35 protein-coding genes (1 of these 35 running past the window's edge) are annotated in these 40,879 nt (G+C 46.4%); 22 read left to right on the top strand and 13 right to left on the bottom strand.

The window, feature by feature from the left end; genetic code table 11:
• Positions 1-153: 153 nt before the first annotated feature.
• The 4 genes from EHQ17_RS10310 to EHQ17_RS10295 all read left to right on the top strand — a co-directional run bounded on the left by EHQ17_RS10310 (position 154) and on the right by EHQ17_RS10295 (position 4,816).
• Positions 154-456, top strand: a complete 303-nt coding sequence (locus tag EHQ17_RS10310; RefSeq protein WP_135593170.1) for a hypothetical protein — start codon at positions 154-156, stop codon at positions 454-456.
• A 10-nt stretch (positions 457-466) separates the two neighbouring features.
• Entirely contained in the window at positions 467-1,108 is a 642-nt protein-coding gene (locus tag EHQ17_RS10305) for a hypothetical protein (protein ID WP_135593172.1), read from the top strand.
• A 37-nt stretch (positions 1,109-1,145) separates the two neighbouring features.
• On the top strand, positions 1,146-1,619 hold the full coding sequence (locus EHQ17_RS10300; protein WP_135593174.1) for a DUF6367 family protein: 474 nt from the start codon (positions 1,146-1,148) through the stop codon (positions 1,617-1,619).
• 1,067 nt (positions 1,620-2,686) lie between these two features.
• On the top strand, positions 2,687-4,816 hold the full coding sequence (locus EHQ17_RS10295; protein WP_135593176.1) for a hypothetical protein: 2,130 nt from the start codon (positions 2,687-2,689) through the stop codon (positions 4,814-4,816).
• Between the two features lie 5 nt (positions 4,817-4,821).
• Here the strand turns inward: EHQ17_RS10295 and EHQ17_RS10290 are convergent, their stop codons facing one another.
• The gene (locus EHQ17_RS10290; protein ID WP_135593178.1) at positions 4,822-5,292 is read right to left on the bottom strand and encodes an STAS domain-containing protein; all 471 of its coding nucleotides are present in this window, start codon (positions 5,290-5,292) and stop codon (positions 4,822-4,824) included.
• A 149-nt stretch (positions 5,293-5,441) separates the two neighbouring features.
• Here EHQ17_RS10290 and EHQ17_RS10285 point away from each other — a divergent pair, with 149 nt between their 5' ends.
• The 7 genes from EHQ17_RS10285 to EHQ17_RS10255 all read left to right on the top strand — a co-directional run bounded on the left by EHQ17_RS10285 (position 5,442) and on the right by EHQ17_RS10255 (position 14,284).
• On the top strand, positions 5,442-7,340 hold the full coding sequence (locus EHQ17_RS10285) for a polysaccharide biosynthesis protein (RefSeq protein WP_135593332.1): 1,899 nt from the start codon (positions 5,442-5,444) through the stop codon (positions 7,338-7,340).
• A complete protein-coding gene (locus EHQ17_RS10280) occupies positions 7,333-7,815 on the top strand; it encodes a ClpXP protease specificity-enhancing factor SspB (RefSeq protein ID WP_135593180.1) in 483 nt (160 codons plus the stop codon). Before EHQ17_RS10285 ends, EHQ17_RS10280 begins: the two co-directional genes overlap by 8 nt.
• On the top strand, positions 7,812-9,422 hold the full coding sequence (locus tag EHQ17_RS10275; protein WP_135593182.1) for an NCS2 family permease: 1,611 nt from the start codon (positions 7,812-7,814) through the stop codon (positions 9,420-9,422). The genes EHQ17_RS10280 and EHQ17_RS10275 overlap by 4 nt, the downstream gene beginning before the upstream one ends.
• 142 nt (positions 9,423-9,564) lie before the next feature.
• Positions 9,565-10,455, top strand: a complete 891-nt coding sequence (gene htpX, locus EHQ17_RS10270; protein ID WP_135593184.1) for a protease HtpX — start codon at positions 9,565-9,567, stop codon at positions 10,453-10,455.
• A 139-nt stretch (positions 10,456-10,594) separates the two neighbouring features.
• Positions 10,595-11,128 carry an adenine phosphoribosyltransferase gene (locus EHQ17_RS10265; protein WP_135593186.1) on the top strand — a complete coding sequence of 178 codons (534 nt, stop codon included), beginning with the start codon at positions 10,595-10,597 and terminating at the stop codon, positions 11,126-11,128.
• Between the two features lie 37 nt (positions 11,129-11,165).
• Positions 11,166-12,677, top strand: coding sequence for a S1C family serine protease (locus EHQ17_RS10260; RefSeq protein ID WP_135593188.1), 1,512 nt, complete (start codon positions 11,166-11,168; stop codon positions 12,675-12,677).
• A 14-nt stretch (positions 12,678-12,691) separates the two neighbouring features.
• Positions 12,692-14,284: a PDZ domain-containing protein gene (locus EHQ17_RS10255; protein WP_135593190.1), complete on the top strand. Its 1,593-nt coding sequence runs from the start codon at positions 12,692-12,694 to the stop codon at positions 14,282-14,284.
• 141 nt (positions 14,285-14,425) lie between these two features.
• Here EHQ17_RS10255 and EHQ17_RS10250 read toward each other — a convergent pair whose 3' ends face one another.
• Genes EHQ17_RS10250 through zigA form a run of 4 tightly spaced genes read right to left on the bottom strand, consistent with a single transcriptional unit; the run spans position 14,426 to position 18,903 of the window.
• A complete protein-coding gene (locus EHQ17_RS10250) occupies positions 14,426-15,667 on the bottom strand; it encodes an AZOBR_p60025 family cell surface glycopolymer formation protein (RefSeq protein ID WP_425460700.1) in 1,242 nt (413 codons plus the stop codon).
• Between the two features lie 20 nt (positions 15,668-15,687).
• Complete coding sequence (locus EHQ17_RS10245) at positions 15,688-17,256, bottom strand: hypothetical protein (RefSeq protein ID WP_135593194.1); 1,569 nt, start codon at positions 17,254-17,256, stop codon at positions 15,688-15,690.
• A complete protein-coding gene (locus tag EHQ17_RS10240; RefSeq protein ID WP_135593196.1) occupies positions 17,253-17,654 on the bottom strand; it encodes a Fur family transcriptional regulator in 402 nt (133 codons plus the stop codon). The genes EHQ17_RS10245 and EHQ17_RS10240 overlap by 4 nt, the downstream gene beginning before the upstream one ends.
• Positions 17,620-18,903, bottom strand: coding sequence for a zinc metallochaperone GTPase ZigA (gene zigA / locus EHQ17_RS10235; RefSeq protein ID WP_135593198.1), 1,284 nt, complete (start codon positions 18,901-18,903; stop codon positions 17,620-17,622). Before zigA ends, EHQ17_RS10240 begins: the two co-directional genes overlap by 35 nt.
• 191 nt (positions 18,904-19,094) lie before the next feature.
• On the opposite strand from zigA, the gene EHQ17_RS10230 reads away from it, so the two are divergent.
• Both EHQ17_RS10230 and EHQ17_RS10225 read left to right on the top strand, forming a co-directional pair.
• Positions 19,095-19,772, top strand: a complete 678-nt coding sequence (locus tag EHQ17_RS10230; RefSeq protein ID WP_135593200.1) for a biliverdin-producing heme oxygenase — start codon at positions 19,095-19,097, stop codon at positions 19,770-19,772.
• Complete coding sequence (locus tag EHQ17_RS10225; RefSeq protein ID WP_135593202.1) at positions 19,747-20,976, top strand: MFS transporter; 1,230 nt, start codon at positions 19,747-19,749, stop codon at positions 20,974-20,976. Before EHQ17_RS10230 ends, EHQ17_RS10225 begins: the two co-directional genes overlap by 26 nt.
• A 9-nt stretch (positions 20,977-20,985) precedes the next feature.
• Here the strand turns inward: EHQ17_RS10225 and EHQ17_RS10220 are convergent, their stop codons facing one another.
• Genes EHQ17_RS10220 through EHQ17_RS10210 form a run of 3 tightly spaced genes read right to left on the bottom strand, consistent with a single transcriptional unit; the run spans position 20,986 to position 24,400 of the window.
• On the bottom strand, positions 20,986-23,055 hold the full coding sequence (locus tag EHQ17_RS10220; protein ID WP_425460699.1) for a TonB-dependent receptor plug domain-containing protein: 2,070 nt from the start codon (positions 23,053-23,055) through the stop codon (positions 20,986-20,988).
• A 46-nt stretch (positions 23,056-23,101) separates the two neighbouring features.
• Complete coding sequence (locus EHQ17_RS10215; RefSeq protein WP_135593204.1) at positions 23,102-23,803, bottom strand: HmuY family protein; 702 nt, start codon at positions 23,801-23,803, stop codon at positions 23,102-23,104.
• Between the two features lie 12 nt (positions 23,804-23,815).
• Positions 23,816-24,400 (bottom strand): LIC20153 family lipoprotein, encoded by a 585-nt coding sequence (locus EHQ17_RS10210; protein ID WP_135593206.1) that lies wholly within the window; start codon positions 24,398-24,400, stop codon positions 23,816-23,818.
• 195 nt (positions 24,401-24,595) lie between these two features.
• On the opposite strand from EHQ17_RS10210, the gene EHQ17_RS10205 reads away from it, so the two are divergent.
• On the top strand, positions 24,596-25,321 hold the full coding sequence (locus EHQ17_RS10205) for a leucine-rich repeat domain-containing protein (RefSeq protein WP_135593208.1): 726 nt from the start codon (positions 24,596-24,598) through the stop codon (positions 25,319-25,321).
• A gap of 4 nt (positions 25,322-25,325) precedes the next feature.
• Here EHQ17_RS10205 and EHQ17_RS10200 read toward each other — a convergent pair whose 3' ends face one another.
• From EHQ17_RS10200 to queA, 5 genes are all read right to left on the bottom strand, one after another.
• Positions 25,326-26,060: a hypothetical protein gene (locus tag EHQ17_RS10200; RefSeq protein WP_246057518.1), complete on the bottom strand. Its 735-nt coding sequence runs from the start codon at positions 26,058-26,060 to the stop codon at positions 25,326-25,328.
• Positions 26,061-26,932: 872 nt separating this feature from the next.
• Positions 26,933-27,241, bottom strand: coding sequence for a YbaB/EbfC family nucleoid-associated protein (locus tag EHQ17_RS10195; protein ID WP_135593209.1), 309 nt, complete (start codon positions 27,239-27,241; stop codon positions 26,933-26,935).
• A 116-nt stretch (positions 27,242-27,357) separates the two neighbouring features.
• Positions 27,358-28,737 carry a hypothetical protein gene (locus EHQ17_RS10190; RefSeq protein WP_135593211.1) on the bottom strand — a complete coding sequence of 460 codons (1,380 nt, stop codon included), beginning with the start codon at positions 28,735-28,737 and terminating at the stop codon, positions 27,358-27,360.
• A 279-nt stretch (positions 28,738-29,016) separates the two neighbouring features.
• The gene (locus EHQ17_RS10185) at positions 29,017-30,636 is read right to left on the bottom strand and encodes an AAA family ATPase (protein WP_135593213.1); all 1,620 of its coding nucleotides are present in this window, start codon (positions 30,634-30,636) and stop codon (positions 29,017-29,019) included.
• Positions 30,637-30,669: 33 nt separating this feature from the next.
• Complete coding sequence (gene queA, locus EHQ17_RS10180) at positions 30,670-31,722, bottom strand: tRNA preQ1(34) S-adenosylmethionine ribosyltransferase-isomerase QueA (RefSeq protein WP_135593215.1); 1,053 nt, start codon at positions 31,720-31,722, stop codon at positions 30,670-30,672.
• Positions 31,723-31,810: 88 nt separating this feature from the next.
• Here queA and EHQ17_RS10175 point away from each other — a divergent pair, with 88 nt between their 5' ends.
• The 8 genes from EHQ17_RS10175 to EHQ17_RS10140 all read left to right on the top strand — a co-directional run.
• Complete coding sequence (locus tag EHQ17_RS10175; RefSeq protein ID WP_135593217.1) at positions 31,811-33,202, top strand: glycosyltransferase family 87 protein; 1,392 nt, start codon at positions 31,811-31,813, stop codon at positions 33,200-33,202.
• A gap of 8 nt (positions 33,203-33,210) precedes the next feature.
• Complete coding sequence (locus EHQ17_RS10170; RefSeq protein ID WP_135593219.1) at positions 33,211-34,362, top strand: glycosyltransferase family 4 protein; 1,152 nt, start codon at positions 33,211-33,213, stop codon at positions 34,360-34,362.
• Entirely contained in the window at positions 34,359-34,949 is a 591-nt protein-coding gene (locus EHQ17_RS10165; RefSeq protein ID WP_135593221.1) for an LIC20162 family protein, read from the top strand. Before EHQ17_RS10170 ends, EHQ17_RS10165 begins: the two co-directional genes overlap by 4 nt.
• 9 nt (positions 34,950-34,958) lie before the next feature.
• Positions 34,959-36,344: a hypothetical protein gene (locus tag EHQ17_RS10160; protein WP_135593223.1), complete on the top strand. Its 1,386-nt coding sequence runs from the start codon at positions 34,959-34,961 to the stop codon at positions 36,342-36,344.
• 95 nt (positions 36,345-36,439) lie between these two features.
• Entirely contained in the window at positions 36,440-37,855 is a 1,416-nt protein-coding gene (locus EHQ17_RS10155) for an MBOAT family O-acyltransferase (RefSeq protein ID WP_135593225.1), read from the top strand.
• Positions 37,856-37,870: 15 nt separating this feature from the next.
• The gene (locus EHQ17_RS10150; RefSeq protein ID WP_135593227.1) at positions 37,871-39,031 is read left to right on the top strand and encodes an SGNH/GDSL hydrolase family protein; all 1,161 of its coding nucleotides are present in this window, start codon (positions 37,871-37,873) and stop codon (positions 39,029-39,031) included.
• Positions 39,028-40,425, top strand: coding sequence for an MBOAT family O-acyltransferase (locus tag EHQ17_RS10145; protein WP_135593229.1), 1,398 nt, complete (start codon positions 39,028-39,030; stop codon positions 40,423-40,425). The genes EHQ17_RS10150 and EHQ17_RS10145 overlap by 4 nt, the downstream gene beginning before the upstream one ends.
• A gap of 8 nt (positions 40,426-40,433) precedes the next feature.
• On the top strand, positions 40,434-40,879 hold the 5' portion of the coding sequence (locus tag EHQ17_RS10140) for a DUF1574 domain-containing protein (protein WP_135593231.1). It continues 622 nt past the right edge of the window; only the first 446 of its 1,068 coding nucleotides appear in the window; the start codon lies at positions 40,434-40,436; its stop codon lies beyond the right edge, outside the window.

Raw genomic sequence — 40,879 nt, 5'->3', positions numbered from 1 at the left:
GAAATAATCAATGGCATCCTGAAATACAGATGCAAGCATTCGTATGTCGATTTCATCATGTGATCCCGATATTGGCGACCAGTTATTAAATAGCATGAATTTCATTGTTACCCAAAAGTTGGATAACTTGATTAGTCAAGGGGAGTTCGAATTATGATGGGCTTAGGAGAAATTATGTTTGCTACATATTTAGAATATTCTAATTTTAGAAGACGGCCAACGCAAACAAATTTGGCATATAGCATAGTAAGTCCACCACTGGGGTCTTTAATTGGACTTGATTCAAAGAGCCAGACTCAAACCTATTTTAATCTGACTGACGGCCGAATCGATAAAAAAGTCGATCCATTTGATATTTATAATTTACAAATGAAGGATTTAGATTCCGAGGAAATGGCAAAATACAATGATTATCTTGACTCAATCAGAACGGTAATCAAAGGGCCAGTAATGTAACAGAGAATTGATGTCTGGAGATTCTTCAATTACGAAGGAGTTCATCGAATTGTTTAGGAGAGCTTTTCCTACTATTGATGAAATTCAAATAACAAATTTAGGTGATATGCTTAAACAGTTTCACCGTAGATCGAACTCAACAATATTAACTGAACATGGAAGTTTAAAATCTGATAAAATCGATATTCAAGTAACTACTTCTCCGAATGATATTCTAATGCAAGGGGATATATTGGATAAAGTTGCCATTCCGAGCATCGATCGCAATGGTGAAATATCAATTGTGAACGGACCTTCAGTTATAATTTCCGCTTCCTGTGATTGTGAAAATGATCCGAGTATCTTAATCGCTAGTTGTTATCCATACGAAAGGGTAAGGCAAATCGTAAAAAGTGAAGATGAGTTAAAGAAGAATATTTACTATAGATTTTTTTCATTTGGCAATAGCTCTGACATTAATCATTCGCTCGTGGCTGATTTCTCGGCCATCTCAAGCGTATCTAAATTTTTAATTGAAGATCGGATCAAAAGTGGAAAAATAATGAAAGTCGCATCTCTATCCCAAATTGGCTACTATTGGTTTATAACCAAGTTGTATATTCATTTATTAAGAGTCGAAGGCTTGGACGCTATAAAGTTTCGAAAATTTTAATTTTCAATATATACTAATATATCGTAGGAAACCCTTTATGAAATTTCATTGGATCGACATCATAGTTTCACGATTAAATTTTCAAGACGTTATTGAGAAAATTAGAGAAGGCCAAATCATGCCTTCAATAAAACCATTATACGAATCATATTACATTGACGAGGATATTGAAATCGAAAGATTTTCTGCCTTCTTCGACGCATATAATTTTTCGAATATTGATATTCTAAAGGAATCTCAATGGAAAAACTCCGGAATTGACGATTGGTGGTATCGAGTAGATCCGGAAAATAAAAATACAGGAACCGCAAGGCATATTCATATCGCAAGAGGAAAACATCGAAATTCTATTCCGCAATATAGTTGGGATGTGCTATACAAGAGGCATGATACTCATAAATTTAAAGAACCCGTGCCTTCTAAAGCCAAATTGATAGCGGGGCGGATTTTAGGTCTCGATACACATCTACTAGAAGTTGTAACAATCAATAAACTTATCGTCCATTTGTAAAGGATGAATGGGTACGTTCAAAATGAGACATAATCCAAATGCGACATAATCTACATTATCGGAAGTTGCCTGTTGCATCACGTAAAAATCGCTGTCTCCGTCTGACACGACACGAGGCCGCCCCGACCATTTCTTGCGAAAATCAACCTTGGTTCCCAGGGTCAACATAGAAATCACAACCGTAAGAACGACAACGATGTACGATCGTTTGTTTCCCTTTTTTCCCGGATCAGGATTTTGTCTCTTTTATCGCCGTTGCTCCCCTAAGTTCGGATTTCGAGAAGATTGTGGAAACACACCGAAACTTGGAAAGGGATTCGATTCAAAAACGGATTCTGCAAGATGACGGGCGGAAACGAGGCCAGTAAGTTCCATCCAATTTTGCAAAAAAGGACGGAATTCCGTTTTTGATTTGAGGAACACAAAACGGCTGCGATTCGATCGTTTCGAACGAAACAAACATTCGTTTGTTTTTACCGCAACACCTACGATTTCTTTTCCGAGCAATTCGATTTGAACGTTGCCCGATTTTGGGCGTTTTCTTTTTGCGCGGGAATCGAAACGCCCCAACAACCCATACAAAACTACGCGAGATTCGGAACCGGTTGCGGGTTTTTCTTTGCGACAACGACATCCTGATTCCGGTTCGCGGTGGCAAAACATCGACATCGGTCGATTCGAATGAATTCAACAAAGTCGGGTTTGGAAAAAACGTCCGAGCAAAAACGGAAGAAAAAAACGTCCGAGCAAAAACGAATCGAGCTCGGTTCAAACGGGAAGGATCGCGAGTCACGCAAACCCAATACCCGAGGAGTAGCGTCGGTTGGTGTCGCAACGAACATCCGCCGTCGTATCTCGTTTGCCGTAACAACTCGTTTCAAAATTTTTTACGATTGCCATTCTGAATCACTTCGCATATGCTTTTTTGAGAAAGAAAAGAAGATTCGAAATCGAGGAACGGTTCCCAGTTGTTTGGTCGTTTTCTCTGTGAGTCAGCGGCGATCCGCGAAAGACGTAGGAACCAGAATCCTGCTTGACCCTGGAAAAAAGAAATTTATACATTTCGCATGTTTTTTATAGCGCAAGCCCGTCCCGTTTTAATGTGGCCGGAATTCTCCTGGATCCCGGTGATCAACGGAGTTATCTTCGTCGCTTTGCTTCTTCTCGCCGGATATTGGTTGGAGCGTAGATTTCGACATTCCACTCAACTCAAGGCGGCCTTATACGCAAGGATTCTGAAAAAACTTCCGCTTGCATATTTGCAAGGGCGGGACGTAGTCCACATTCATTCCTTTTTGGAACATGCTTCCGTTTCCACTCTCAAGCGGATCGCGGAATCTCCCGTTTGGTTTCAGGAATTTTTTCTTCCGGAATTCGCCTCGTATCTCGCGCACCAAGGCGAACTTCCCGCTTGGAGAGACGCATTGATTTTCAGACGACTTTCGCATCTCGTTCACGATCTAGGTCCGCATCCGAAAAAAATTCTTCCGGTGGTTTTTTTGACCGACGCGGAGGAAGCCTTTCCCGGTTTTTTATATTCGGGAACCCTCGGACCGGAATTCGTTCAAAAATCCCTTCACGCGAAACTGTTCACGAAAAAACTCTATCATTCTTTCCCGACCGAACCGGGAGAAAAAATCCACGTTTTGTATTCCGGAGAAGAAAAGGATTGGATCCGTTTCGACGCGACCGTTTTGAATTTCGACGGAAACGATATAAGCATTCAAATTCTTTCCGCGCCCGAAAAGGACGTCGAAAAAACGAGGGTTTGGGGAGGAATCCAGATGGGGGACGTAACCTCCCAAGAGGAAACCGTTCTTCCGGAAGAATTTCGGGACAGCCTTTCGCAAATCGTAAAATATTCCGGAGTGGATTCTTTCACAGCTTCCGAAATCCAAAAACGGGTTCGGGCGTTTCAGGAACATCCGGGCTTTGTGCGAAAGGAACACAAACCGGAAGAGATTCAAACTTTCATTCGTCTTTATTCTGCGTGTTATGCGAAATACAGATCGGATATTTCCTCGATCCCAAAGCCGGTTCTTTTGTTTCTGTATTTTTTTTATTTGGACGAACATCTATTGTCGCCGACTCGAATCGTTCAATTGGATTCCACCTTACAGAAATTAAGGAATCACAAAGCCGAAACCTCCCCTTCCCAACATTCCTTGGCCGTCTATTTTTTGCCGGAATGGCTGGGATTGATTCTTGCGGGAAATAAAAATCCTTCCCGCAATCATCTGGCACAATCATACGAACAAGTCAAAGCGTCTCTCGTTCGTAAGACCGGCAAAGACGAATCCGCAAACCAAAGCGGAATCGAAGACCTACTGCATCTCCTCGATTGGGAGTTGAGCAATCTTTTATACAACGGTCTCATCGGAGTTTCTTCCAACCCGAATCTTGCGTATCCGATTCTTTCGGAGGATCAGATGTACGGGGAAACCGATGCGTTTCTCGTAACCCCGGAAAAATTGAACGCCGTCGTAGATCACGTGCGTAAGATCGACAAACATCTTTTTTACAGACAGATCGTATTCGAACCCGAATCGACCCCGGGCAAACAGGAACTCGCGATGAAGGAGGTATTTCCGGATTGTATCATCTTGCCCGTGTTCGGAAGCCGAGGAGTTTTGTGGCAGGAAATATCCTCCGGAGTTTTTTCACGCGGGAGACTTGTGTTTCCGCAAATTCTCAACGAAAACGCTACTTTGGCGATCACGAGAACTCTGGGGGAATTCCGATGGGAAATGGAACGTACGGTGCGCGGCAGAAAGTGGAAGGATTCTTCCCCGCCTTCCCTGACTTCGGAATACTTTCTTTATCTGGAGAATTATCGCAAATCCCCCGCTCTCACACCCGACGCTAAAAAAACGATCGACCAACAGATGATGAAATACAAAAAAAATCTAAAGGACATGTTCGCGTCGGATTATTCGTATTGGGTGTTGTTCGAATCCTCCGGGAAAACGAGACTCAACCGGGTGGTGCGCGACATTCTGAACCGTTATGCGCCCTTTGCCCCTTCGATCCGGGAGGAACTCCGCAAACATCCGATTTTTAAGGAATTCATGGAAACCTTCGAAGCCAGAAAACGCAGACTCGTTTCGGGGATCAAAAAAAGATACAATCCGTATTTTCAGGCAGGCAACGTGCCTGTGGAAGTTTCCGAAACCATCCAGTTGTTCGAAGAAATGTAAGAATATTATAATAATCTTTCAAACGGAGATGTCCTAAAATCCTTCGTGACGAAGAATTTGGAACTACAGGAAGGACAGGCGTAATTTCCCGAACTTTGGATTTTGAGCAGATGAAAACATTCCGGGCACTGGATCAAAACCGGGGCGTTTTCCGGAAATTTTGTTTCCGGGTCGGTTTCATTTTCGGTTAAAAACGACTTCGCCGTTTCCCGATCCGGAAACGTAGGAATTCCGTTATCCCCTTCCCCGGAAAGATCGATCCCTTCCGCCAAAGAACAAACCGCGAATTTCGAATCCGGAAATTTTTGAGGAAGTCGGTTTACGATCGAGGAACCTTCCAAAGTCGCGGAGTCCAATCCGGAACCGTCGAGCAGGATTTTCCGTGGAAATTCGGACAATTCTTCCAGTTTGGAAAGAAGCGATTCTCCCAATTTGAAGTCCAGATCCCCTTGTAAGTTGATGATGATTTCTTTCAAAAGCGCCCCGGCGTAAAACCGATTTATTCTACGAAAGGAGTTGTGCAAGAAAAGAATTTTCGCAACACATTTTTCGATTCGGACAAAAATCGAAATTCTTCGTTTCAAAAAGATTGGACTTTTGGGATGAAAACGATTTTATTTCCTACATGCTCGGTCAATGGAATCGAAGAATGTGGATCTTTCCCTTGGATCTGTTGTTCATGGGAGTTTCCTTCTTTTTGGCGCATTGGATCCGGTTTGAATCTTTTGTATTTTTGTTTCCACCGGAACGTTTTCTCGTTTCCCTTTTGATCGTAGTCGGGGTTCGCGCAGTTGTGTTCCTGCTTTCGGACATCTATCGTTCCATTTGGGCATACGCCTCGATCCACGACCTCGTCGAAATCATCAAAGTAACTCTTCTTTCCTCGCTCGTATCTACGACCGCACTTTTGTTTTACAACCGTTTCGAACAGATCTCCAGAATGGTTCCGATTTTGGATACTCTGTTGCTCTTGAGTTTTCTTTGTATCCGCAGTTTTTCCTGGCGAGTTTTCCGGGATCAATACATTCTCAAAAAGGCCAAAGAGGAAGGACTTCCGACTCTCATCTTGGGCGCCGGAAAAGTCGGGGCCACGCTTCTGACCGAAATCAGAAGACATACCGAACTCAAACTCAATCCGGTCGGTTTTTTGGACGATAACGTCCAGAAAATCGGGGCTCATATCCAGGGAGTTCCCATTTTGGCCAAGATCGACCAGGCGCAGGAAATGATTCATCAATTCGGAGTCAAACAGGTGATCATAGCGATCTCCAACCCGGATGGAAAGTTGATCAGTCGCTTGATCCGTTCCTTCGAGAATACGGACGTGAAGTTCAAAATTCTGCCTTCGCTCGGATCCTTGTTTTTCGATTCTCCCAAACTCAATCAGTTACGGGAAGTGCAAGTGGAGGATTTGCTCGGACGGCCGGTCGTGGATTTGGAGATAGAATCCATCCGTTCGTATTTAAAGGGAAAATCCATTCTGATTACGGGAGCGGGCGGTTCCATCGGAAGCGAACTCTGTAGACAAGTCGCGGTTTTCGAACCTTCTCGGATTTTACTTTTGGATTCCGCCGAAACTCCGTTGTATGAAATCGAATACGAACTCAAGAAAAAACTGCAGGGGCAATCGATCGAACTCATTCCGATCATAGCCGATATCAAAAACTTATCCCGGGTAAGTTCCGTTTTCGAAAGATACTCTCCGCAAGTCGTGTTTCACTCGGCCGCATACAAACACGTTCCCATGATGGAAGTCAATCCGACCGAAGCCGTGATGAATAACGTTCTCGGAACCAAAAACATCGCGGACATTTCCCGTCTTTCCGGCGTGGAACGTTTCGTACTGATATCCACCGATAAGGCGGTCAATCCGGTCAACATCATGGGCGCATCCAAACGCGCCGCGGAATTGTATCTTCAACATATATCCCGCGAAACCAGAACGAAATTCATCACCGTTCGATTCGGAAACGTATTGGGATCCAACGGATCGGTCATTCCGCGGTTTCGCGAACAGATCGCCAACGGAGGACCGATCACCGTCACACATCCCGATGTGATCCGTTATTTTATGACGATTCCCGAAGCCACACAACTCGTGTTACAAGCCGGAAGTATGGGAGAGTGCGGAGAGATTTTCATTCTCGAAATGGGGGAGCCGGTTCGAATTCTCAACCTCGCGGAGGAGATGATCCGTCTTTGCGGATTGCGTCCGTACGTGGACATACCGATCCAATTCACCGGCTTACGTCCGGGGGAAAAACTTTTCGAAGAACTTCTTTTGGATTTGGAAGGAATCAAAAAGACGCATCATCCTAAAATCAAAATCGCGGCCCCTTTGGAAAATCAGGAACCGACTACGTTCGTCGCTCGTTTTAACGAACTGTTGACCGCCGGCAGAACCAACAAGGATAAGGATATCTTCCTCGCGTTTCAATCCTTGGTTCCGGAATACAAAATCCACGGCGATTATCTCACGGAAGCCAAAGTGGAAATTCCGGATCAGAATTTCAAGAATGGATAAAAAAAGTCTGAAAGAAGAGATTTTGAATCTCAGAAAATTCAAACGGGAACTATTCGATCTCTACTGGGAATCGTTCGGCACGTTTTTTTTGCACGCGGCCCCTCACCCGAAACTTGTCATCGGCAAACGCGGATTAGTCGGCGAAGAAAAGGAAACGGGCGTGGTCCTCGTATTCAGCCCCAAGGGTGGAACCCGTAATTTGGATTTGCGGGAAGAATGGATCTACGCGGAACTTCAATTCGGATACGCCTGGGAGGAAGTTTTTATCCCCTGGGATTGTATATTACGTTATTATGATAAATCACAACAAACACTGATCAACATGAAAGTTTTTACCGCGGAATCGGAGGTGTTCAAACAGATTCAAACCTCCGCCAAGGAAAAAACGGTTTCGACTGAGAAAAAAGAGGGTGAAACGAAGGACGACAAGTCCAACGTAATTCAAGTGGATTTTGGGAGTAAATCGAAACAATGAGCCAGAATAAATTCAAATGGTTTGTATTGGGGGATTTGGACGGATTTTTCGGTTTGATGATCGACAATCTGATTCAGATTCTCGTTCTTTCTTTTTTGCTGACGACCCTCTGCGGAGTTCCGGGTGAATTCGTATATAAGGTCATTCTACCGGGAACCGCGATTTCGCTTTTGCTCGGAAACCTTTTCTATTCCTGGCAGGCGCATAAACTCGCACAAAAGGAAAACAGAAACGACGTCACCGCCCTGCCCTACGGGATCAACACGGTTTCCCTCTTTGCGTTCGTATTCTTTATTATACTTCCCGTATATAAGAAAACCGGCGATTACAAGATCGCATGGCAGGTCGGCCTCGTGGCCAGTTTTCTTTCCGGTTTGATCGAAATGTCCGGGTCCTTCATCGCGGAAAAAATCCGCAAAGTCACACCTCGCGCCGCCCTACTTTCCTCTTTGGCGGGAATCGCGATCACGTTCATTTCCATGGACTTTTTGGTGCGAACCTTTCAAAATCCTTTGATCGCGTTTTTGCCGTTCGGAATCATATTATTGCAATACTTCGCACGAGTTGTGTTTCCGTTCCGGCTACCCGGCGGATTGATTTCCGTGCTACTCGGAACAGCGCTCGCTTGGTCCCAGGGAGTATGGGGAAATCCGTTGATGGACGGCGCTCTTCTGAAAGGTTCCACGAGTCAGATCGGATTTTATTTTCCGGTGTTGTCCGTTTCCGATTTATTCGCCGCGTTTCAACTCGCGGATATACGCGAATACTTGTCCGTTTTGATTCCGATGGGAATTTTCAACGTAATCGGTTCTTTGCAAAACATAGAATCCGCGGAAGCCTCGGGAGATTCGTTTCATACACGGGATTCCCTTTTGGCCAACGGGATCGGAACCGTGGTGGGATCTTTTTTCGGATCTCCGTTTCCCACTACGATTTATATAGGACATCCCGGTTGGAAGGCTTTGGGTGCTCGCGCCGGCTATTCGACGTTAAACGGGATTTTTATGACCGTCGTCGCTTTGTTCGGATTGTTGGCGTTTATCCAAGCTCTGATTCCCGTCGAAGCGGGAATGGCGATCGTACTTTGGATCGGAATCGTCATCGGATCACAGGCGTTCGAAGCGACCCCGAGTCGGCACGCTCCGGCCGTAGTCATCGGAACGTTACCCGCTCTTGCCGGCTGGGGAGTCTTACTCGTTCAGTCCACGTTCAATTATGCGGATCGATCCATCTCCGGAATTTTGGAAAACGCCGGTGTCAAAGAAACGGCGCATCTCTGGATGTCGGACGTTCCCTTGGGACTTCCGTTTTTGCCGTATCCGATGGGCGGATTGTTGAGTTTATCACAGGGATTTCTTTTGTCTTCGATGATTTGGGCCTCGATCGCCGTTTTCGTCATCGATCGCGATTTTAAAAAGGCGCTGATCAGTTGTTTGATCGGAGCGGGATTGTCCGCGACAGGATTTATCCACGGATTTTCTCTGCGAGGAAACGATATCCTCAATCAATTCGAACCCGGCTTCAATTCCTTTGTGACCGCTTATGTGTTGCTCGGGCTTTTGTTTTTTCTGGCTTCTTTTTTTCGCAAAGAACCGAGGAAAGTTTAGGATCGAAGGATCCGTTTTTCAGGTCTAAAGGAAAAGAATCGGATCGGACGTAACCGATACGATCGGCCGTGTTCGGGTTGTGACTCGAAACACGACCAAACGTCCGTTCCCCGTATTGATTTAGAATTTAAGGAGAACCGAAATGTGGTTTAAACGAATTGGGCTGTTTTTACTGACCAATATTCTGGTAGTCGTTACGATTTCGATCATAACGACCGCTCTTGGAATCGGTCCGTATCTCCGTTCGAACGGATTGGATTATACGTCCTTGATCGTATTCTCGCTGCTTTGGGGTATGGGGGGTTCTTTCGTTTCCCTTCTGCTTTCCAAATTCATGGCGAAGACGATGATGGGTGTAAAGGTGATCCATCCTTCTTCCGCGACCGGAGTGGAACGGGAATTGTATTCGAGAGTGGAACGTCTTGCACGCGCTGCGAACATTCCCACTCCCGAAGTGGGAATCTATCATTCTCCCGAAGTGAACGCGTTCGCGACCGGACCTTCCAAATCCAACTCCTTAGTCGCCGTTTCCAGCGGATTGTTGCAGGTGATGGACAACGCGGAAGTCGAAGGAGTGCTCGCGCACGAATTGGCGCACGTCGCCAACGGAGACATGGTCACGATGACCCTGGTGCAGGGAGTAGTTAATGCTTTCGTAATATTCTTTTCCAGGATCATCAGCTACGCGCTCAGTACGCTCGTAAAGGACGAGGACGCGCAATATACCGTACGTTGGGTCGCGAACATAGTACTGAGTATTTTGTTCAGCATTCTCGGATCGATCGTGGTTGCCTATTTTTCGAGAACGCGCGAATTCCGGGCCGACGCCGGAGGAGCAAAACTCGCCGGTCGTCAGAATATGATCGCCGCCTTGGAAAAATTAAGAAGAACGTTCGACGCTCCTCAGGACGAACGCGGTGGAGAGGCGCTCGCTACGATGAAAATTTCGGGACACAACAAATGGATGGCCCTATTTTCCACACATCCTCCGTTGGAAGTGAGAATCGCCGCTTTGAAAAATTCGGGATATTGATCGTTCAAAGATCGGATGTACGAAACCGGCCCGGTATTTTACCGGGCTTTTCTTTGTCCGTATCAAAAAAGAATTGTTTGAAATGTCTCGGATTTTTTGAATAGAACCCGTAATCAAAACCCTCGGACGTGAAACTTAGATGTCTATTGTTAAATCCAAAATCAGAACCATTCCCGATTATCCGAAACCGGGAATATTGTTCCGCGATATCACCTCTCTTCTGCTGGATCCGGAAGGACTCGCACTGACCATTGGAACTTTCGTAAATCGTTATCAAGGAAAAGGAATCACGAAAGTTGCCGGAATCGAAGCCCGTGGATTTTTAACCGGAGCTCCTCTCGCGTTTCAACTGGGAGTCGGCTTTATTCCCATCCGCAAAAAAGGAAAACTTCCCGCCGAAACGGTCGCGGAGGAATACGATCTCGAGTATGGAAAAGACGTAATCGAAATCCATAAGGACGCGGTCGAACCGGGTGATAAAATTCTCGTAATGGACGACCTCATAGCTACCGGAGGAACCATGATCGCAGCCGTGAAACTTCTGCGTAAATTGGGAGCGGAAGTTTACGAAGCGGGAGTGATCATCGATCTCCCGGATCTCGGCGGAGCCAAAAAATTAAAGGACGACCTCCAAGTTCCGATTTTTTCGATCTGCGAATTCGAAGGACATTAGAAAATTCTAAAATTATAATATTCTCCCGGAGGATCCGTTGACGGTCAAACAATTGTCTGCGTTTTTTAACAGTCGGATTTCGAAAAGATACGGATTTATTTTCGCGGTTTTATTCTCGTTTTTTCAAACTGCGGTGAATTCCGTGGACGCCCCCTCTTCTCTTCCCTTCGACGAACTTCGTAAAGGTGTGGTCCAGATCCGTGTTTATTCCCAAGCGGTGAATCCTTTTTCTCCCTGGACGACCGACCCGGTCCGAGCCAGTTCCGGGACGGGATTTCTGATCGGAAACAAGCGGATCATAACCAATGCGCACGTCATTTCAAACGCGAAGTTCGTTCAGGTGCAGAGATACAATCAGACCGAATGGTACGGGGTGAAAGTGCTTCATATCGCTCATGATTGCGACCTTGCGGTTTTGGAAGCCGAAAGTTCGGAATTTTACAAGGACTCGCGGGATTTGGAACTCGGCGAAATTCCGGAACTCAATTCTCCCTTGATTGTGGTCGGTTATCCGATCGGAGGCAATAAGGTTTCGGTTACGCGCGGAATCGTTTCCAGAAAGGATCAATCCGTATATTCGCATTCCGCCGTGGACAGTCATTTGGTGCTTCAAGTGGACGCGGCCATCAATCCTGGAAACTCCGGAGGACCCGCGATCCAGGACGATAAGGTCGTAGGAGTCGCGTTTCAGGTCGCTACCAAAGGGGAAAACATCGGTTATTTGATTCCGACCAACGTGATCCGCCACTTTTTAAAAGACATCGAGGATGGAAGATACGACGGTTATGTGGAACTCGGGGTAAGGACTCTCAATTCGTTCAACGTTGCTCTGCGTAAAGCGAAGAAAATTCCCGATCCACTGGAAGGGGTTTTCGTATCCCGCGTTTTAAAAAACGGTTCTGCGGAAAATTTCCTCAAAGAAGGCGACTTTCTAACGGAGATCGACGGAAATCCGATCGGTAAAAACGGAACCGTGATGCAGGATCGGGACGCGCGCGTGGACTTCGTCGAAATCGTGGACAACAAACACGCGGGTGATACGATCTCTTTCAAACTCTTTCGGGACGGCAAGGAAATGAACGTCTCCTTTCCGGCGAGAAGGATGCCCGACTTCGATTTTATGCGGAATCAATACGACAAACCGTACGACTACGCGATGATAGGCGGACTTCTGTTTCAGGAAATGTCCAGGGATTTGATCACGAGTTGGAGCCGAGGCGGAAACACTTCCGGAGGAAGTCAGTTGTTGTATCGTTTTTTTTATTTTATCGAAGACGGCCTCAATCGCGGAAAACGGACGGATGTCGTATTGTACAGAAAACTTTCGCATCCGGTCAATTCATCGTCCGATTATTTCGTAAATCTCGTTTTGGAATCCGTCAACGGAACGCCCGTAGGCGAACTTTCGGATCTCAAAAGAATTTTATCCTCTTCCAAGGAAAAATATCTTCGCCTGAAATTTTTGGATGTGCAAGTTCCGCTGATTTTGGATCGGGAAGCCGCCGAAAGGGCCGACGACAAGATCCGCAAAACATACGGGTTGGAATAGATTAGGAGATTTGAATGTCGAAAATTTTTAGTTTATCTTTATCCTTTCTTTTCCTGACGCATATCTCTCTCGCCGCGGAAGTTCGTTCCCCGAGTTACGCGGAGACCGTTCCTTCCGTGTCCGTAAAAAAAAGAGGATCCAAATTTCAAACCGCATCCGAAACGAAGGGAATTTCCCGTAAAACGGAGACAATGAACGGAGTAAAACGCGGACAATCGGATTCGTACAATCAAAGTATCGTTCAGATCAAGGTGACCTTTCAGGAACCCGAGTATCATCAACCCTGGAAGAAAAAAAGTCCTAGGGTAAGACGCGGGGTCGGCTTTGTAGCGGAAGGCGAACAGATTCTGATTCCGTACACTTTGTTGCCCGACGCGACGTTGATCGAAGTGAAAAAATATTCCTCCTATTCCGAAACCAAAGCCTACGTTTATCGAATCGATCCGGAATCCAATCTCGCCTCGCTTCGTGTGGAAAAGAAAAATTTCTTCGACGATCTGCTTCCGCTGAAGTTGACTTCGATTTCCGTATTTCCGAAACAAGTGAACGTATATCAGCTTGATAATTCGGGTTCGATCCAAACGACGGCAGCTGCGCTTTTAAATATGGATATGGACCAAATGCCCCTGGGTCGCGTCGAATTGCCGGTGATCGATATCAGTTCCAGCGAAAGTCTAAACGGTTTCGGCGAAGTGTTGATCGAAGACGGAAAAGTTTCCGGAATGTTATACGACTTCACTTCCGGTAAGAATTCGGGAAGAGTGATTCCCTCCTTTATCATTCAAAAATTCTTAAATACTCCGGGGAAAGAGATCTTTCCCTACAAGGGTTTCCGATTCCGACCCGTGACCGATTTCGCCGTAAAACAATATTACGGAATGGACGAAAAGGAATCGGGTATTCTCGTAGCGGACGTCGTTCCCGGTTCTTCGGCGAGCGGCGTTTTGAAACTCGAGGATATCATCCTCGAATTCGGCGGAAAAAAAGTGGATTCCAAAGGTTACGTAGAACACCCGTTATACGGGAAGCAGGTTCTTTCCTTTCTCGCGCATTCCGGAGATTCGTTCGGATACTCCCTGGGTAAGGAAATCCCGATTACGGTTCTCCGGGATAAAAAACGCCTCTCTTTGAGTATGAAGTTGAAACCTTTCCCGCACTCCGCGGTCCGTATACCGTATAAGAATTCCCCGATTAACAATGATTATGCGATTGAGGGAGGTTTCGTTTTTCTGGAACTTTCCGAAGCCCTTTTGGAAGAATGGGGAAAGGACTGGAGATCGCGCGTAGACCGGAAACTTTTGTATCTTTTCGACTACGCCAAATTCCACGAAAAGGAAGGGGACAACGGAAAGATCGTTCTTTTGTCTCAGGTATTGCCGGACGAATCCAACAACGGGTTTCACGATTTGAGTTTTAAGATCGTGGAGAAGTTGGACGGCAAACCGGTTAAATCGGTTCGGGATTTGAAGAACTCGATCCGCGAAATGAAAAGCGGATATTCGTTGATTTCATTGGATGACGGAACCGAAATCGCTTTGGACCGGGCCCGTTTGGACGAAATTAACGACCGGGTTTATAAGAGTTATAAGATTAGAATGCAGAATTGATCCGCCAAAAAATACGCGAAACAAAACGTGTGGTCGTTACTAAATTTCCTCATTGCCAAACGAGTTCCGCCTAACGCGCGTCTAACGTAACCTATCGCAACTTGCAAAAATAAAAATCGCAGCTCGTAAAAAGAGTAACGATTATTCCCAAAGAAGGAACGGTAAGGTTCCCGATACGAAGGAAAGTTTAAAAAGAAAAAGGCAAAGGATCGCGGCGCAGACGAGCCAAAACGGACGATCGGAAATCGAATCGTCCTCTAATTTCCAAAAAATCAGAAACGGAACGGAAACCGTAAACATGCGCGAAACGTTTTCGTAGGAAACCCAATACAAAACGTAACCCGCCGAAAAAACCGAAAACAAAACGAGAAAAAAAGAAAACCTCAATCCTATCGCGAGTTTCCAAGAACCCGTTTTCAAAACGTACAAACCGGTAAGAAACAGCAGAAAGATCGGTACACGGGAAAAACGTTTCGCAAAGAGAATCGTTCCCGTTTCCCAATCCGCGGTTTTTAAAAAGGTATAAAACGCCGTCTCCGAAATTTCTTTTGCGTATCCGATAAAACCCTGTAAGGGATCGAAAAAATCCGCGAATCTCGTCGGGGTCCATTCGGGGAAATGGATCTTAAGGAATAAACTCCAGACGAGAGGGAGGATCAGAGCGCCTAACACCGAAAAGGTGAATCTTGTGTTCTTATCCAGAAGGGATTGGATTCCCATAGGGAATAATAGGAACAACGCCTGTTCCTTGATCAGGAGCGCCGCGCCCGCCGTCAGGGAAAATAAAAACCATTTTTCCCTTTTATACGACCAATATGTGAAAACGAGAAAGGCGCATAACGCGGCGTCGCTCACCAAAAGCGCATAACTCCCCAGTAGGAACGGGGAAAAAAGATAAAACGTGGAATAGATTCGTTTTTCTTTGCCGCAAAGATCGCGGATCAAAATCCAGGAGGCCAGGATCAGACAGACGTGGACCGCGTACATTCCGAAAACCGTACCCCATTTTCCGAACCAGCCGAATGGAGCGACTAACAGCGGATAACCGATTCGGGGCGCGCGGATATTGGTTTCGAAACCGGCCGGCCATTCGAGATTGAATTCGCTTAACATTCTTGAATAATAATAAAAAATTTGTCCGTCGTAACCGGCGCCAGAGTCTCCGGGTTGGCCGAGAAATACTACCGCCTGACGGGGAGTGCGTTCCGTGTTTTGTTGAACGAAAGGAAATCCGAAATTGATCTGAGCGCTCGGGTTATATCCGTATTTTTTCCAAATCAGAAACGAAGAAAAGGAATAAAGAATCAGAAATGCCGCTGCACAAAGGTTTCGATTTTCGGAAACTGTTCGGATCAGTTCTCCGATCGATTCGAATCCCCGAATAATCCTATCGACCGCGCGTTTCAACGCTCCGCCGAACGAAAGTCGCCCCAAAAGTCCATTATAGATTCTGCATATAAGAGCGAACCTTTTACGGCGGCGTTGTAGGTAAGATGATGCGGATCCAGAAACGATTTTTTATCCGGTATGGAATCTTTTAGGTCGTAGAAACCGAAAGTCGGTCCTTTTTTGGAACGGAAAAATTCCAGATAACCCTTATACCATTTTCCGTTTTTGTAATATACGCTTTCGATCGGATTTTCAGGCGAATTGATCACGATCAACTTTTGTCCGCGTGTTTTGAACTTTTCGATCGTTTTTTCCAAAAAGTCGAATTCGGTCCAGGTGAAAAACGTAGAGGAACCGAGCAGTTCCTTGTTTTTCTGAACTCGTTTCAAACGGTTGAGTGCACCTTCGTTTTCCGGATTGAAATAGAGGCGTTTTTCGTAGTCGCGCAGATAGTCCTCGTCCGACATGGTTTCCACACGATCGTCGTCCAATCCGTGGATCCGCTCGTACGAGATATCGGTTCGGATCTCGTTTCTGCAAAAATTCTGGGGAAGACGGATTCCGTATTCTACGGGAATTCCGAAAATTCGCGCGTCCACTTCGTCCGAACTGGTGATCGGCGAGACGGAGAACTTCAACCGGACCCTTTCCGGTTTGATTCCGGTAGGTTTCGTAAAATCGACGTTCAACGGTTTCCAACCCGACTTCGAATAGGTGCTGTCGTGGGAGATCCGTTCCGTAACCGTTCCGTCCTTTTCCAATTCGCGGATGGTCAAACGGATTCCGGGCTTTTGTGTGAAGATGTCTTCGGATAATTTTCCGTCCTTGAGCTCGCATTCGATCGTAAATTCCGGAGTGGTCCAACCTCGGAGATAGATCCCTTCCTCGGGCATGGATCCGGTGTAATAATGATACGAACGCATCGTCCTCGTATGGTGTTCTATGTATTCCATCCAAGGATCGTATAAAAAACTTCGGTATCGGTTTAGGAGTACGGTCGTTTTAGCGAGTTGCGCGAAAAACTCCCCTTTCGTGTAATACTTCCAATGATCGGCCAAAAATTCGCCCGGGAATAGGAAACGATTTTGATGGCGGACCTTGTAGTCTTTCAGTTTCGCGGATTCGTCGAAATACGGAGAACCGAATTCATTTTTTTGAATATAATCCAATTGTAAATCGGCTGGATTGAGCACATACACGACTAGATCCGCTTTTTTGGAAAGGATATCGTCCGAGTAGTAATATAAATCCGACGGAGAAAGAGCGGGATGAGAATAAAACTCCGCACGGACTTTTTTCCCGGTAGGTTGCTCCTCGTTGAGTTTATCGGAGATCCGGTTCGGATACGAGGAATATAAGGCGACGCTGCTTCCGGCGATCAGAATCCCGCGTTCGTTTTCGGAGAAACGGGTATGAAGTCGTTTGTGTAAAAAGTTATACCAAGGAGACGTGTCCCATTCCAGTTCGTTGGGGAATTCGAACAAGGCGATCGGAAATACGATCCGATCGACGAACACGAATCCGATCAGAAGAAGGAGCGAGATCCAGAGAGTTTTGAGTTTGAGTCGGGTTTCTGAATTCATTTGATCTCGGAGTTACATTCCATACACGTTCCGTAAAGAATGATCTCGTGCGTGTCCACGGTGAATCCTTTCGGACTTTTGTCGAGAGGAAAGGGACAGATTTCTATATCGTAGACGCGATCGCATCGTTTGCAATGGAAGTGATGATGGTGATGCAGGTGACTCGTTTCGAATCGGGAAGATTCTCCGGGGAGATGGATTTCGTTGACCGCGCCGGTTTCGATCAGATGATTGACGGCCCGATATACCGTCGCAATTCCGAGATGATTTAAATTTTTTCGGGAGAGTTCGTAGATCTCTTTGATGGAAAGCGGGCCTTGGGCCTCTTCCAAGACCTTTAAAATTTCGCCTTTCTGTTTGGTGTTACGAAGGGCCGTTTTGCCTAATTCTGCTTTCATCTAAAGGGTCCGAGTTTACCGAAAGTTCTTCTTCCTCTTCGAATTCCCAGGAAGGAAACGGGTCGGGAAAAGAACTCCATACTTTTTCACCGAGAAACATTTCTTCTTCGGTTAAAAGGCATCCATCCAATAATTCTCGGATCCCGGCCTGATCCATGTCAACTCCAATTAAAACGATCTCTTGTCTTCGATCTCCGAAAGGTTCGGTCCAGGATGTCTCGATCTCGGTCAAGTCTTCGGATTCGGAAGGCCACTGGGAACGAGGAACCGACGCCCACCATTTCCCCAGGTTTTCGGTACGACAAGAGGCTCCTGCTTGGGACCAAGAGCCCACGCGATCCATGCGGGAAGCGAGCCAGAAAATTCCTTTGGAACGAATGACTCCCGGCCATTCTTGCCCTAAGATTTCGTAAAATCTTTCCGGATGAAAGGGTCTTCGGCTTTGGAAGACAAAACTTGAAATTCCGTATTCTTCCGTTTCCGGCTTGTGTTCTCCTCGAAGTTCTTGGAGCCAACCGGGAGATTCCGAAACCTTTTGAAAATCGAAACTGCCCGTATTGAGAATTTTTTCCAAAGCAACCTTACCTTCTTGGATCGGATAGATTTCCGCGTTGGGATTCAGCGTGGAAAGGATCGCTTGCAATCGTAGCAGTTCCGATTCCGAAACCAAATCGATCTTATTGATGAGAATCACGTTCGCGAATTCGATTTGTTCGATGAGCAAGTCCACGATTGTTCGATCGTCTTCCGGTTCCGAATTGAGATTTCTTTCTTGAAGGTCTTCGGAAGAAGAGAAATCCAGAAGAAAGTTTTTTGCGTCCACGACCGTGATCATCGTGTATAGGGTCGCGTAGTCCGAGAGGGAATTTCCGGATTCGTCTTCGAAGGTAAACGTCTCCGCGATCGGACGCGGTTCCGCAATCCCCGTAGATTCGATCAACAGATAATCGAACTTTTTTTCTCGGGCCAGGTTTCCGATTTCGACAAGAAGATCCTCCCGCAAGGTGCAACAGATACAACCGTTGCTCATCGTAACCAATTTTTCTTCCGCCCGTTTGAGATCAGCGCCTCCCGAACGGATGAGTCCCGCGTCTATATTGATTTCACTGAGATCGTTTACGATGACGGCCACCTTCCATCCTTCTCGGTTGCGAAGGATATGATTGAGAACGGTCGTTTTTCCGGCTCCTAAAAACCCGGAAAGAACGCTCACTGGAAGTTTTGAATTCGGTTGGGGCTGCAAAGACATGGTTTTTCCTCGAGGTCACAGTGCCCGACTCTGGAGGTATTGTCAATAATGATAATGGTTTATTGTTATCATTATTTAAATCGTGTGAGTTCCCACACAAAACCTACTTCGGAAATTCGCATCGGAAAAAATAAGTTTGATTCTCAGTTTCAATTAAAAAGAATTGTCACAGTATTGTCAGGAGATACGCAATGAACTTAGCAACCCTACTTCGGGAAGGAACTTCCGAGGAGCACAAAGCGGCGGAGAGTTCCGCATTCATCCGTTGTTTTATGAAAGGTGTTTTGGAAAAAGGCACTTACGCCCGTCATTTGGAGGCATTTTACTTCATCTATGCGGCGATGGAAGAGGAATTAAAGAAACACAAGGATCATCCCGTGATCCGAACCATCTTCTTTACGGAACTCGATCGCAATGAGGCCCTTTTAGAAGATCTTCGTTTTTTTTACGGAAGTTGGAATCCCGCAGATCACGCACCTACTCCGGCCACACAAGCCTACGTGGAACGAATCCGTAAAATTTCCGAAACCAATCCGATTCTTTTGGCCGCTCACTCGTATGTGCGATATCTGGGAGATCTTTCCGGAGGACAAATTCTCAAAAAAGTGGCGGCTCGTGCCTTGGCGCTTCCGGAAGGCAAAGGGATTTCCTTTTACGAATTTCCGGCCATTTCCGATATCAACGGGTTCAAACAGAATTACCGCGTCGCGTTAGACACGCTTCCCGTAAACGATTCCGAAAAAGAGGAAATCCTCCGCGAATCGAAACAGGTTTTCCTTCTCAACCAAGGAATTTTTCTGGAATTGGAACAGGATTTGATCCGCGCCATCGGTAAAGAAACCTATGAATCCGTCCTTGCCAAAGGATAAATCGAAACAGAGATCCGTATATTTTCTTCCGGCGGCCGTCTTTCTGGCGATGCTTCCGGTGACGATGATCGTTCCCGTATTTAAAGAAATCGTAAAAGACCGATTTCAATCCGGGAACGGAGAAGTGGCCTGGTTTTTGAGCGTGGCCATGCTCGGGTCTTTTTTCTTTTCGCCGATCGCGGGTTGGTTGTCCGATTATTTCGGAACGAGAAAGAAAATCATCGTCGCATTTTGTTTTATCGACGCCTTTCTTTTGAGTTCCCTTCCCTACGCGGACAGTCTCGGTCTTTTGTTGACGCTTCGGTTTTTGGAGGGAGGAGCCCACGTTTTCGTGATCGGTCTTTTGTTGGCGGCGGTAGCGGACGGAGAACACTCCGATTCGAACGGGAGACCGTCTAACGGCGCTTTGATGGGCTGGTCCGGCATGCTTCTTTCCCTGGGAGGGGCGGTCGGAATTTCGCTCGGATTTTTGGGAAAACAGGATCCGAATCTTCCGTTCCGGATCGGTTCGTGTATTCTGCTTGTTCTGGCGTTTTTGGTTTATCGATTCGTTCCGGAAGAAACTTCGCTTCGAAGAAAGAATCGAATTTCGTGGAAACAATCGGGGCTCGTATTTTTGTCCCATCCTTTGTTGTTGTTTCCGCTCGCGTTCCAGTTTTTGGATCGATTTACTTCCGGATATTTCATGAGTTCTTTGAATCTTCGTCTTCGTGAGGAATTCCTGCTCAACGCATCCGAAACCGGACGTCTGTTGTCTTTGGTATTTCTTCCGATGGCGCTTTTGTCCTATCCCGCCGTCCTACTTTCCAAAAAAACGGGAAAGTATTTTCCCGTTGCTTTAGGTTCCTTGATCTATGGAGTCGCCCTCGCGTTATCCGGAATGTCCCGATCCGTACCTTGGATCACGGCCTCTTTGTTGTTTTGCGGACTCGGGGCGGGTTTGATGTTCGCAACTTCGTTGCGTTTGGCTTCCTCTCTTTGCGGAAAGGAAAATAACGGAATCGTAATGTCCGCTCTTACTGGAATCGGCTCTCTCGGATTTTTTCTGGGACCGATCTCTTCGGTGGGAATCGATCAGATTTCCAGAACGTTCGTTCCTTCGTTGGAACATTCGCTCACCGCGTTGTCGTTTGGAATCGCTCAGATTTTGATCGTGTTGATCAGTTTTCCCTTCTACAAAATACTCAATCAGAAAACCGATTGATATCGGTTTTTAAAACTGAGCGGAAAAACCGCCGTAAAAAAAGCGGGGCCGAGTGGGATTGTAGGCTAGTTCGTATTGATTGAGCACGTTATCCACACCGCAAAAAAGGGAGAAGTGATTGTCGAAAAATTTCTGTTCGATCCGCACGTTGATTATGGTGAACGGTTTACCGTAGGTCACGGGAGGATTTTCGTTCAACTTCACTTCGCTGGGAATATAATCCTGACCGGCTGCGGAAATGTTGTTCGTGGAACTGTAGAAGGGACGTTTGTCCAGATGTTTTGCCCTTAGATTGAATTGAAATCCGCCGGGAGTGTTGTAGAGAAAGTTCGCCGATGTTTGATGAAGCGCTCTGCCTTCCAAAGGACGATCCGTGGTAAGATCTCTCGTATCCGTGTGATTGTATCCGAGTTCCAAAGTGAAACGTTTGAGGAAGCGATATTGGATTCCGAATTCGCCTCCTCTCGTATACGCTTTCGCGATATTCTGAAGTTGGAATTCGGCGAATTCCCTTCCTTGATTGGAATCGAATTTATACTGGATCAGATTGATGATGTCGTTTCGAAACGCGCTGAGGGAAAAAGTAAGGAAGTTGAACGGCGAATATTCCAGATCGGAGTTGATGGTGATGGATTTTTCCGGTTTGAGATTGGGGTTGCCTTCCACGACGTAACCGACCGCAGGATTTTCGAAACGAAGATACAATTCCTGAAAGCTGGGCGGACGAAATCCTCTCCCGTAACTCGCCCTCCAGACCAGATTTTGAAAGATGTCATAACGTGCCGCTAGTTTCGGAGTGGTCTGATTTCCGAATTGGGAATCGTCGTCGTAACGGATTCCGGGAACGATTCTGATTCTAGGAGAACGGGATACGGTCCATTCGTCCTGAAAGAACGCGGCTTTACGCGTTCGAAAGACGTAGCGATTTTGAAGACGATCGGATTCCAATTCGTTCGCAAAGGATTCCACTCCCATCGTGAGGAAATGGCGCTCCGAGGCTTCCCAATCCAACTGCAACGTTCCTTGCGAAGTCAGTTCGGAGTTCAGTTGTTTTACGTCGAGTTCGTCCGAACCCCTTTGGTTGTTGTAGTATTTGTTTTCCCACTTGGAGATATTTCCGCGAAAGGAAATCAGATTCTTTCTACCGAAACCGTATTCCAAAGAACCGGTCGCGAGAAAGTCGTGCGTTTTATTGTTCCTGTCGAAGACCGCTCTGGATTGGGTGACGTCCACTCCGTTTTGATCGCGATGTTGGTATAAAACTCTCGTCTTCGCTTTGAACTTTCCTTCCGGGTTGAACGTGAGGTTCAAACCGGTGTTCAAATCCTGATATGCGTTACCCGTCGTCGCCTGAGAATCCGGAACCAAACGATATCCGGGATTTTTGTTGTAACCTGCGGAAACCGCACCGCTAACGAAAGGATTCTTAAACCCCATATTCGCGGTCGTGTTGAATTCTCCTTCCGTGTTGAAGTTTTTTCTGCTGCCGTTTCCGTATGTGGTTCTCGTTTCGAAGCTGAGGGGTTTGTCCGCCTCTCTCGTGATCAGGTTGATCACTCCTCCGATGGCGTCTGCTCCGTATAACGCCGATGAGGCGCCCTTTACGATTTCGATCCGCTCCAGATTTTGTACCTTAAACCGGCTGAGATCCACGGCGTTGTTCAAACGGCCGGCGATCCTTTCTCCGTCGATCAGAATCAGCACGTATTGGGAATCCAAACCGAGCATACGCACCCTGGAACCTCCGAAAAAAGGAACGACGTCGATACCCAACTGGGTTTCTAAAACCTCGGCTGCGTTTCTCGCGCCGCTGGCTTCGATTTTTTTTCGGGAAATCACTTCGGTGGCCACGGTGGAATCCTTCAGTCTGCGTTCCCCCCGGGAGCCCGTCACCACGATCTGAGAATCTTCCTGGGTTTGTCCGTTTTCCTTTTTGGATTCTCCGTTTTGCTGAGATTGTGTCTGTTCCTCTTTCGACAAACCGTTGTTAGTCGATTCTTTTTCGAGTTGGATCGTTTCCTTTTTGGGTTTCTCGTCCTGGGAGTGCGAAGGAGCCGCGAAAAAAAACGGAATCAGAATGCAGAACGTTGTAAAAAAAAGGGATTTGAAATGCCGGGACATGAAGTTAATACGGGATCTGTTTCCACTTTACGGTAGGATAAGCGGACGTCCCTTCGGCGCTGTAGTATCCGATTACTTGAAATACGTAGTATTCGTTTCCGGTATAGGAGCGTATTATGAAAATCTTATTATTCGGCTGTAAAAAAGCGAGGCTGTAGTCGAACCATTTATTGAGCACGTCGCTTCCTACGTAGTTCGTTTGTACTCCGCCCGCTCCGAGTTCGGAAACGTTCGTGTCTACGGAAAAGGACGCGTTCGGACATCCCAAGGAAGTGGAAGAGCCGGCCGCGGCTACGTTGAAGTTCGTGATGGGAGGATCGGTCATACAAGAGCCTCCGTTTCCGGAAGGATTGGTAAGTCCGCTGTTCGTCTGCAGTTTGAATCTTTGAAAACCTACGTCCCAACCCGGAGCCGAATCCGGAACGGCGGCCTGTGCTAAATTAGAAAAATTGAATTTAACCCACGTGTCGTACGAGATCGCGCGGACCTTGGTCGTATACGATCCGTCTGCGTTCGATTCCGTGGAAAGGATCTTGGAATTGGCGGCGTCTTCGAGTTGTTTTTGTAACGCGACGAGGGATTGTTTCATTGCGAGTTCGGTTTCGTCGATCGCCGGATTTTGTCTCGCGCAGAAAAGAAATAGAAACAACCCGGATACGATCCCAATTCGTTTTAAAAAAGGTCTGTTCTCCGGGATGAAATTCATGAAGAAAACTTCCTAGTTTTTAACCGTGATTTGGAACGTCGTCGTAGGAGGTTCGTTCGTTCTATCGGCGAGATAAAAGATGAAGTAATAGTCGCTTCCGCGTCCGGAGTTGGTGTTCAACGTATAGTTGAAAGGACCGTTTCCGGAATACGTTCCTTCGCTCGGAGTTACGTAACTTTCACGGTTCACGTCGTAGCTGGAGGAAGTCAACGGACAGTTTGCGGTGTTGTAAATCATCGGTGAATGTGTGCCCAAACCGACCGCGTTTGTCGCCACGTCCTCATCGGAAACGTTCATTCCGGTAAACGAGATCACGTCTCCGTTGGCGGCTCCCGCAAACTTAACCGCAGCGATGGAGTGGTTTACAAAGGGAACTTTTCCGTATACGAGGGTTTGGATTTGTTGAGTCGCTTCCATTGCGGGAAGTCCTGCGACCCTGGTTCCGAGTGTTGCGGAACAGTTATAGCCGGAGCTCAAACCGGCCAATAAAAAGACCATAGGATCTATATCATCCTCTTCTTTTTTACATTGAATCATAAGTCCCAAAACGAGACTCAAAAGGACTGCCGTTTTTGCATAGTTTCTAAAAGTTTGCATAGTATCTCCTGACAGAATTCAAAATCTCATACCACTTTCTTTTTTTGAAGATGAGAGTCAAATTCAAAATCAAATGTGTTCCCCCGGGATGGATCGAGTTTCGGTCATTTTTTAAAACGTTATTTCTCTTTGGATTCTTTTTCGGATGGAAAATTGAATTCTCATTCCCGTAGTAATTCCGGAAACTCGGTTGGAATGGATCTCGTTCGTTTTTGGTCTGCCGTTTTATTCTGTATTTGGATGGGCTTTTCATCTTGTACTTTTTTAGAGGAAAAACCGGTGTCGGGGGCGATTCCGGTTTATTCTTCGAACGGGAAAATTCTCCGTTATTATCCGTATTCGATCCGCTGGATCGGTTTCGGTCCGGACGAACTTCCGGATACGACTCGCCTCGCCGACTTCCGGGAATTGGTTTCGTTGGAAATTCTCCACCCGAATTTCGAAAATTTGGAGGAGCTCAGTTCCCTAAAATCCGTGGGCTTTTTGAACGTAAACGGAACGAAAGTAAGGAACCTCTCGCCTCTTTCCAAACTTCCCGCCTTACACAGTTTATATCTTCACGGAACCGAGGTGGACGAAACGGATCTGTCCCGTTATCCGGGAGTGAGCGGATTGACAAAACTCGGTCTTTACAAAACCAAGATCCGGGATCTTTCGTTTATCGGATCGGAGTGTAAACTAAGACAACTCGATATCCGCGGCACCGAAGTTTCCTCTTTGGAACCGATCGCCGGTTGCAAAAATCTTTGGGAACTTCGAATCGGAGATACGAAAATCAAAGAATTGAAATACGTCTACGAAATGAAGGATTTAAGATATTTAGAGTGGTCCGGTCTACAAATCTCCAAAGAGGATTTGGAAACGATCCGTCTCCGTCTTCCGTATTTGAAATTGGTCCCAATGTATTTGCGCTCTTTTTAATACTTTAATATTTTAATGGACCCGCTTCTCCCGGATTCGTGTACAGTAGTATATCCCCTTTTTCGACTGGAATCCCTTCCGCGGAAACCTGTCCCGTGGTTTCCACCGTTTCCAAGGCTCGGACGGGATATCGTTTCCCGTTTTCCTTTTCCAAAACTAGGAACGCGTTCTTACGTACGCGTGAAAGTCGCAATCCCCAGACTTCGAGAATTTTTCCTCCGCTTTCCAATACGAGCGCGCTGATACGACGCGTTTCCGAAGAAGCCGCCTTTCTGTATTCGGAGGCGGGCGTTCCCGGAATAAAATCGGGGGAAACGGAAATTCGGTTGGGTTCCTTGGATTCCAACTCGAAAGAAAGATGATCACAATCGTAGGCCCTGAGAAGAGCCCAGCGATTTCCGGATTCCCGATTGGTGAACATCCTACAGGATTCCGGAACCAAACGGAGAAAACCGTTTTCTCGAACCGCCTTCCCTTCGATCCTGGTTTCTTCCCGGTTTTTACTTTTGGTAACGCTCAATTGTGTGAATACGAATTTGGGATGTTTGCGTTCCAGATCCAAGAACAGTTGTCGCACGAAATATCCCTCTTCCAAGGTTCGTATTCGGGAATAGTATTCTCCCGAAACGATCGGAACGAAGCTCCGCCTCGGATCTTTTTTTTCCTCGGGAAAGGAGCAAACCGAAAATAAAAAAAACGCGGTCGTCAAAACCAGGGCAAACGGCGGAACGGACCGAATGAGAGGACGAGACTTAGGAAATAGCGGATCCAATTTGGTTGCTCCTCATAGAACGAAAAAAGATTCCAACGACATAGGCGGAACTCGCGTATCGTTCCTGCGTTTCCTAGGATTGGTCCAATGACTTCGCTGAAAACCGGATTCGAAATACGAGTTTGTCTATGGGTTCGGATTCTACCGGTTGTATTTTTTTCGAGGCCTGTTCCTTAGATACCGTTTTTCCCTTCGTCTTTCTATCGGATTCAACGAAACAAATCGGAGCCGAATTCGTCTAGGCCTTGATTTTAACCGGAATCGGCGGTCTTTGAAACCGCTTCCTGTATCGATCAAAACGGAAAAAATCGATCTCCTATTTTTGGAGATTCGGGATGATGAGGTTCGCCCGACGCTTCCATTTTGGTCGGCTTTTTCGATTCGAACGATTTTCTTTTCAACGATATCCGCTCTCCTGCTGGTTCCTCCGCGGTAGGTTTTATACATCGGATTTCCGGCCCCGACTCGGAACGTAGAAATGACTTTTTCAGAGAGACGGTTCGCGGCGCTCCGCAAAGAGCGCATAACGCACAAAGTTTGGCGCGGATTTTTTTGTCTTCATCTGCGGTGAACGGATTGTCTCCCGTTCAAAAGAAAGATTTTGGTTTTTCCGGCGGAGTAGCGTTCCTTCGATTGTTCTCTTCCTTTTTCTGGCTTTCCACGGGAGAACCCGAAACGACGATCGCCAAAGTAAAGTTAGGCGTAGATACGTTCGGGATTTCCGGATCCGTTCCGTCCGGGTCAAACGTCGCCGTCCCTCGTTTCTTCCAAAGAGGAAAAATCCGAGTTTCAAAGAATCGAATACGAATTTCAAATAGACGATTGCAAATGATCTACGATCATTCGAAACCGGGCATCATTCCCCGAAACTCCCCCATTTTTTCCTCGGCCGCTTTTTGAGCCAGTTCCAAAGAACGGGTGACCGCTTGTTTTACGCTTTTTTGAAGAAGTTTTTTATCGTTTTTGGCCAGAAGTTCGTCCTCTATGAGGATGTCCTTGATATTGAGTTTCCCGTCCGAGATGCAGGTCACCAAATCGTTTTTCGATTTCGCCTCAAAGGAAAGGGCCATCAAATCCTTTTCCAAACGTTTCATCTTAACGCGCATTTGATTCATCTGTTTCATCGATTCTAACTTATTGCCGAACATCCTAAAAATCCTTTGCGATGGTTTCGATCGAAGACGTAACGCCGCTAACACGGAAACGTTCGATTCTTCCGTTCAGGTTTTCGGCGGGTAAAAAACGGGCAACTAGAAAAGTCGGCTTAGAAAGAAAGCTCCATTCCCAAAGAAGTGAAATACTCCGTATAATACTGGGAATAAGCGGGAAGACGGAACGGACCCACGTCTGTGTAAATCACTCCCTTGGAAAGGTTGTTGCGGAAGTTCATAAAAAAGATCGCGTTTTGAAATCCCGTTTTCCCGCGAAAACTCGCCGAAAAAGAACGAAGCGGTTCTTCCACTTGGTTGATCCCCGTGTTTCTCTGAGACATGAGATTATAATAGTTGTTTCCGAAAAAGAGGGAATATCTTCCCGCAGGATCGAGCAACATCGTAAAACCCAAAGTGGTCGCGTCCGATTCCGGAGTGATGTAAAGCCCGTTGTTTTTTACCGTAGGATCCGCGGTATAACTGTATCGTATATTCAGAACGATCTTCGTTAAATCGATGAACATCGAAAAACGCGCCGCTTCGGGATTGTAATATCCTCTTTCTTTTTCCTTGTTGAAAACAGAAGTTTGAAACGAGATTCGTTTAACGGGTTGTATGCTCGCTTGCCATTCGATGACTCTTCCTCCTCCGCTTCCCATCGCTTGATTTCTTAAAATCGGATTTTGTCCGATGTTCGGATCCGGATTCGTCGTTTGTGGATTCGTTGCGGAGGAAAATACTCGGTTCGAGGAAAGGCCAGCGTTTCCGAAAGAACTTCCCGAAACGATTCGAGCGCTAATGAACTCGTTCGGTTTAAAGGAAAATCCCGCCATGGAATATCCCTGTTCCTTATGATCGGAAGTGTAAGGAAGGGTGTTGCCCGTTTTTAGGATCGCCTCCACTCCCGGAACAAGAGTGTAGCTGAGTTCAAGAGCGTCTAACGTGGATTGATTGACTCCGGTCCTATCTCCGCTTCCGAACGGATCCGATTTGCGTCCTTTAAAAGTCGGAGCCGAATCCGCAAACGGTTGTGCGGGAAGGATCGAGGAAATCAACTGAACGTTCCCCTGTTTCCCGCCGAAAAATTTCGATCCCGTCCATAATTGGTTGGAATCGCTCCACAGAAAATCGGGTGTGTTGTGGATCGTGTTTCTCCCAGGGAGAAACGGACGACTTCCGCCGAGGCCCGGTTGAAGAAAGGAAAATTCTCGGTCTTCGTCGATTCCGGAATTCGAACCGAGTTCATCGGAGGGAACGGCCGGTTTGCGGAATGTCCAAGCGGAAAAAGTCCGCACGGACGGATTTTTTTTCTCGGCGTCTTGCCTTGTCGGAGTCGGATTTTTTTCCGTTTTATGATACGGGGAAGTTTCCGGAATCGCGAAAGGATCCGGTTCCCGAACCTGAGCGAGAGAGATGAGTACGCCCAGACCAGCCGCGGAAATTCCGCTGATCAAAAGGGATGATTGGATGTTGAACGCTCCGATCAATCTCATAGTTTTACTATCGGCATTTCGTAACAAAAGTGACTTTCACAAACGGAATGATCCGAAATTCGAACTGCGGGTTCCTTTGCATAAGGAAGAATCCGAAATCACCGTCTCTAACTGGTTTACCAGTATATCATACGATCCAAAAACGGAATTGAGCCAAGAGAATCCTATAAATGATACGAAATGAAACGTCCCGATTCTTTCTTGTCGATTTCAAAATCGGTATCCCGGCGAAAAAGGAATTTTGAACTCGATTCTGTCTCATACAAAGGGCGCACCCTTTTATTCGTGTTCTTCTTCCTTTTTACGGTCGATTCGTTCCTCAATTAAATGGAACAAACTACCGATCGGATATTTTCCGTTTTTGCCGAATTTTCCAGCGGGAATTCCGAAAACTTCCGGAATCAGCTCTTCCACGTGCGAACAGGTAAACACTTGGAATTTTCCCTTGTCCATTGCCTTTCGAATCGGAGCGGGAAGGTTGAGATCTCTGAGATTGGCCGAAGGAAGGAACACCTTATATTTGTCCTTGGGACTTCCGGCGATCCGAATCACTTCATACCACGCGGCGATTTTTGTGTTCACCGAACCCACGGGAAGAATTTCCCCGTATTGCGACAAGGCCCCCGTCACGGCAATGTTGCAGGGAATTTCCAAACCGGACAAAGCCGAAAGAATCGCCAGTAATTCCGCGCAACTCGCCGAGTCTCCGTCTATCGGCGAATAATTCTGTTCGAACAGGATCGACGCGTCGAGTCCGAAGGATTGTATATGCGAGAACATTCCTTTAATATAAGATTGTAATATGAAAACTCCCTTATCGTGTAAATCTCCGGAAAGATTCACTTCCCTTTCTATGTTGATGAAGTTTCCGGAGCCGAGCGCGACCCGTGCGGAGACCTGATTCACTTGGCCGAAATCCGAAAGCGAGGAATGAAGCAGGATCACGGAGAGGCCGTTGATCCTTCCCGTTTTTTTCCCTTTGAGTTGGATCGCGGTCAGACCTTCCCGTACACTTTCCAGATATCTGCGTTTGTGAACCGCGACTCTTTTTTCGATCAGTTCCGGGGCCGCTTCCACTTGCGCTCGGGAAATCGTTTTTCCCTTCTTAAAAAGGACGAGTAGTTCTCCGACGAACGTTCTGAGTTCCGCGAAGGAAAGAGAAAGTTTCGTTTTGCTGTCGTTCCAGCGAAGCGCGATTTCAAGTAACGCGTCCACTGCGGAGGAATCGAACAACGGATAACCCGGTTTTTCCCACGAACGGATCAGTCCTCCGAAAAGTTGGAGATTCTTTTTGCTTTTCATCACCGCTTCGTACGGGAGATGAATCTTAAACGAAAAGTAATCGTAAAAATCGGGATCCACTCCCGAGATAAAATCCACCTCTCCTTCTTCTCCCGCGAGGATCAAACGGAAACGAGTGTTGACCGAGGGATGAAAACGGTTCATCTCCTTGGAACCGGTCATTTCCGGAAGCGTGAGGAAGTCGATTCTCCCGGTTTGTAACACGCCTTTTAGCAAAAAATAAAGATTCGGATCCTCCGTAAGAGCGCGCATCGGAAGAAGAAGAAATCCTCCGTCCGCTTCCGCCATGGTTCCCGGTCTGTATTCCGAGTTTCCCGGAAAACCGGCCAACGTTAAAAATCCCGGATGAGGATCACAGACCACCTTGGAATTTTTCTTGAGACCGGCGATATACTCTTGCAACAGGGTGAGGTTGGATTCCAAACCCGGACCCGTGAGGAGAATGTTGGAGAAAATTCCCGGGTTGTCCAAAGCCCTCGGTAAGGAACTCAGTTCCTCCCTATGAAACGCGAGAAAATCGGGGAGTCCGTTTTTCGGTTTTTGTTTTCCGGCGTGAAGTTTGATCTCTGCTTGTGCGGAAGTTATACGTTTGATCACTAAATACGATGGTTCACGAACTCGCCCGAGGGTTCAATCAGAAACTTCCGGACGTAGAATCAACATCGCGTCTCCGTAGGAGTAAAACCGGAAATTCTCAGAAATCGCTTTTTGATACGCGTCCAGTAGAAGCCGTTTTCCCGCAAACGCCGACACGAGCAATAGAAGGCTGGAACCGGGAAGGTGGAAGTTGGTGATCAAACCTTCGCAACTTTTCAATACGTCTTCGGGTTGGATAAACAGTTCCGTATTTCCTTTTCCCGATTGGAAAGAATTTATTTCCGAATGGAAACAGGATTCGAGCGCGCGTAGTGTGGTCGTTCCGATCGAAACGATTCTGCGTTTTTCACGTTTGGCTTTTGTGAGAGCCTCGGCGGTCGTATCGTCCAAAAAGAATTCCTCGCGATGTAGTTTCTTGCGGAGAAAGTTTTCTTCCGTAAGAGGTTGAAAGGTTCCGTAGCCGACCGAAAGTTCCAAAGTATACAATCCGATTTTTTTAAGTTTTAATTCTTCGAAGATTCGCTCCGAAAAATGAAGTCCTGCGGTGGGAGCTGCGATCGAACCCGGAGTTTTTGCGAACAAGGTCTGATAGCGGATTTCGTCTTCGGAATTCGCTTCGCGTTTGAGATAGGGAGGAATCGGAATTTCTCCGATACGATCGAAATCTTCTTCGCTAAGAAAGGACTCCGGTCGTACGAATACGAATTCTTCTCGTTTATCGATCGTCGTAAAACGGATGGATTTCGTTTTATGGTCGAGAAGTACGTCTCCCGTTTTTATCTTTTTTGAATTTCGGATCTTACACTTCCAAACTCCGTTTTCCGCTTCCAAAAACATACTCTCGTGGATCCGATCGTTCCGGGAAAGATAGACCCTGCGTTTGCTGACCTTGGTATGATTGGCGACTAATACGTCCCCTTCCCGCAAGTGACCGAGAATGTTTTTGAACGCGGGTTCGATTCGGATCGAACCCGATCCCGCATCGACGACCATCAGTCTGCTTTCATCCCTTTGTGAAGCCGGAAATCTTGCGATATTATCTTCTGGTAAATCGAATTCGAATTCTTGCAAATCGGAGAACAACATCCTAATTGCAGTGGATCCGCGGAGTCGTCGTAGGTGAACCAAAATTTTATTGGTTGGCTTTTGAGGTGCGGTGGAAAAGTGTTTCAGAATGCGATGGAAAGACCGAAACGCCTGGATTCTTGCGGGAACGATCTTGTTTTTTTCACTTCTGTTTATAAACGGGATTTCCAAATCCTCGAATCGCTCCGACTTTAAGGACTACTACAACGCCTCCGTTCGTTTCACCCAAGGAGAGAATTTATACAACCTCGAACAGATAGACGAAATCCTGACCAAACTCAAATCGGGTGAAATCAAAATCGAGGAAGCGTTTACACCGAAAGTTTTTCTGCAACTCAAGGAAATGATGGAAGGACTGGGTTCTTATATTTATCCCCCTACGTTCGCGTTTTTACTCATTCCGATTTCTTATCTTCCGTACGAGGCGGCCTCCGCCGTTTTTATGAGTTTGAATTTTTTGGCGTTTCTCGGTTCCTTGTATATCCTTTCGTTTCGGTTGAATCGAAAGTGGAACTTCGCCTTTATCCTCGCGCTTTGTCTTCTCAATCTCCGTTTTATCGAAAACCATCAGAACAACAATCAAGTAGGATTCCTTCTGATTTTTCTGATTCTCTTCGCGATCCATACCGAAAAGGATTGGCTTTCCGGTCTTTTGCTCGGTCTCGCGATCGTGATCAAAATCACACCGGGCGCGTTCGTGCTTTATTTTATCGCGCGCAAACGTTATGCGGCCGTTCTTTATACGTTGTTGTTTTCCGGTTTATGGATTCTCCTTCCCTGTATCTACGCACCCGCGTTCACGTTGGAGATGACTTGGACTTGGAAGCAGCTCGTCTTGGATAACTATCTTAAATCCCCTTTGTTCCGTGCTTGGAAAAACAACCAAAGTTTGAACGCTACGCTTGCGAAATATTTTCTCAACTACGCGGACGTTCTCAATCAATCCCAACTGGGATATCCTCTCCGGGAACTCCCCGAGGTCGCGGTGAAGGCGATCTACTACGTACTTTCTCTCGGACTCGTGATCCCGTTTTTCATCAAGACGTTTGTTAAAGGAAAGGAAACGTTCGCGTTAGGATGTCTTTTCGTCTTTTCCGTGATCTTCAGCGGGATTTCCTGGGTGCACGCGTTCGTATTCCTGATCGTTCCTTCGGGAATATTGTTGGACCGGGTTTGGAAATTCGCGGAAACGGATCTGGCCCCGGTTTGGAGGACGACACAAAATCCGGTGCGGAAGGCCGTCGAAAGTGTGGGTCTGTTTTGGAAACGGGAAAAAATCGGATTTTTCTTTTTACTCGGATCCATTACGATTCTTGCATGCAATCGTTCGATCATCGGAGGTGGAGCGGAAGAACGGTTGATGATGGCTTCGTATCTTCTTTACTTCGCGATTTTCGAATACGTCCTGCTTTTGTTCGCGTCCGGGAGTTCGACGTCTAAGGACCAATCTCCCGTTTCCAGGAACCTTTCGACCAAGTAAACATTCCGATGTCTATTCGAACCAACGAACTCAAATACAAACCTAGGGTCGGAGTGGACGTGCGTCCACTCGCGTACGGAATCACGGGAAATTCGAGATATCTCGCGGAAGTTTTGCGTAGATTGATTCGAAACGATTCCCCCTTGGAATATTATCTTTATTCGAACAAACCGATTCATACGGTATTTTACGATATTCTTTCGAATCCGAATTCCCGTTTTTTTTTGGCGGGAAAACTTCCGGGAGTGGCTTGGCTCAACTGGACGATTCCGGGAAGGATCAAAGAGGATCGACTCGATATTTTTTGGGGAACCTTACAGCTCCTTCCGATCTCTTGTAAAGGAGCGTTGACCGCGGTCAACTATCACGACTTGAATTTCCGATCCGCGCCGGAAACGATGACCACGGCCAATTACTGGCAACACAGGATTCTTTCTCCGGGAACGTTAAAACGCGCCGACCTTGTCTTTTGTCTTTCCGAAAACACCCGATCGGACATCTTAAAATTTCGATCCGATTTGGATCCGAAATTGAAGGTGGTTTATCCTGGGGTGGAGTCCTTCCCTCAGCTACGAGAGCCGTTGTGTACATTACCCGAAAATTATTTATTTACAATCGGAACCTTGGAACCTCGCAAAAATTTAGGGACCTTGGTCGAAGCGTATCGAAAGATCAAACGATCGGATCCTTCCTATCCTTACCCGCTTGTCATCGCGGGAAGATTGGGATGGAAGTCGGAGGGATTGACGGGACTTTTAAAGGAAGGAAGTCTCGAATCGGAGGGGATTTTTTTCGTGGAAAATCCGGCCGACGAAACGCTCGCCTGGTTGTATCGGAATTGTTCCTCGTTTATTTTCCCGTCTCTACACGAAGGATTCGGTCTCCCTTTGTTGGAGGCTTTGCGCGAGGGGAAGATTTGTGTCGCCTCGGACATACCGGTCTTTCACGAAATTCTGGATCGGAACACGGATCTATTCGCGGATCCTTCGAACGTGGATTCTTGGGTCGGAGCCTTATCCGATTTGAGAAGGAAAAAATTGGAACGGTCCTCGTCGTGGGACGCTTCGCGTTGGACTTGGGATGAGACGGCAAAAAAAATCGAAGACGGTTTGATTTGTCTTTGGAAACACAGAAAGGAACTACCTCTTCAAAAGATATGAAACGAAATCGAAAAAGAATTTATCCCGGTTGGGATTCCTTAAACGGAGGGGAAGCGGACGTTTCTTCCGCGATTCTTCGGATTAATTTTTTGCCACCCGTTGTGATGACGTTCGTTTTGGGAGGAGCGCTTTACGTATGTTACTCGTTAGGCGGATTCGCGTCCGAATATCTGCGTCGTTTTGTGGAGTTTTTGCTCATTCCCAAGGTGCTCAATCTTCCGATTTTGCAGAATCCGCTTTTGTATTCCTCGGCCGGATATCTCGTCTTCGGTTATATCGGTCTTGCCTTCGTGTTCGACTGGATCCGTTTTCTACGGGGAAGCGTTTTCACTTCCGTATATCTCCGGGGAGACGTATTATATCTGGAAACCCGCTCTTTGACGGGTCGGAACATTCTCCGTTGGAAGCGGACCGAAAGCGGAGCCCGGTTTATCCACCAAACAGGTGTTTTGCGAAAACTTCTGGGATTGGAGAGAATTGTGATCTCGTTACCGGATATGGACGGCGTCGAGGGTCGGGGTTTTATAAGCCCGTATTTTTTCCGGAAAAAAAACGGCGACTTACTCCGCGGCTTGTCCTTATATTAGAAAAAAAGAATGCGCTTCTTTTCGGAAAGGACGGGATTTTCCCGTAACGGAATTTTCACCGGTTTTCTCGCGCTTTTTATACTTTGTCTGTTCTTTTTCGATCTTCGTTTTCTTTCGAGACATTACGATTGGGACGCGATCGTATACGCCTACAACATAAACTCCGATCTCCTCTGGAGGATCTTTTATAACCCGCACCATTTAGGATTCGAAAGCACCGGTTATCTTTACCTTAAGCTATGGAGGGAATGGTTCGGAAAGGAATCTGTGATGTTCGGTCTTAGGCTTCGTATCCTTTGTTCCGCTCTGTTGTTCCTTTTCTTTTTTATCTGGATGTACCGTAAAATCTACGCAGACACGTTAGGCGCCTTTATACTAGGTCTCGCGGTCCACTGCTCCCAGGCGTTCTGGTTTTACGCGCAACACAACGACACTCCTTTGATCCATTCCTGTCTCACCGCATCGTTGTATCTGCTCTGTGTCTATTACGCGAGAAAAGGTCATTCCCCGTTTTCGATATCCGTACTTTTTTTCGTACAGTTATGGAGCGTCTATTTCCACCAGACGGACGTATTGTTTTTGCCCTTGGTCCCAGTTTCGATGTTTTGTTCTCCGACTTGGAAAGGCGGAGACTTTTCGTTTTCCAAAAAGTTGAGATTCTCCTTGACGTATTGTTTCGTCCTCGTCGGAATTTTGACCCTTTCCTATTTATACGTCGGTTTTATCGTCCTCAACCGCAATTTATCCGCGCCGTTGGACAGCGAAAGAAACTTTGCGAATTGGCTTTTTTTATACGCGACCAAGGACAAATGGGGGAATTCGCCGGATTCGAAAAATTATGTACTCAATTTCTATCGTGGAATCGGGGATGCGTTTCTCAACTTCGAAGGCGTAAAGAACGGATTACGAGTTCGGTGGAACGATTGGAACTCCCGGGAAACGGTTCCTTACAACCTCAATCTCGTTTTTTGGATCTCCGTTCTTTCTGTGTTCTTGATAAACATAAGAACGATCTGGAAAAAATTCCGTCCCGAAGTCCTTTTGTTCGCTTTTTGGTTGGTGCCTTCGATCGTTTTTTACACTTGGTGGGAGGGATATTTTTTCGAGTTTTGGGTAGGAACCTCGATCGGAATGATTCTTCTCGCGGCGCTTTGTTTTCAATCCTTGGAACGAAATTCCCTACGATACGGAAGTCGGGCCGTAGCACATACGATCCTAATCGTTTGGGTGACGTTGTTGTTTTTGGTGAATTTCGGTTATTCCACTTATCCCCGTTCCGTAAAAAAAAGCGTAAGTTATATCGAAGGAATCGAATTCAAATTGGATTCCATTTTACCGGAAACGGTTTATCCTCCCGAAACCGAATCTCGGAAAAACGGGTTGTGGGAGCCGTAATCAAGGACGGAACCGGTCCAAATTGATGTTGTAAGGATATTCTAGTTTGAAAAACTGCTCTTCGGGTCTTTTCAAAGGACCGAAACAAGACGATTATGCTCTTTAACTCGCTTCATTTTTTGTTTTTTTTTCCGATCGTATTGATTCTCAATCATCTGCTCCGAGGAAAGATCCAAAGGATTTTTCTTTTAGGCGCCAGCTTTTATTTTTACATGTCATGGAGAAAGGAATTCATCCTTCTTCTTCTGTATTCTATCGTAATCGATTACGCCGCTTCTCTCAAAATATCCGCGTCCGCTCCGGGCTCTTCCAAACGGAAGTTATGGCTCGTGCTTTCCCTCGTCACCAATCTCGGTCTGCTCGCTTATTTCAAATATACGAATTTTCTTTTGGGTGTGGTCAACGATCTCACTCCCGCGGCAGGATTTAAATTCGGTTATTACGACATCATTCTTCCGGTCGGGATTTCGTTTTATACGTTTCAATCTTTGAGTTATACGATCGACGTCTATCGCGGACAAATCGAAGCGAAAAAATCCTTTCTGGACTTCGCGCTTTACGTTTCCTTTTTTCCGCAGTTGGTCGCCGGACCGATCGTTCGCGCACAGACGTTTTTCCGAGATTTGGAAATGCCCCTTCCCGTAACGAAAGAGGACATACAGATCGCGTTTTGTCAGATACTGATCGGATTCACGCGTAAGATCGTATTCGCGGACAATTTGGCCAAGGTCGTGGATCTCACGTTTAAAAATTACGCTACGATGAATCCGATCGAAATCTGGACCGGGGCCCTTGCCTTCGGTTGGCAGATCTATTTCGACTTCGCCGGTTATACGGACATCGCCATCGGAGTAGCGAGATTGTTCGGATATAAGTTCGATCCCAACTTCAACTTCCCCATGGTCGCGCGTAACATCACCGATCATTGGTCTCGCTGGCATATTTCCTTTTCCACTTGGATTCGGGATTACATATTCATTCCGCTCGGAGGTTCGCGCGGATCGCATCTTTTGACGTATCGGAATATTTTCATCACTTGGTTTTTCGCGGGAGCGTGGCACGGAGCCGCGTATCACTATATCGGTTGGGGTTTATGGCAGGGGATCATGATTTTGGTTCATCGAGAATATTCCAAAACCAAAGCGGCCGTGTTCCTGAACGAAAAAGGCGGAATCGTATACGACGTCGTCGCGAGAATCGTCACCATGTTTTGTCTCGCCTTCGGGTTCATCATGTTCCGAGCCGAAACCATGAAGGACGCGATTCCTATGATGAAGTCTTTGTTATTCCTCGTCCCCGGAGGTTTTTCCTCCGTAAAGGGATATTCCACGTATTCCTACGGACTTCTGTTGGCGGTTTGTTTTATCGCGTCGTATCTTTTCGCGAAAAACAATATCGAAAAGATGATACAGAGTCGTTGGAAGTTCGTCGCGTTTTTTCTCGCGAACGTCTTTATGCTGTTGATTTTCGGAATCACGGAAAGTCAGAGTTTTCTCTACTTCGCGTTTTAGGAATATAAATCCGTCATGAAAGAATACGTAGCGTTTTTCAAAGATTCCAAATTTTGGATCCCAGTGCTCGTTCTGATTTTGATCGAAACCGGAATGCAGTTCGGATGTTATCGTCCTTTTTTGAAGAAGAATTCGTATGCTGCCAACGTTTCGAGAATTACGAATCACGTGATCGATAAACAAAAGGAATTCGATCCGGACGTCCTCATCGTCGGCACCTCCGTCGCGTATCAGGGTTTGTCTTTGCCCATTCTCAATCGGGAACTCGCTCCGCTCGGAAAAAAAGTGCAATCGATCGCCATTCCGGGAACCGAACTGATCGTACAGGATCTCGCCGTATTAAAGACGCTTCCCCATTTTAAAAACGTCAAAACGGTCGTCCACGTCTTCGAGATCACCACTCCTTGGGTCGGTCAAAAAATTCTTAACCTGCATACTCTCGCGATGATCTCCGAGTTCGACCGATTGAAAGTATATCCTAGAATTTATGATTTCGGGTATAAGGTGGAAGTGGACGATCTGGCTTATATTACATTGAAGTCGATCGCGTATCGAAGGGACATTCAGGATCTGATCCTCGGTCCTTCCAAACGGATTAAGGATATAGGAAAACGCTTTAAAACGGAGAATGCAGATCCTTGGGATTACGAAAATTCGTACCGGGAAAAAATAAGCATGTACTCGATTAAAGACGTTCCCGACTGCGTGGAAAAAACCAATCCCGCAAACGGCCTTCCGTTTCCGGAAGGCTCGGATCGTTTTCATAAAAAGGCGATCTTCGATACGTGTGTGTTGTCCAGCAATCCTTTGACCGACGCGCGAGAGGACGAGATTACGAAACAATACTTCGATCGTCTGAAAATCCTTCACGACGAAATCCGCAGAATCGGCAGAGAAAACGGACAGGAGATCGAAATCATCGGGGTCGTGGCTCCCTACAGCCAGCTCATCCAGGAATGGCGTCTAACGGAGCGTAACGAAGTTTGGAAACGCGAGTTGAACAGAATTCATCCGGAACACCCGGTTCCTCTTTTGGATTATCAGACTCTTTTGGACGGTCCGAACAACGGGGATTATTATTACGATCTTATCCATCTCAATCGTATCGGAATGGAAAAACTCACCTATACTTTTTCCAAAGATCTTAAGTCGATATTAAGCAAGGAAAAGAAATGATCTTCACTTCCACTCTCTTTCTCCTTTTTTTTCTAGTAGTCTACGTCTTTTATTGGGCGCACGACGGAAGAAAATACAGGGAATGGGTGATCGTAATCGGTTCCCTCGTTTTTTACGCGACATGGAGCGTTCCGTTTCTCTTTCATCTATTAGCGATTCTTTATATAAATTATCTCGCGGTAAAAAGCCTGTTTCGAAATCGAAACGTCGCCGTACTACGTGCGATCGTGGTTTTGGATCTGATAAATCTCGGGATCTTTAAATACTTCTATTTTTTTACGGATAATTTTTACGCTTGGACGGGTTGGGGATTTCTGGATCAAAAGACGTACGGCTTTCAGATCGTATTGCCGTTGGCGATCAGTTTTTATACGTTTCAGATCATAGCCTTTGTGGTGGACGTATACCGCGGTAAGATCCTTGAAGACGTCGGGTTTTTCCGATTCGTCCTTTTTATCCTGTTTTTTCCGCAGTTGGTCGCGGGACCGATCATGAGACATCAGGATTTTTTTCCGGTCTTGGACAAAGTAAGAATCAAACCCTCTTACGTATATGCGGGTTTGTATTTGTTGGGACTGGGCATCGCGAAAAAAATTCTGGTCGCCGACAATATCTCCTCGTTGGTGGATCCGGTTTTCCGGAATCCGACGGAATACGACGGTTATTCGCTTTTTCTCGCGGTCCAGGGATTCACATGGCAGGTATATTGCGATTTCAGCGGGTATACGGACATCGCGAGAGGATGTGCGTTTCTGATGGGATTCAACATACCCGTCAATTTTCGAGCGCCTTTTTTCAGCCAAAGCATCCAGGATCTTTGGCGCCGATGGCACATAACGTTGGCCACTTGGCTTAGGGATTATATATACATTCCGCTCGGCGGATCCAGAACCTCCGAGCCGAGGATTTATCTCAATTTGATCGTTACGTTTACGTTAGGCGGCTTTTGGCACGGCGCGAGTTGGACGTATGTCCTTTGGGGTTTTTGGCACGGGGTATGTCTCGTCGCGGATCGATTGATCGATAAACTGGGGCTTCCTAAACTTCCCGAAAAAGGGATTTTCTGGTTCGTAACCAGGGCCTTGTTCATCTATACCATATTCGTCATCGGAGCCGTTTTTTTCCGTTCTCAAAGTTTAGGGGACGCCTGGTACATCATGGATCACGGAATTCGTTGGTTTGCGTCCTCGGGTACAAACGTACTACGTCCCGATCTGATCGCACCGTTTCTGATCGGAGGAATTCTGCTTCATACATTGGAATATTTCGAGAAAACCCCCCGCTTTTATCTAAAGTATAAGAAAACCTTAATTTTTGGTTTTCTTATATTGCTCGTGCTGCTTTTGTCCAATTACGCCGGAAAAAGTCAGGATTTTATCTACTTCCAGTTTTAGAGGGATTTATGAGTTCGCAAAAACAGAATGGAATGGTTCCCTTTTTTCGTAAAAAACTCCTCTGGGTGCCTCTGCTATTTTTCACCTTTGCGTTGTTATTCGACCGTTTGTTGTCCTCGGAATGGGTGCGTCCGTATACGGAAGCGGGCGCCGAGTATTATTTTTACGAGATGAAAGATCGTGTACTAAGCGCTCTTTTAAGGGAAAAAAACGCGTCCCCGCCGGAAAAGAAAACTCTGATCTTTTTCGGAACCTCCCATATGGGCGAATTTTCACTGGAAACGATCCGTAAAAAAAGAAAGGATCTGATCGTTTACAATTTTTCCGCACCTTCCGCGCCCTTTTCGTATCACAATTACAACTTGGAAAAAATTCTAGGCGCGGGCGTAAAACCGGACTACGCGATTTTGGAATTCTATCCGGATTCGATGACCGACTTCTGCAATCGATATCC

Source organism: Leptospira gomenensis, from assembly GCF_004770155.1.
In the GTDB taxonomy this organism is placed as follows: Bacteria; Spirochaetota; Leptospiria; order Leptospirales; family Leptospiraceae; genus Leptospira; species Leptospira gomenensis.
Note: the sequence above shows the minus strand (reverse complement) of the source record. Positions and strands in the feature narration are given on the sequence as shown.

Coding starts and splice junctions, on each gene's coding strand:
- EHQ17_RS10310 (WP_135593170.1), top strand. CDS start 154: ATGATGGGCTTAGGAGAAATTATGTTTGCTACATATTTAGAATATTCT.
- EHQ17_RS10305 (WP_135593172.1), top strand. CDS start 467: ATGTCTGGAGATTCTTCAATTACGAAGGAGTTCATCGAATTGTTTAGG.
- EHQ17_RS10300 (WP_135593174.1), top strand. CDS start 1,146: ATGAAATTTCATTGGATCGACATCATAGTTTCACGATTAAATTTTCAA.
- EHQ17_RS10295 (WP_135593176.1), top strand. CDS start 2,687: ATGTTTTTTATAGCGCAAGCCCGTCCCGTTTTAATGTGGCCGGAATTC.
- EHQ17_RS10285 (WP_135593332.1), top strand. CDS start 5,442: ATGCTCGGTCAATGGAATCGAAGAATGTGGATCTTTCCCTTGGATCTG.
- EHQ17_RS10280 (WP_135593180.1), top strand. CDS start 7,333: ATGGATAAAAAAAGTCTGAAAGAAGAGATTTTGAATCTCAGAAAATTC.
- EHQ17_RS10275 (WP_135593182.1), top strand. CDS start 7,812: ATGAGCCAGAATAAATTCAAATGGTTTGTATTGGGGGATTTGGACGGA.
- htpX (WP_135593184.1), top strand. CDS start 9,565: ATGTGGTTTAAACGAATTGGGCTGTTTTTACTGACCAATATTCTGGTA.
- EHQ17_RS10265 (WP_135593186.1), top strand. CDS start 10,595: ATGTCTATTGTTAAATCCAAAATCAGAACCATTCCCGATTATCCGAAA.
- EHQ17_RS10255 (WP_135593190.1), top strand. CDS start 12,692: ATGTCGAAAATTTTTAGTTTATCTTTATCCTTTCTTTTCCTGACGCAT.
- EHQ17_RS10245 (WP_135593194.1), bottom strand. CDS start 17,256: ATGAATTCAGAAACCCGACTCAAACTCAAAACTCTCTGGATCTCGCTC.
- EHQ17_RS10240 (WP_135593196.1), bottom strand. CDS start 17,654: ATGAAAGCAGAATTAGGCAAAACGGCCCTTCGTAACACCAAACAGAAA.
- zigA (WP_135593198.1), bottom strand. CDS start 18,903: ATGTCTTTGCAGCCCCAACCGAATTCAAAACTTCCAGTGAGCGTTCTT.
- EHQ17_RS10230 (WP_135593200.1), top strand. CDS start 19,095: ATGAACTTAGCAACCCTACTTCGGGAAGGAACTTCCGAGGAGCACAAA.
- EHQ17_RS10225 (WP_135593202.1), top strand. CDS start 19,747: ATGAATCCGTCCTTGCCAAAGGATAAATCGAAACAGAGATCCGTATAT.
- EHQ17_RS10215 (WP_135593204.1), bottom strand. CDS start 23,803: ATGAATTTCATCCCGGAGAACAGACCTTTTTTAAAACGAATTGGGATC.
- EHQ17_RS10210 (WP_135593206.1), bottom strand. CDS start 24,400: ATGCAAACTTTTAGAAACTATGCAAAAACGGCAGTCCTTTTGAGTCTC.
- EHQ17_RS10205 (WP_135593208.1), top strand. CDS start 24,596: ATGGATCTCGTTCGTTTTTGGTCTGCCGTTTTATTCTGTATTTGGATG.
- EHQ17_RS10195 (WP_135593209.1), bottom strand. CDS start 27,241: ATGTTCGGCAATAAGTTAGAATCGATGAAACAGATGAATCAAATGCGC.
- EHQ17_RS10190 (WP_135593211.1), bottom strand. CDS start 28,737: ATGAGATTGATCGGAGCGTTCAACATCCAATCATCCCTTTTGATCAGC.
- queA (WP_135593215.1), bottom strand. CDS start 31,722: ATGTTGTTCTCCGATTTGCAAGAATTCGAATTCGATTTACCAGAAGAT.
- EHQ17_RS10175 (WP_135593217.1), top strand. CDS start 31,811: ATGCGATGGAAAGACCGAAACGCCTGGATTCTTGCGGGAACGATCTTG.
- EHQ17_RS10170 (WP_135593219.1), top strand. CDS start 33,211: ATGTCTATTCGAACCAACGAACTCAAATACAAACCTAGGGTCGGAGTG.
- EHQ17_RS10165 (WP_135593221.1), top strand. CDS start 34,359: ATGAAACGAAATCGAAAAAGAATTTATCCCGGTTGGGATTCCTTAAAC.
- EHQ17_RS10160 (WP_135593223.1), top strand. CDS start 34,959: ATGCGCTTCTTTTCGGAAAGGACGGGATTTTCCCGTAACGGAATTTTC.
- EHQ17_RS10155 (WP_135593225.1), top strand. CDS start 36,440: ATGCTCTTTAACTCGCTTCATTTTTTGTTTTTTTTTCCGATCGTATTG.
- EHQ17_RS10150 (WP_135593227.1), top strand. CDS start 37,871: ATGAAAGAATACGTAGCGTTTTTCAAAGATTCCAAATTTTGGATCCCA.
- EHQ17_RS10145 (WP_135593229.1), top strand. CDS start 39,028: ATGATCTTCACTTCCACTCTCTTTCTCCTTTTTTTTCTAGTAGTCTAC.